This is a genomic window from Streptococcus sp. VTCC 12886, from assembly GCF_049893425.1.
GTDB lineage: Bacteria > Bacillota > Bacilli > Lactobacillales > Streptococcaceae > Streptococcus > Streptococcus suis_AA.
This window is the reverse complement of record NZ_JBMVJB010000020.1, coordinates 1-40,814: the sequence shown is the minus strand read 5'-3', so window position 1 is coordinate 40,814 and position 40,814 is coordinate 1. Positions and strand designations below refer to the sequence as shown.

Below are 40,814 nucleotides of genomic sequence, written 5' to 3'. Positions count from 1 at the left end.
GCAGAAGACATTGATGAACAAACCATGACTGCTTCAGACTTTAAGGCTTTAGCGACAGGTAATCCTTATCTCAAACTAAAAATGGAACTAGAGAATGAGTTGACGGTATTGGACAATCAAAAGCGTGCTTTCAATCGTTCTAAAGACGAGTATCGCCATACCATTGCTTACTGTGAGCAGAATCTCCCTGTATTAGAGAAACGCCTCAGTCAATATGACCGTGATATTGCCCAATCTTTGGCAACTAAGTCACAAGATTTTATCATGCGGTTTGACAATCAAATGATGGATAACCGTGCAGAAGCTGGAGACTATTTACGAAAACTCATTACCTATAACCGTTCTGAAACCAAAGAAGTAAGAACGCTTGCGACCTTTAGAGGGTTTGAGCTTAAAATGGCAACCAGAAGTCCTAGTGAGCCCTTGCCAGATATGGTGTCTTTAACCATTTCAGGAAGCAACCAGTATTCTGTCTCTTTAGACTTGAAATCAGACGTGGGAACGATTCAACGCATTACCAATGCCATTGACCATATTTTAGAAGACCAAGAAAAGACAGAAGAAATGGCTAACAATTTGAAAGATAAGCTATCAGTCGCAAGGGTTGAAGTAGAGAAGGTCTTTCCAAAAGAAGAAGATTATCAGCTGGTTAAAGCCAAATATGACATCCTTGCCCCCTTGGTTGAACAAGAAGCTGAGATTGAGGAAATCGATGCAGTACTAGCTAAATTCAATGAAACGAGTCAACCGCAACAGGACCAACAACTTTCGCTTGATTTTTAAGAAAAAGGCTGACAAAAAATAGTGAACGCGGTAAAATGAAGTCAAGAAATCACCAAAGGAGAATTGATTATGACCCAGACAGTAGAAGATATACGTTACCAATTAGAAGAATGGTTAGCACAAGGTTTTACAAGCTCCGAAGATAGAGCTAACTATCAAGCCTTAAAGGAACAATATGAAGATGAAACCCTTGATTACAGCTTTTCAAAGCGAGAAATCATTGGTCAATTAGAAGTTATCATCACGACTCGAGAGAATGACTTTCCAGACTTAGATGAAGTGACTAAAGGAGAGTATCTAGACCTGGTTGAACAACTTGATAATCTAGACAAGGGACAGGCAGATTATTATCGTAAGCAATTAGCGTAGAAAGAGGTACAGATATGATTGAACAAATTATTCAAAGTCTTTTCATTATCGCAGCGGTCGGACTGATTTTACTTGTCTTGTTTCAGATTGCGAAGATGCTTGGAAGCTTATTTGTCATTGGTTTAATCGGATTTTTAGCTTTCACAGAAGTCTATGGAATTTACCTCTTTTTTACAGAACGATACCTCTATGTGGAAGATTTAGCCACCAATGGTATTTTGAGCTTTACCACTTTCTATATTATTTTTAATCTTTTACTTGTCTTTGGACTTGTTAGAAAAGTTGTTAGAAGTCGGATGGCATAACTAATAGAGGTTGTGAAAAACTCAAATTTCCGACTTGCTGTTGAAAATTGGACAAAATAAAATGGCTTAGAATCAACGTTTTCTGACGACGTTACTCTAAGCCATTTACTATTTTTAAGACTTTTTGCCCAGCCTATTTCAGATGTTTATTCAATATTGACGTGTTATTCTGATAAATTGTTTTTTAGTAATTCAAGTTCTTCAGATGTTAAATCAGAAATTAATAGCTTGATTTTCTCGTTAGGTGAAACTTTTTCAGATAGCATCTGATTGAGTTTGTTACGTATTATTGGTTCATTAATAGTTTGTATTTCAATTTTAGTTTGTTCTATTAATGTAGGGGAAATAGTTGGTTGATTAAGGATATTTATGATTTTATTTAACTTACTTTGAGCAAAACTTCCATAGATATCACTTGTCTCCATTTCCTCATATATTATTTGTTGTATGTTTTTAGCAAAGGTATCAACTTGCTTTGAAATCACTTTTCCGTGATTTTCTTTTAGTGAAATCACATTATGATTTTTTATATCAGATAAAATAAATGGGGAATGGGTTGTAATAATAAACTGAAAAGTTGCATTTTGATAAGAAGGACTTGCAGTATCTAAAAAGTAAGTGCAGCATAAACTTAAGAGTTGAACCATTTTATTTGACCAAGAGGGATGGAACGATTCATCTATTTCATCTATTAAAATTATATGGTTCCCACTTTCAGCATTTGAAATCAATTCAATTAATTGTCCTAAAAATTGAATTAAATTTTCTTCTCCTGTAGACGATAGTTCATGTAACTTAAAAAATAAATTATCTTCAGGAAATACAACGATACCTTTAGAGTTTATTTTATTACAATGCAGAAGCTTTCTATATCCCATTAGAAAATCGTTAATCTCTTTTGTTTCTGATGAAAAATCAATAATGAATGAGTTATTATCTACTTCTAAGTGGTCAGAAGTTTTCCATAATAATTGCATTGCTTTTATTGAAAAATTAATAAAATCAGTAATTTGGTAGTTGTTATCTATGTTTACTTGAGGAAATTTATGTCTAAAATAATCTTGTAAAATTTTAGAAGTTTCATCAGTTTTAAGATATAAAATATCTATTTGAATACTTTGAAAGTTCAAAGCTAGATATTTATGAATTTGTTTTAAAAGTAGAACCTCAAGTTCTTCGTTCCAAAAATAGTATCCTTCCTTCAAGGTAAGCATTAAATTTATAAGAAAGGCAACTATTTGATTAATAAAATGAGATTGCAAATCATCTTTACCAAGCGTTAAGAGAAGTTTAGGAGGCTCAAAAAATCCTTTGATATAAATACCTTTATCAATTAATAAGGATTGTAGTTCATCATAAGACCAATATGAAATTCTATATTTCATTATTTTATTTGAGGGGAAGAAATCATTTATTTTTAGAAATCTAAATGCTTGAATAACATTATAATTAGAAGGAGGTTGACATAAGTATCTAGTGATCAAGTTATTGCCAAATAATGTGTCAATTTCGTCATTATTTTCACTAAAACTATATTGGTGATATTTTTTGAAAATGTAGTTTATGCTTCCGTTAGGAGTATCAGAAACAATTTGGTAGGTATCTCCTAGTTTTTTTAAAAAGCTAGTTTGAGTATCTCCAATAAGACCATCCCTAGTGTCTATAATATGATTATTAAATATTATTTGTTTTACAGCATGACTATTATTGAATTCAATAAAAATTGATTCATTTAGTTCATAGATAATAAAGTATTCATATTTACTTAAAAATTCTTTACGTTCTGAAAATTTAAAACCTATAAAATTTAGCAGAGATGTTTTTCCTACACCATTTATCCCTACAATTGCCGTGATATTTGTGACATTTTCTCCATAAAACTCGGCAATGTAGTTTGGATTTTTATTAATTGTTATTGTTTCATTCCAATCGAAGTTTATAGTGTACTCATCTGAAAAATGAAAAATTTGTTTGCTTATTAAATTTTCATAATCACGTATAATCAATCCTAAAAGTTTCATTTTCTACCTTTCTAAATTATTTAATTCAACATATACGTCCGAAATTAATTTTGACAGAGGCCTTCTATAGTAATCTTTTTCAGCAGTATACACACCAGTAAATAATCTATTGATGTCACTGTCCGATAATGGAATTATATTATTAATTTCGTTCAAATAATGTTCTGGAATAAAAATTTTCTTTAAAATTGCATCTAAAACGAGATCACTGTGTATTTGATATAGATTATGCAAATCTAATAAATCAAAATCCGTTTTGAAATCTTTATGAGTTTTTGAAGTAATATATATGGAATTATGATTGAACAAGAAATCACCATCTAATGGGTACCAACTAAATCTTAACCGTTGATTTGATGAAATCTTAACATTGTATGGGGACAATAAAAATGTATCAGTACCTTTATTCCTGTTACAACTTGGACAGGAAGGGATTAAATTATAAAAAGAGGCTGCAAAAATTGGGAATTGTGATTTTTTCCAAAAATGGTCTAATTCACAGGTGTTTTTATTATTGGAAGAATTCATAAAATTCCGATTACAGTAGGGGCATACTGATAAATGAGTTATAGATAGAATTTTTTTACGCCGGCTGTCTTTACTAATGGCATTATATACATTATTGATTAGATAATCTTTAATTGATACCGGTCTATTTCCTTTTATTTTTCTGTTACTTTTTATACTGAATTTATAATCTAAATTGATAATTTCTGAGTCTGCAACAAGCTCTTCAAGTTCATCATAAGAAAGTAGCATAATATCTAAAAATGGTGTATCTGAAAAATCTCTACCAAATATTTTTTGAAATACTGGTGCTATTTTTTTTCGACACCACTTATCTAAGTTTTTGCGATAAGCCGCCTTCATATGTTTATAAACTTCCTCACACAGATTTTTAACTTCTTCGTCACATATTTGATTAATTGTTATCATTTAATATCCCCTTAGGTGTCTGATTGGGTAATATTATATCGAATTGATTAAGAAAATGGAACAATCAGAGGATAAAGAATCTAACTTTTTCAATTTATTTAGGGATTACCTAAAGGTATAAAATCTAAATTTTCTATCAACTTTGAACCGTATTTATATTCTTGTGATAACTTTTTCAAGTCCATCTTGTTATCATGGTGCTATCTTATGGAAAAAGGAGATAGCACTAGTGATGTTAAATAAAATGAAGGCTCGGCTATTGATTGGTTTAGGAGGTCTAGCTGTGACTAGCTTTATGGTGATGATGGGTTACACCATTGGTTCTCAGTCTGTCACCAATCACACGCAGAAACAAATCCAGTCTGAGGCTCAAAAATTACTGACCAAAGAGAAAGAAAAAGAGAAGGCGAGTGTTCTCTCTGATGAGCTAGTCAAGGAATTCCTCACCCAATACTATACTAAGGAAAAACTGGGCGAGAACAACAACCGTATCAAGCCCTATATGACAGATTCTGCCTTTAAAGAAGAGGTAGCTCGTCAAGAAGATTCCATGAACCAGGTCTATAAAGACTATATGTTGGATTATCGCTTTGAGTCTGCCAATATCTATGTCAATACAGAAGCAAATGAAGCTTTTGCGGAAGTGTCTTATCAGGTTGTTTACGTGTCAGATGTCAGTGACAAGGCTCAGAAAAGTACACAGACAGAAACGACCTCTCTTAAACTATCTTATGCCAAATTGTCAGATAAACTCCTTGTCAATCAGGTAACCATTTGGAAAGGCAAGCTAGAGGACTTGAAAGAGTCTTCTGATGAAGTAAATTCAAGTATTCCAAAGATTCAAGGCACTACTACAAGTGAGACCAACTAGCAGGAGTTCATCTTCTGCTTTTTTTTGATAAGGAGATGAGATGACTAGAATTGAAAGAATGAAACAAAAGGCAATTTTAGACGTAGCAGAAAGTCTAGGTTATTCATTTAAACACCTATCAGGGCAAGTCTATGAACATCCAGAACACGATTCCTTTAGGATTTTTGCAGACACCAATACCTTTAAATGGTTTTCACGTGACGTACAGGGAGATGTGATTGATTTTGTTCAGTTAATGACGGGAGTGTCTTTTAAAAAAGCCCTGTCTTACCTTGAAACTGGAGACTTTGAACAAACTAAGATCGTCGAAGAGACTTACCAACCCTTTCGTTATTATCTAAGAGAAGAACCATTTGACCAAGCACGAACTTACTTAAATGATATTCGTGGTTTAAGTGATGACACTATCAATGCTTTTGGCAGACAAGGTCTATTAGCACAGGCTCATTACCAGACAAAGACCTTTCAGGAATCAGTTCTTGTCTTTAAGAGTTACAATCACCTTGGCCAACTAGAGTGGGCAAGTCTTCAAGGGCTTGTCAAAGATAATCAGAGACATAATCGAGGTTACCTCAAGAAAATCATGAAAGACTCTCATGGCTATATAGGGATGAGCTTTGATATTGGAAAACCGAAACGCCTTATCTTTTGTGAATCGGTGATTGATATGATGAGTTATTATCAACTCCATCAGAAGCAGTTATCAGATGTTCGTTTGGTTTCTATGGAAGGCTTAAAACTCTCTGTGATTGCGTATCAGACTTTACGATTAGCAGCTGAGGAACAAGGCAAACTTGAGTTTTTAGATACTGTCAAACCAAGTCGATTAACGCATTACCTTCATGCTATACAAGAGACGACTACCTTCTTTCAGACGCACCCAGGCTTATTAACCTTGGCTGTTGACAATGATGAAGCAGGGAGAGATTTTTGTCAGAAATTATCTGAGAAAGGACTTCCCACTGAAACAGACTGTCCACCATTACAGGAACTGGAAACTAAAGCAGATTGGAATGATATTGTAAAATATCAAAATAATTATTCTCTAAAAGATGTGATTCAATCGGCCAAGTTACAAGTTATCCGAAGCAATCCTCCGCCTAGAAAAAATACCGCTTTAGAGTTGTGATAACAAAATCAAGTTTCTTAGCTTAATCTAGAAAGTGATAAGGAGGACAGCCTATGAGTGTGATTGAACGCCTAGCTGAAAGAGTGGCTAGGCAAGAGGAAAAAGTTGCGAAAGAAACGGAAAAACTAGAAACTTATCGCAGTCAATTACAAACAGCGATGTATCAAACCTTTATCAAACGCCAACAAAACAGTCCTTGGACATTTGATGAAGCATTGACGCAAGCCTTTGGCCAAGATGAACAAAAAACAATACCATCAGATAATAGAAACGAGGAATAACACATGACAAAAGACTGGACCTTTGACCAACCCTTAGATGATAACACACCGACATCTTCATCGGAAGAACGTGCGAAGATTGCAGCACTATTTCATAAAGAAAACCAAGAGGGCACTGAAGATGTTGATTATGTGGCAGCCTTTGAAATGGAACAACAAAAATCTAAAAATCAGATGCCTCCACAGCAAAAACCTCAAAAGCAATCTATACCAGAAGTGCAGCTCTCCTCAACCATTACAAACGACTACAAGCAATACCTAGCTGATGTGATGGCTCAGAATAATGAAGACATTCTTCAAAGTCAGAAGAAAATTGAAGAGCTGCACCAGTTGATTGATGACAAAAATAAGCAAAATAAGAAATTACAAGCCATTTCAGCAGCTATTGATGACTTGTAACGATGAGCAGTCCTGACAAGGGCTGCTTTTTATGGGGAGAGAAGATGAAGTTATTCAAAAAACGAACACAACATCAAGATACTTTTAAGCGTCTTATTCATCGGTTATCAGGAATGTCTGAATCGGACTTACATAAGGTCAACCAATTATTAGATGTCGTTTTTGACGCTACACGTCAAACTATCCAAGATGAAAAAAAGTCTCCTGAAATATTGCTAAAGGAGCCTATATTAGATGAGACCATAACTGAAGCTAAGAATAAATTGAAGACTGAGCAACTCGAAAAACGGATAGAGCAATTTAGGCAGGCGAAGAAACCAAAAAGCGAATAACGCACCAAAAATGGTGCGTTATTCGCTTTTTGTGTTATAATAAAAGTAACTAATAGGAGGACATTAGCAATGATTGGAGATAATATCAAATCGTTACGTAAAACCCATGATTTAACACAACCAGAATTCGCAAAGATTGTTGGAATTTCTCGAAATAGTTTGAGCCGTTATGAAAATGGGACAAGCTCGTTATCAACAGAGCTCATAGACCGTATCTGTCAGAAATTTAAAGTATCATATGTTGATATTGTAGGAGAAGAAAAAATGTTAACACCAGTGGAAGATTATCAATTAACTTTAAAAATTGAAGTTATCAAAGAGCGTGGTGCTGCGATTTTAGCTCAGCTTTACCGTTACCAAGATAGTCAGGGCATTACCTTTGACGATGAAACAAATCCTTGGATTTTAATGAGTGATGACTTGTCTGATCTAATCAATACAAAGGTTTATCTTGTTGATAGATTTGAAGAAGTCGAGCGCTATAATGGCTATTTAGACGGCATTGAGCGCATGCTGGATTTAGCTCGTCATCAGGTGGTGTCTTAATGCTGTTAGAAGAATTTAGCAAGGATGATTTTGAGTTAGCCTTAAGACGAACTATTCGTTCCTTAACTCGTGGTAAAACGACATCAGTAACCCCAAAAGCCATCTTACTTGGTGGGCAAAGCGGAGCAGGTAAGACAACGATACACCGTATCAAGCAGAAAGAGTTCCAAGGCAATATCATTATTATTGACGGTGACAGCTATCGTTCTTTACACCCGAATTATCTAGCATTGCAAGAGAAGTATGGTAAGGATAGCGTGGATTATACCAAAGGCTTTGCAGGAAAAATGGTGGAACAGCTTGTGGATGAACTCAGTAAACAAGGTTATCATTTGTTAATCGAAGGAACTTTGAGAACGACAGAAGTACCAAGAAAAACAGCTCGGCTATTGAAATCACGAGGCTACCAAGTCTCACTAGCATTGATAGCAACTAAGCCTGAATTGTGCTATCTCAGCACCTTAATTCGTTACGAGGAAGTCTATGCCGTAAATCCAAATCAAGCTAGAGCAACCCCTAAAGAACATCACGATGGTATTGTAGAGCATTTAGTTGATAACTTACGAGAGTTAGAAACTGATAAACTCTTTGATGAGATTCAAATTTACCAGAGAGACAGACGGTGTGTCTATGACTCTGAAATTGATGATGGTTCAGCAGCAGAAGTACTACAAGAATGCCTCTTCGGAAAATGGAGCAAGGTGGAGGAAGAGATGATGAAGGTAGGACAGGAATTGTTGATGGAGTTTTTGGAAATGAAAAAAAGTAGAATTTATGAAAATAAAAAAAATTAATGTTCAAAATTATCGTTTATTGAAGGATTTTTCTTTAGAGTTGAAGAGTGAATTGTCATTAATTGTGGGAAAAAATAATTGCGGTAAAACCTCAGTTTTATCTGTATTGGAAAAGATAATCAATAAAAGTTCTAGTTTAACCTGGGAAGATATAAATTTGTATCATAGAAAAGTAATTTTTGAAAATATAAAAAAGGTTGCGTATACCCCTGACTCGGAATTAGAACCTATTTTAGGAATAAACCTTCAAATTTGGATTCAGTACTCAGAAGAAGATTCTTATCAAAACATCCAGCCACTTATGATGGATTTAAATCCTGATAATAATTATATTATTCTTGATTTTTCGTATATAGTCCCTATTTCGAGACTTCATGACTTAAATACCGAAATAAGCAATTTTTCAGATGATTTTTCAAAATTTGAGTCATTTATGAAGAAGAGCATGAGTAAATTTTTTGAGATGCAGATTAACTCACGGGGATATAATCCTGATACACAGAAATTGACAGAAGAAAAGTCTGATTTACTTGAAATGAAAGATATTCATAAACTTATTAAAATAAGAGGGATTAGAGCTAATCGAGAAGTATCAAATAAAGAAAATAATCATTCATTATCTAAAACATCAAATCTATTTTATAAATCAAATAATGGTGATGATATTGACAATGCTACAAAAAATTTACTTCAATCTGCAATTACAGAGGCAGATGAAGCTTTAACCAAGGCATATAGTGGTGATGGTGAAGACGATGGGGTTTTCACCTCGATCTTTGAAAGAGTAAAAAAATTTGGTGGAAATGATAGTGAATCAGAGTTGGAAATTCATTCATCTCTTTCTGAGAAAGACATTTTGAGTAATAATACAACACTATACTATAGGCATGACGATAGTTTATTACCAGAAACATACAATGGTTTGGGATATTTAAATCTATATGGGATGATTTTTGAAATAGAGACGTTGATGGCAGATATCAAAAATAATCCTGCTGATATTAATTTAGTTTATATTGAGGAGCCAGAGTCGCATACACATCCACAATTGCAATATGTTTTTATCAAGAATATTAAAGGTTTGCTGAAGGAACATGATGATGAACTAAAAGCAAGTGGATATACTAGTGGTATTCAAACTTTAATTACCACTCATTCATCACACATAGTGTCTGATTGCAACTTTGATGATTTAATTTATTTTAAGCGTGATAATGGCACAGTTATATCAAAGGCTTTTAATTCATTGAAAGAAGAATATGAAGATGATAAACTTGGGTACAGATTTGTTAAGCAGTATTTGACACTCAATAGTAGTGAACTATTTTTTGCTGATAAAGTCATTTGTATTGAAGGTGACACGGAAAGAATTTTACTGCCAACAATGATGCAAAAAGTGGATATAGCAACTCCAATAGAACAAGGTTCAAATATAATGCCATTACTTTCTCAAAACATTTCAATCATTGAAACAGGTGCTCATTCACAAGTGTTTAGGAAATTTTTTGACTTTTTAGGGATAAAAGTATTGATAATTACTGATATTGATCCTGTAAATAAAAATGAAAAGAATCGTTTTATCGCTTGTTCAGCAGTAAATGCTACATCTACGTCAAATACTTCTCTTAAAAGTTTCTTCAATATTTCAGGAGATGGAATTTTTTCAACAGTAACTCAAAAAAGTTTTGCTGAAAAAATAACACCAGATAATAGAATCCGTATTGCATATCAAATTCCCGAAGATAACAATGGTTATCAGCCTGCTAGTTTTGAAGATTCCTTTATCGGTTTAAATAAAGAATTCATTATTAAACAAAAAGATGGTCTTATTGAATATGAAGCTTTAAAAAACTTTGATGATTATGAAATAGAAGATTTCTATACATTTGCTAGGAATAAAGTGAACAAAAAGTCTGCCTTTGCATCAAGTTTATTATACTTTGAAGATGAAGAAAATACTTGGAAAGTACCTAAATATATTTCGGAGGGATTATTATGGTTACGAAAACAGTAGAGCCAGAAGTAGAAAAAGTATTTGAAGCAATAAAACAAAGTCAAAATTTTATTCTTGAAGGCGGTGCTGGAAGTGGTAAAACTTATTCGCTAATTTCAATTATTGAAAAAATATCGATTGAAGAACCTAAAAAATCAATTGTATGTATTACCTATACTAATAATGCTGTTGCAGAAATTAAATCACGAATAATTAATGATAATTTATGGGTATCAACAATTCATGAGTTTATCTGGCATATCATTGGAAATTTCCAAAAAGAGATTAAAGAATGTCTTGTTGAGTTAATAAATGATGATTCACAAAAGTTATTTGTTTCACCAAAGGATGTAATTGAAGAAGAAAGTATTTCACTTGATTACTTTGATGATGTCCGTGTTGACTATGCTGAATGGTACTCTATGAGTATAACAGAGCAAAATAAAGTCCAAATAAGTCATGACCATATTCTAATAGTTGCCGAAAAAATGTTTTCAAAATATAAGAAGTTATGTGATGTTTTAGCGGATACTGCAAACTATATTTTTGTTGACGAATATCAAGATACAAGTCCACTAATTGTGAAAATATTATTAGAGCATCTTCAAAAGAGTACTAAGAAAAATGTTGTAGGCTTTTTTGGAGATTCTATGCAAGCTATTTATGATTCAGGGGTAGGAGACTTAAATTCTTATAATTTGGCAAAGATACAAAAAACTCAAAATCGTCGTAATCCTAAAAAAGTTATTGATTTAGCCAATAAAGTTAGAAATGATGGTTTAGTTCAAACTCCCTCCAACGATGATACGGCTCCCAATATGGACGATGGGAGTGTCATTGCTGGAACAGTGAAATTTGTCTACGGGAACGATATTAATCAACTTGATGTTCTTAGAAATAGTAAACTATATAAAGCTTTAGAATTTGATATAGCTAAAAAAACAAAAGAATTACGTCTGACACATAAACTTAATGCAGAAATGGCAGGTTTCTCTAAGTTATTTGAATTATATAATACTGATTTATTTGTGAAATTAATTACAGGTATAAAGAAAAAAATCAATGAAAATAAGATAGCTGATAAAGGAAAAACGTTTGAAGAACTATTAGAAGAAGCTAAAATAGCTGTCGGAAAGGGAGGTCCATTAATAATTGATGTGGTTAATTCCATCCCAGAACTTTTGGCTTTTTACGATGAAATTAAGACGTGCTCGTTTGAAGAAGTTAGTAATAAGAGTAAAGTTAATAAAGAATCGCTGTTAGCTTATAAATTAAATGGATTAAGTAGTAGATATGAAGCGGGCACAGATAGGGATAGGATTCTAAAAAGGTTAGATTTAATCTATGAGCTATTAGAGCTGTATAAAACAGGTAAGCATAATGAATTCTTACGTATCACTAAATTTAATATAACTTCATCAGAAGATAAAATTAGTCTATCTAAAGTTATGACAAAAATCTCTGTTGATGATATTACAATTGGAAAAGTCATAGAACTTGCAGAGGAAAGTGGATTAATTTCAAAGGATGACTTATTTACTAATTTTATTGAAAGTAGGGGACATTATTTATGGTCACGACTTAAGATAATGCCATTTCAAGAATATGTAAATAGTATTGCTTATCTCAGAGAATATGTATCTGTTATAACGCAGCATAAGGTTAAAGGTAGTGAATATGATAATGTTTTAGTTTTATTAGATAATGGAAAATGGAATCAATATAATTTTAATAGCCTATTTGGTAAAGGTTCAGTTAATGAGAATGTCCAAAAAAGAACTAAGAAGTTATTCTATGTTGCAATTACTAGAGCAATGAAAAATTTAATTGTTTACATGCCGAGTAATGATAGTCAGATTATTCAAAAAGCACAAGATTTTTTTGAACCAAATGATATTATTGATGTTTTGTCTTTAGTTGATGAGTAAATTAAAGACATTTACTGAGTTAAATTTAGTAAGGAGGAATATTATTATGTTAGAAAATAATTTACTTGAATTTGATATTACAGGTATTTTAGGCTCCGAAATTAATCAACATATTGATTTTTACAATGATGAAGTTGAGAAAGCCTATACCGCAATAAAAAATAACGATGAAAATACTGCCTTAGCTATCCTACGAGCATTAAAATCACAGTTAGATAGAGAATATAAGTATTTTGATTCCAAGAGATTCAGGAGTTTCAACAATTTAAATGATGCATATAGCTATGTTGATGGTATAAATAGAGCGAGTAGAGCATTAGTAGGTGCACCTAATTATCGTAATATGAAATCTATGTTATATGATATTCAGGATTATATGACTAGATCTAAATATGCAGATAATTTATATTATGGAAATATATTTGCCTTAACGGTCGATAATCGGTTAGAAGAGATGACAAATCAAGAGTATCATTCCAAAGCAGGTAAATTACTTCAAACTATTAGAGAATTTTATCTTCGATCAGGGAAAGGGACTGCAAAAGAATGTATTAAACTATCTAAAGGTTTTTCTTCAAAGAATTTAGAACCGTATATTTTTAAAGAGTATTTTGCTAAATATTTAAGATAGTTTCCGAGAGCTACCCAGCTCTCTTTTTTCTTACTCTCATTTTTCATACTGTGATAACTTTTCCAAATCATCCTTGTTATCCTAATAACATTCCTAAGAAAATCAAGACTTGATTTTCTACTGGGGGGTTGGGGGCGAAGCCACCAAGTTATCTTATCGTTGGCTGTTAAAACTGGAAAGTTTTGGTCGGCTGGCGATATGATTTTTTGGGTATTGTGACCACAATGCCTGAGCTCGCAAAGACCGAACAAGAAGCTACTGAGGTATTTAGGAATCGTACTGACAATGTGAGGCAGCCTGACACTGTCAGACAAATATAATGTTGAAAGGATAGTAGGATGGGACAAGAAATTAAGTTAATCCGTAAGCAATTTAGAATCACGAGACAAGAAGAAAAACAGATAAAAGAAATGATGAGGGAACAAAAAGTGGATAGTTTCTCAGAATTTCTTCGTCAAAATTTGTTGAAAAAGAATTATCAGGATAGAATTTTTGAAAGTTGTTTTTCCCTTTGGCAGTCTCAAAAGTTGGAACAAATTAGTCGAGATGTGCATGAAGTTCTAGTTGTCGCAAGAGAGAATCATCAAGTGACTCAAGAGCACGTGTCAATCTTATTGACCTGCGTTCAAGAATTGATTGCGGAAGTCAATCAAGTGCAGCCACTCAGTCGTGAGTTTCGTGAAAAATACATGAGATAGGAGACTACTATGGTCTATCGTTATCGTACCAATCTCAAAAAAGTATTTCTAACAGATTCAGAATTACATCAATTGAATGAACGAATTGCTAAGAGTCACTGTCAAAATTTCTCGGTCTATGCCAGAAAAGTGTTGCTTAATCCCAATATGTCTTTTGCCACAATTAACACTGAAACTTATGACCAGTTAGGTTTTGAATTGAGACGGATTGGAAATAACATCAATCAAATTGCGCGTGCCATCAATCAAAGTCATCTGATTTCCCAGGAACAGTTACAAGAATTAAGTAAGGGAGTTAGTGAGTTGATTACTGGAGTAGAGAAAGAATTTCAAGTGGAAGTGAAAAGACTGAAGGAGTTCTATGGTAGTCACTAAACATTTTGCGACGCACGGAAAAAAATATCGCAGGCGTTTGATTAAGTATATCCTCAATCCCGATAAAACGGGCAATTTGAAATTGGTATCTGATTTTGGCATGAGTAATTACTTAGATTTTCCTAGCTATGAAGAAATGGTTGACATGTACAATGTCAATTTTACCAATAACGACAAGTTGTACGAATTTAGAAATGACCGACAAGAAAAACATCAACAAAATATCCATGCCCATCACCTCATCCAATCATTTTCTCCCGAGGATAATCTGACACCTGAAAAAATTAACCGCATTGGTTATGAGACCATGATGGAATTAACAGGAGGCCGTTTTCGTTTTATCGTGGCAACTCATACAGACAAAAATCATGTTCATAATCACATCCTAATCAACGCCATTGATCGTAATTCAGATAAAAAGTTGATATGGAATTATGCCTTGGAACGCAACCTTCGTATGGTTTCAGACCGCATTTCTAAAATGGCAGGGGCAAAAATTATCGAGAAGCGTTACTCGTATCGAGACTATCAAAAATATAGGCAGTCTAGTCATAAATTTGAATTAAAGCAACGTCTTTATTTTTTGATGCAGCACTCAAAGTCCTTTGATGATTTTTTAGAAAAAGCGGTGCAGTTACATGTTCATATTGATTTTAGTCAGAAGCATAGTCGATTCATGATGACAGATAGAGCCATGACAAAGCCAATTCGAGGACGCCAACTCAGTAAACGAGATTTATATGATAAAGAATTTTTTCGTACACATTTTGCCAAGCAAGAGATTGAAAGTCGATTAGAATTTCTGTTGAACTGTGTTAATTCATTAGAGGAGCTACTATTAAAAGCGAAAGAATTGAATCTAACTGTTGACTTAAAGCACAAAAATGCAACTTTTATCCTGGAAGAAGATAATCAAAAGATAAGTTTGGGTCATAAAAAAATAAGTGATAAGAAATTATATGATGTCAATTTTTTTCAAGATTACTTTAAAAATAAGGAAGTCGGGGATTCAGAAGGATTAGATAATTTACGGGAACAGTACCACGCTTTTCAAGAAGAACGAGATAAGGATAAAGTATCCACTGAAGACATTGAGGAAGCCTTTGAGACACTTAAGGAAAAACGAGATGCCGTCCACGAATTTGAAGTGGAACTTGCAGAGCACCAAATAGAGAAGCTAGTTGATGAGGGTGTTTATATTAAGGTGTCTTTTGGTATAAAGCAGAGCGGTCTTATTTTCATTCCCAACTATCAATTAGATATTCTTGAAGAAGAGAATCAGACAAAATATAAAGTCTATATCCGTGAGACCACCTCATACTTTGTCTATAACAAAGAACATTCGGATAAGAATCAGTATATAAAAGGACGAACCTTGATTAGACAGCTAACCAACGAAAGTCGAGTAATACCATACAGAAGACCGACTGTTGAGCGACTTCAAGAAAAGATTTCTGAGATTAACCTCTTGATTGAGTTAACAGAGACAGACAAAAGATACCAAGACATTAAAGACGAACTAGTCGCAGAAATAGCTGAGCTAGATATCAAACTGAATCAAACCAATGAAAAAATCGCCACCTTGAATAAGATGGCGGAAGTGCTTATCAACCTAAAGAGAGATAATCCGAATAGTCGAAAACTAGCAAGGTATGACTTTTCAAAACTAAATTTGACAGAATCAATTACACTAGAACAAGTGACCGAGGAAATAAAAGTGCTGCAAGAGGAGCTAGGTTATTATCTTGATGAGTATGAGGGATTGACTAGAAGGTTAGAAACACTTGTGAAAATTCTCAGCACAAAAAAACATACCGACCTAAAATTTCAAGAAGATATTTCTCTAGAATAAACAAATTTTGACGAGTGGAAAAGTAGAGAAGTCTTCGCAATTAAATACATATATGAGATAGAATTTGAACATGATGAAACAAGTTATGTTTTTTTGAATAAACTAAACGTACCCATATCGAGAAACTAAACTTTATCGTTCGCAAAATGGCTTACCGCTTAGTTTTTCTCGATAATAAATATTTTGACATGTTCGCGGATGCAGAGTATGTCCTAAAATTATAGGCAGAGTAGTTGATGAAGTTCTTTCAGAAAATTTTATAGTATATGTAGAAGAATCCCCGCTGTACAGTTCAGAGTATTAATGTATAATGGGATTTTATTTTTTATAGAGATATTAGGTTTTCAACTTCAACATATCTAATTTCGTAGCTATCATCAGAACTAGCTACAACAGACATAGTATACTCTTCAGAGATAGAAAAATTTTTATACAAAATATCTTTAAGGATTCTATCTCCATCAATTATTTTTTTCTTATCAAGAAAAAGTGAGAAAGAATCTAATTCTTTATATAGCCCTTTACCTAAAAATTTTACATAACTTTCTTTAACTGTCCAAATTTTGAAAAATTCTTTTATTAATAATCTATGGAGAGATATACTAGCTAGGTATTCCTTTTCAGAAGTGCTAAAGAAAGATATAATTTCCTCAAACTTTTCGATATGTTTCTGTATATCTATTCCAACCATTTTATTTGAAATAGCACATGTAACATACTTTCCTGAATGAGAAATGCTATAGAAGATATCTTTTCTGCTTAAACTTGGTTTTCCAAATTCATTATATACTAAACCCTCTCCAAATAAATCAATTCCAAATTCACTTAACCCAATTTTAAGTAATTTTAATGAATTAATTGATCTTTGAATTTCGCTTTTATTTTTAGATTTTAATCTATACGATGGTATTTTATTTAAAAAATCATAATCAATGATTTGAGAATCTGACTTGGATATATCAGATATTAAAATTAACATTAGTTACACCCTCTAATTTATCATGTTGTTAATTATTTTTGATACTTGACTCAAATTTGAAGTAATAAAAAAGTGATCTCCCTCGACTGGGTAATAATTAATGTCGTTTGCACATAATAATTGCCATTTGTTTATTTCGTCATACGAAATGGAGTCTTTTGTGCCATAAAAAATAATTGTCTTGGTTTTTATCTGTTGATCATGGTCACTTAATTCATAGTCATTGTAGACTTTGAAATCGTTTAATATTATAGGCTTAAAAAAGTTAAAGATTTCTTCATTGTTTAAAATTTCTTTAGGTGTAGCATTATACTCAACTAAGATGTCTTTTAACTTTGCATCCGTTTCTAAATCATAATTTTTCTTATACATTGGTGGTTTGGTTGCTGAAATAAAAATTTTATCAGGATTATTAAACTCTGACTGTTCAATTTTTTTACAAATCTCATAAGTGAATAGACCGCCTAGGCTATGTCCAAAGATACTATATTTTTCTGCATCAGAGATTTCGGAGATAATTTTATTGTAAAGAAATTCAAGATTTTTAGAAAATGTATCCAATAGATTCATGTTTATATTCATGCCGTGACCAGGTAAGTCTATTGGAATTATAGTGCAATTTCTAAATAAATTTTTCCAAGAGGAGTAGATTGATGATGAGCCACCAGCGTATGGGAGACAAAAAATTTTCATGATGATACCTCAAGCCATTAGTTCTATTAAATTATGAGTTCATTATAATATATATAAACAGCTTTTTCAATGATTTTTTGTTCATATATAAAGAATTTTGAGTTGAAATATGAACCATGGTTCACAAAATTCTTGCAAATAGAAAATAAATGAACTATAATTCATTTATAAGATTTAAAATTATTTTGAGGTAATAACTATGGCAAAAGATGATAATAAACAAAAATTAATAAAGGCTACAGATGCTCTCTTAAAAGATAGAAGCATAACTTCTATTACAACAAAAGAGATTACAAAAGCAGCAGGAGTTTCTGTGGGAGTTTTTTATAATTATTTTAGTAGTAAGGAAGATGTTTTTAAAGAATTAATCAAGATATTTTTTAACTATTCTTTAAAGCAAATGGAAGTCTTGCGAAAAGAAGTTACAGGAAAGAATATTCGTTCAGAAATAAAATTCAAAGAATTTCTAATTAATGGAGTAGATAATAATTGGGAAAATCATTTTTTAAATAGTGATATTCTGTTACTTTCTAGAAAAGATGAAGAGTTTCAAAAATTAATGATTTATTTTAATCAAAAGATGGTTTCCATTGTTGTAGAGATACTAACAGTTATTAATCCAGAATTACAAGAAGATTCAGCTGTACTAAAAGCGAAAATGATTATGAATTTAATTCAAAATTCCTACCCTAGCTTTTCAAAATTTGATAGTGAGGATGAAAAAGAGAAATACATTGAAACATTTGTGAATGTTATTTTTAGTATTAGTTTTAATGAATAAGGAGATTAAAATGGAAGATTATAACTTAACAAATGCACAAAAACGAATTATATATACTGAAGAAATATATTGTGAACCAAGAATATCAAATGAAGGAGGTTTTTACAAAATTTCTACACCTTTTAATTTATGTAAATTAATCGATGCAGTTGTTTCGGTTCTTAATTCTTCGAAGATCTTTAGAACAACTTTTCTATTGAAAAATGACGAAATCATTCAGAAATATCGTGATTTTAAATTTGATGACTCTATAGTGAACATCTTTTTTGACAAAAAAGAATTTGAAAATTATAAAAGGGTCTGTTTAAATTCCAAATTTGATATTTACAAAGATTTTTTATTTAAATTTGGAGTTTACCAAAATGAAGATGGTGGTCAACTATTTGTAATGTTTCATCATTCGATTGTAGATGCATATTCAATAGGATTAATTGCAGGAGCCATTTTTGATATTTATAATGGGCATGAATTTAATATTGGAACAGAGTATATTGAATACTTACAAGAAGAACAAAGATATTTGAAAGATACTGGAAAATTTAATGAGGATAAAGTATATTGGGAAAATAGATTATATAACTGTAAAAATTCATTTGAAAGCATCCCTGAAAATCCTTCGTCGGAGAAAATTTTAATTCGTTTAGATGATAACTATTTGGAAAGATGGGAATTGTTCCTAAGGAAAAATCACTTAAATGAAAATATCTTTTTGATAACGTTATTATGTATTTACAAATATAGAATTACTGACGAAAAAAATGGGATATTGGGGGTTCCCTATTATAACAGGCGAAATAAACGTTTTTATAACAGCTTTGGAATGTTCACAAGTACAGTCCCATTTTTATATTCTTTGTCTGGTGAAGAAAGCATTATCGACGCTTATAAAGGTATCAAGAGAAATTTTCTAAAAGATATTAAACATTCTGGATATCCTTATAATGAATTAATAAATAATCTTAAAGCAAATGGAAAAAACCTGTTTGAATGGAGTTTTAATTATTATGTAGATAATATGAATTACTTGGTTGAGGATTCTAAGGTAGTTGTAAAGGAAGAAACACCGAACTATTTACCAGTTCCGATAAGTATAATTTACAGAAGATTCAAAAATCAGAAAAATGAGTTAGAGCTTATTTATAATAAAAGAATATACACTAGAGAGAAAATCAATTCGTTAATCAAAAATTTCTTTAACTTTACAATAAATATTATTCATTGTGAAACTGTGGAAAAGATATCAAAAATTCAGATAGCAAAGCCTGAGTTTATAAGCAAAATAATTGAAAGAGAAAGTAAGTCATTAAACAATTTTGACAAAAACGTCAATTTATCATTAATAGATAGGGTCATGGAAATTTCTAAAGAATTTCCCAATAACATCGCTTTAAGATTAGGTCATTCAACAATTACCTATGAAACTCTATTTAAATTGATAGAAAATAGAGTTACTTATTTAAAGAACATTATCAAAGAAGGGGATAAAATTGGAGTAATTGGATATAAAGAATTCGATACATTTATTAATATTCTTTCATTAGTGCAAATGGGGATAACTTATGTGCCAATTGATCCAGAATACCCTCAAAAAAGGCAGAAATTTATTTTAGAAGACTCAAATTGTAGTTATTATATAGATCATAATGAATTAAAAATTAATCCAAACTATAAGCTAAATAGTACTTCAAGCGATCCTACTCCTCTTTACATTTTATATACTTCTGGAACTACAGGGACTCCGAAAGGAGTCATGATACCAGAAGCTGGAATAATAAGACTAATTAACGATAATAATTTAGAAAAATTATCTGATGGATATGATACGTTCTTACAGCTAAATTCTTTAGGATTTGACATTTCTGAATTGGAGATATGGCTACCTTTAACTAGTGGAAAGACTTTAGAAATTATCCCTAAAAATTATATATTCGATATAGAAAAATTATCACAAATTTTAGAATCTGATCGTAAATTTGCTTCAATAATGTCATTTACCTTACTTCAGGAACTTTTTTCTTATGATAATGAATTATTTAATCATATTAAATTCATAATAACCGGTGGCGAGATAGTCAAGAATAAGTTGATAGAAAATATTTATTATTCAAATGAAAATATAACAGTTGTTAATGGTTATGGTCCAACTGAAAATAGTGTATTATCCACAATTCAAATAATAGGTAGGAGCAATAAAGAATCAATACCTATTGGAAAAAGTATTTCTGGATCTAGTACATATATTTTAGACCAGTTTGGAAATGTTTGTGCTCCTATGCAAGTTGGAGAAATCATTGTAGGTGGGGAAGGGGTAGCGAATGGCTATATAAATCGTGAAGAACTAAATAAAAAGAACTTTTTCTATTTAAATTCGCTTAACGGGGAAAAGTTGTATCGTTCTGGTGATTTTGGATATTATAACTACAAGTCTGAGATTATAATCATTGGTAGGAAAGATTCTCAAGTGAAAATTAATGGACAGAGAATTGAAATTAGTGAAATTGAGGAAGTTATTCAAAATATTTTAAATTCAAAAAACATAAAAATTATTGTTAGTGTTATTGATAATACATTGGTTTGTTTCCATACGAGCCCAGAAATAGATGACTCTAAACTAAGAAAAACTCTCTCAGAAGTGCTGACATCTGCCATGGTTCCTAAATATTTTATTAATATCTCAGAGTTACCTCTTACTGTAAATGGTAAATTAAATAATAAAATTCTTGCTGAAAAATTTAGAAAAGAAGTATCAAATATTTCTGCCAATAATGACAAAATTAATTTAGATAACATTGATTTGGATGTACAAAAAGAGATCGAGGATTTATTAATAAGAGAAATAAACTTTAGTCAAAGTTTTATCGAAAATGGAGGAGACTCGCTTTCAGCCATGAAATTGGTAAATTACATGAAGAAAAGGAATAAAAATATAAGAGTCTCAGAATTATTAAGTATGAAGTCTCTGGTAGAAGTGTTAAACAATAGTCATAAATCTGAGAATGATTTACAAATTTCCAAAGACAACAACTTATCTTCAGTGAAAGCTTCTGTAGTTCAAAAAAGTATATTTTTCGATGAAAAATTTAATCATATAAAATATAAATATAATTCTCCTTTAGTTTTTGAGCTCAGGGGAGTAACTCAAGTTAATGAAAATAAAATTTTGGATAAGATTTCAAAATTCATTTCGACTCAACGTATACTACATAGTTGTTTACTAATAGAAAATGGAGAGATTATTTTTAAAATTAACAACCATAAAATAGATATTGTAAGAAAAGAGATGAGTAGCGGAAGTTTAAATGATATTATTAAAAGTTCTTTAGCGGATTTTGATGTAGAAAAGAATCTATTTTGTTGTAATTATATTAGTCTACAAAATAAAAGATTTTTAATTTTCGATTTTCACCACGCTATTTTTGATGGAGAATCACGTGAGCTATTTACAAAAAATCTAAAAGACTTTTTAAATGGTATTGAAAATGAACCTTCTGAGGTAGACTATTTTGACTATTTAAATTCAATCGATGAAAAAGATGATATTGAAGATGAGAAATTCTGGAAAAATGAAATTCAAAGTTTAGGTAATCTTTCAAATGATATAGTACAGAATTATGATGTACAAATTTCAAAATATTACCCTATTGACATAAGCTCAAAGATAATAGCTAAGCTTTTAAAAGTTTCTAAAGCAACATCCGTGACCGTTAGCACCTTATTATTGTCAGCTTTGTTTTTAACTAAAAATAATATCTCACATAAATCAAGCAATACGATAGGAATTACAATTTCAACTAGGTCAAATGAAGTTACTTCAAAAATTATTGGACCATTTTTTAATACACTGCCATTATCTGTTTCAGAAAATAATATTTCAAATGATTTAAAATTTGTTAATAAAATAGGGGAAAAGGTTAATGAATTAGTTAATCACTGTCAGTATCCATTTAATAAAATTGATTCGATGTACAAAGCGTACTGTGGTGAATACGCAAATAATATAATGGATTGGATGTATGTTTATAACCATGACAAAAAACTAGAATTTGAAAATGAAGGAATTAAATTTAAGTCAATAGACATTTTAGACACGGTTCAAGCAAAATATAGTTTATCACTGCTCGTAAATATTAAAGGGGATAATAATTTTTCGATTGGATTTGAAAGTAAATCTCAGTGTTACAACGGAAAGAAAATTCAGGATATAATTCTAGAATTTGAAAGAAGTCTTGATGAGATGCTTTCTTTTTTAGAGGATAAAGGAGAAAATAATGGAATATAGTTTTTATGATATAGTTTCTAAATTTAATGACCAGCCAAATAAGATAGCAATTGAAACGGACTATAGTAATATAACTTATGAAGAGCTTTTTAATAGAGTTGATAGTTATAGTAAGAAGATAGAACAAGTAGGATTACTTCCTGGATCTAAGGTAATAGTTCATATGAGTAGAGGTCCAGAGTACATTATTACGATTTTATCATTGTCTAAACTTGGAATAACTTTTGTACCAATAGATATTACTTACCCAAAAGAACGAATAGATTTTATTCAAAATGATTGTCAAGCGAATGGAATTATAACTGACTATAAATATGATGATTTAACAGTTGTTGATTATCTAAAAATAGATGATAATATAAACCTTACTTTTAATTATTTTGGCAAAAGAGAAAATGATAGTAATGAAAAAATTGCATATATAATTTATACATCTGGTAGTACTGGAAAACCTAAGGGTGTTCAAATATCGAACAAAGGATTTAGTTATTTAAAAGAGTTGTTCAATGAACATTTGAAGTTGAGTAAAGATGATAAAATTTTACAATTCGCTAGCATTTCTTTTGATGCTTCTATTTGGGAAATTTCAATGGCCTTAACGAACGGTCTTACATTAGCCATATTTTTAGACAGTGATAAAGATAAAAATTTATTTGAGACTTTCGTAAAAGATCATTCTGTGACTGTTGCCACCTTACCTCCATCTTATTCCGAATTGCTTAGTGAAGAAGTAATTTCTCAATTTGATTTACTGATTACTGCTGGTTCTGAACCCCATAAAAAATTGCTTGAAAAAATCAATTTAGAAGAAACTAGATATATAAATGCATATGGACCTACTGAATGTACAGTATGTGCTTGCTTGTGGGAAGCAAAAGACTTAAAAGAATTAGACTCTAATCAAATCCCTATTGGAAATATAAGCCAAGATAATCTTCTGATTGATGATAGTGGTGAACTATGTGTATCTGGAAAAGGTTTATCAGTCGGATATCTAAATCGAGATATTTTGAATCAAAAAAACTTTTTTTATTTAAATGGATTACGATACTACAAAACGGGTGACTTAGTAAATACTGATAAGCATGGGAACCTATATTTTCGAGGACGTAATGATAATCAGGTGAAGTTTAACGGCTATCGTATAGAACTCGAAGAGATTGAACGATCAATATTTGATTTAGCCCCATCAATTATTGATACAGCTGTAACAGTACTTAATGAGACTTTGGTATGTTTTTATATGGGGAATATCAATGTTTCTGAAGTGAAAAGAGAATTAGAAACTAAGCTACCTATTTATATGGTTCCTTCTCTTTTCCAACATGTAGAGTCTTTTATATATAATACCAGTGGTAAAATTGACAGAAGTAAATTAACGATTAAAACCAAAGAGCAGCATTTTCAGAATTCAGATAATCGACTTGATTCAAAATTAGAAGAAATTTTAAGTGAAATCTTGCCAGTTGAGGTAAGTAATCCTGATGAAAGTTTAATGGAGTATGGCTTAAACTCATTAGGGCTCATTAATCTAGCTGCTAAAGTAAAAAACATTTATGGAATAGATATTTCTATTGAAGAAATTTCTAAAAATTGTACCTTTAACGGTTTATTGAATATTCTGTCGCATAAAAATGAGAATTTAGAACTTATCAAAAATGATGAAGTCACACATGATGTGGAAAATGAAAATGAGTGGTTTCCTCTGACAAATATTCAGGAATCTTATTTACTAGGAAGAAATAATTTTTCTGAAATGGGCGGTTATGGAACACATGGTTATTTTGAAATTAAAACTCAATTAGATCCTGTAAGATTATCAAATGCTCTAAATAAAGTTATTTCAAGTCAAGGTATGCTCAGGGCAATCTTTTCTGAAGACTTACAGCAAAAGATACTCCCTGATACATTAAAATATCAGATGAACATTTTAGACATGAGTAGTTCGACCCAAGAAGAGATTGATAAAGAAATAGAAAGAAGAAGAGATAGGTTAAGCCATCAAGTTTTTGATTACACGAAATGGCCACTGTTCGATATTAGTGCTTTATGTGTTTCCGAAAAATATACTATTTTGTTTATTAGTATTGATGGTTTATTGGCAGATGCCAAAAGTATGAAGATTTTTGCCAGTCAATGGTTAGCGGCTTATAATGGAGCCGATACTAGCAAATTAAAACCTAGAATATCATTTAGGGATTATATTATACATACAAATGATGATAGTGAAAATAAAGAGAGAGCCAAAACATTTTGGTTGAATAAACTAGACAAGCTTCCTGAATCTCCCCATATTATTGACAAAGATGCAGAAGCTGCGGTAGAGAATACCTTTTCTAGAGAATCGCTATTTTTAAATAAACAATCTTGGGTTTTGATTAAAGAATTTTGCCACAATAACCATATTACACCTACGGCCTTCTTTATACAAATTTATTTTGATACTTTGAAAAGATGGAGTCAAAATAAAAAGTTCACAATTAATTTAAGTGTTTTTAATAGAAAAAATATACACGAAGATATTGATAATCTGATTGGTGATTTTACAAGTAACATATTTTTAGATAATCGGAATCAAGATGTTGAGGATAATTTTATTGAAAAAGTAACCTCCGTACAAGATGATCTGTTTTTAGCAATAGATAATATTTCATTTGATGGCATTGATTTTTTAAGGGCATATGCAAATAAGTATAAAAAAAATTTAATTGTTCCTTATGTAGTTACTAGTCTAATTTCAGAGGAGACAACAAAACAAGCAGCTGATTATTTAGGAGAATTGACGTACGGAATAAGCCAAACTCCTCAAGTATATATTGATATGCAAATTTCAAATAGTCATGAAGGAGTATTAATAAATTGGGATTATTCAAATCAAAAATTTACTAAAGAGTTTATGCTTAAGATCATTGAAGTTTTTGAGAAAAATATTACTTCAGTTTTAAATGGTAAGAAAAATATCGATACAGAATTACCCAATAGTGATAAGTTAATAATCCAAGAATATAATAATACTACTACATTAGACTATGATTCTTGCAGGTTAGAACAACTATTCTTTAATACAGTAGAGAAATATCCAAATCAGATTGCTATTAAGGATAAAGACTGTAGTTATACATATTCTCAATTAGAAGAAAAAGTCAAACAAAGAGCTTCTGATATAAAACAAACAGTTGGAAAAAAAGGTCAAAAAATTGGTATTGTTGATGAACGTAATTGTCAGACTATTATTGATTTAATTAGTATTTTATATAGCGGTAATACTTATGTTCCTATTGAAAAAGATTGTCCATCAGAGAGATTAACATATATAAAAAACGTTGCAGAAATAGAATATATGATTAATGACATTGATAAAATAGAACAATTAGAAAAAGTTGATGGAGAAAATGACGAAGAACAAGTAGCTTACGTAATTTTTACTTCTGGTAGTACAGGAAAGCCCAAAGGGGTAGCTGTATCTCACAGAAGTGCTGTAAATACAATTATTGATATCAATAAACGGTTTAAACTGAATAGTAATGATAACTTTATACTTTTATCTTCCTTAAGTTTTGACTTATCTGTCTTTGATATTTTTGGCTCTCTTGCTATTGGAGGAAGCCTCTATATTATTGATGATAGGAGAGATCTAGAGGAAATTAACAATATTATTAAGCAGGAGAAAATAACTGTTTGGAATAGTGTTCCATCAACTATGAAGGCGTATTTAAATTACAGCAATAATGAAATTTTTAATATAGGTAAAATTGGTGATGAGTTCGAAAATCTGACAAGCTTAAACAATCTTATCGATGAAAATATAGTATTTAACAAGGAAGCTAATGACAATTATAAGAGTAGCTCTACGAGTAGGTTTGTCATTAGTAATTATAATGAAAAAATAAATCTCCCATCAAATAATAATTTTCCTGATTTTATTCTAAGTAGGAAGTCCACAAGAAGTTTTAGTGAAAAAGACATAATACCAATGAATAAATTCTTTAAGGTTATATCCTCGCTAGGAAAAATTAAAAGCAATGATACTTCTCATTATCTTTATCCATCTGCAGGAGGGCTTTATCCTATTGATGTATACATTTCTGTCGAAAATAATAAAATTGAAGGAATAAGCGGGGGTATTTATTATTATAATCCAATAGCTAATACGATCTATAAAATTTATAATAGTCCTCTTGAAAGCAATGTACATTATTATAGTAATCAAAAAATCTCGGAACACTCAAGTTTTACTATTTTATTAGTATATAATTTAGAAGCAAATATTAGAAAATATGGTAGTGATGGATATAAATATGCCTTAATTGATTCTGGATATTTAGGACAGCATGTTACTACAGTTGCAAATATCAATGGAATTGCATCTTGTGTTATTGGGGCAGCAGATAGTGAATTAATTGCAAAACGTCTCTCATTATCGGCTAATCAAATGTTTCTAAATTGTATTATTTTTGGTAGTGAAACTAATCAGCAAGATTATGAATTGAATGAAATAAAAGTTCAAAATATTTCAGTCTCAGAAAATTCCTTAAATAAAATTAGTGAAAAATTTAGTTCTTTAAGAGTTATTATGTTGAGTGGTGACTACATTCCCTTGGATCTACCAGATAAAATTTTTGATAGGTTTGGAGGAGAAGTTGCTTTGTATAGTTTAGGTGGAGCAACTGAATGTAGTATATGGTCAATATATTATCCAATATCAAAAGTTGAAGCAAAATGGAAAACTATACCGTACGGATATCCGCTGGGTAATCAAAAAATTTGGATCATGGATGAAGACTTAAATATCAGTCCAGTTGATGTATTAGGTGAAATTGTTATTGGCGGTGTTGGCGTAGGAGAAGAATATCTAAATAATCCTATAAAAACTTCTGAATCTTTTGTAAATCATTCGCATTTTGGAAAAGTTTATAGGACAGGAGATTTTGGTATTCTGAGAAAGAAGGGCACTATTGAATTTATGGGAAGACTAGATAATCAAGTGAAGATTAATGGTTATCGTGTAGAACTTCCGGAAATTGAAAAAGTAATTAAAGATAATTGTGATGTTCAAGATGTAGTAGCGATTATTGATAGTACAGAAAGTGGTAATAGTAAGCTTATTTGTTTCGTTCAGAGTGAAATTAATTCTAACTTGTATGAATATATTATAGAAAAAATAAAAAACAAACTTCCTGTATATATGATTCCTCAAGAAATTCATAAGGTTGAAAAGATTCCGGTTACAGAAAATGGTAAAGTGGATAAGAAAAAATTATTAGCAGATGCCATAAGTTATAAAAAGAATGATTTAGAATCAGCTGATAATTTATTATCTGAGCAACAGTTAGATGAAACAGAAAAAAGGGATGACGAGTACTTACTAGTAGAGATTCGACAAATTTTCTCTAGCATTCTTGAAGTAAATGATTTTTCAAATGATAGTACTATTTTTGAGCTTGGAGGAGACTCTATAAATATTGTTAGTATTCAAAAACAGATTGAAAAAAGATATGGAGTCAGCTTAAAAATAATTGATGTTTTTGAGAATAATACAGTTAATAAGCTTGTAAACTTTTTAGAATCGAAAAATAAAGTAAAAGTTATTGGTGCTCGTTTTACTTCGTCATTTTTGACAAATAAATCTGGTGATGAAACGGTAGAAGAAACAGTCAAATTAGTTAAGAAAAGTGAATTTAGAATTGTTTTTGAAGCATTAGTACTTATATTACTAGATGTTATAACTAATACTAAATTTGATATTTCGTATGATTGTGACAACAATAATTCTGAGACAACAAAAATTATTAGATTCAGAAAAGAATATTTAAAACTTGATAGAGTAAATTTAGATACTACTTTTTCAGAATTAATTGAACAAGCAAAATTTGAAACGTCACTTAACTTAACTAGTGATGGAGGAATTATGATAAGTTATACCAATTTAGTAGAACGGTATAAACTTAGTACAGCTGACTTAGTGTTTTACTTCAATGAAGAAAACTCTGAACTCAAAGCGAAATTTAATTCTTGCAAATTGCAAGATTCAAGCATTAAAGTCCTACTTGATAATGTAGCTAAGGTATCAGAGAGATTAAATTAAGATTTACGGGAGGAACGTATGATAAACAATGCAGCCATATTTCCTGGACAAGGAAATTTGTCGTTAGAGAAATTCAGAAAACTCATTGGAGAAAATCTTGAGGCTCAAAGAATTCTAAACAAAGCCATGAATACGATTGGGAAAAAAAGTGAAGACTTTTTTCAAGGTGATGTTCAAAACAGTACATATAATTCCCAAATTCTAACTTTTTTATCGTCGTATATACTTTTCCAGATATTTAAAAGAGATGTTCAAGATAAATTCTATATGTATGCAGGACATAGTTTAGGGGAAATTACAGCTCTAGTATGTGCTGATGTTGTTACATTTGACGAAGGGTTACTGTATGTAAATGAACGAGCTAAAGCAATGGAAGAGTGTACTACTGATAAGTTAGGTGGTATGACGGCTGTATTCCATAATGATCTTAATTTGCTAGAAAAGTTATCAAAACAATTTGAAGTTGGAATTTCGAACTATAATTCAAAAAAACAAATTGTTTTTTCTGGAAATCTAGAAAATTTAAATAAATTGGAATTTGAGTTACAAGAAAAATCAATACCTTTTAAAAGATTAAAAGTGGCTGGCGCATTTCATAGTAATTTAATGAAAAAAGCAAGTGAAAGCCTTGGGAAAATAAGATTGAACTATAATTCTGACAATATTGACAGAGTTTTTAGTAGTGCTTTAGGAAGATTTTATAATAAAGAAGATAATTTAACTCGTATTCTTTCAGAGCAGATAGTGATGCCCGTCCAATGGAATGTGGTTATTAATCAAATGAAAGAAAATAATATTACAAATATTATTGAATTTGGTACGCAACCTGTCTTGAAGAAGTTCTTTAATTCTAGTTACCCTAGTGTTTTTGATATTGTTAGTTCTTGTGATGAAGACTATGAAAATATTTATATAAAAAATTCATCAAATTTCTATTTGAAATTTTTAAAAAAAATTATATCAATTGCCGTTTGTAGTAAAAATAATTCTGATGATTTAAAAGGTTTCGAGGAATATAGAAACATATACCAAAATCTCTTGCAGAAATGTGATGATTTCATTTCGAATGATAGTATAGTAGATGTTTCGACTTGTCAGTTATTCTACGATACACTTTTTTCTAAGTTACTTCTCTTAAAATCTGTTCCAGAAAGTGAGATCATTGGTAGGAAGAATGAATTAAAGGAAAACTTTCATATTGGAGGTCTAAAATGGGAATTTTAGATGATATTGTTCTAGATAGTTACCAAGATACATCGGAAAAAAATAATAAGTATGCAATTATTGGAATTTCTGGCTTTTTTCCTGAGTCAGAATCAGTAGATGATTTTTTTAACAAATTGTTGAGAGGAAAAGATTTTATTAGAGATTTTCCTGAACAAAGAAAGAATGAAGTAAAAAAATTTGGAAATAAAATTTCTAAAGAGGATAAGTCATATAGACATGCAGCTTATTTGAATGATATTAGTAGTTTTGATAATGAACTTTTTCAATTAAGTGATGCAGAATCACGATTAATTGATCCTAAGCAACGATTGTTACTAATGACGGCTTATAGAGCTTTTGAAGATGCAGGCGTTTTGGAAGAACTTTCAAATACCCATACAGGCGTTTTTATTGGGAATAGTAATATGCTTAACTACAAATACTTTGATATCGTAAAAACTATTCGGCCAGATTTAGTTGATATTTCTAGTACAGGAAATATGGATTCAATGTTGTCCAGTAGAATTTCATATTATTTCAATTTAAAAGGACCAAGTGTAGTAATAGATACAGCCTGCTCTTCTAGTTTGTTTGCGGTAAATCAAGCAATTAATTCTATTTCGTGTGGCGAATGTGATCTTGCTTTGGTTGGTGGTGCACATATTCTAATGTATCCTGAAAACGTTGATGTGAGTTTAGGGATTGAATCTAAGGATGAACGAACACGAACTTTTGATGATGCAGCAGATGGAACGGGAGTGGGGGAAGCTGTTGGAGCAGTAGTAATAAAAAGATTAGATGATGCAATTGAGGATAAAAATTATATTTATTGTGTTATAGATGGTGTGTTATCCAATCAAGATGGCGATTCAATAAGTATAACTGCCCCAGATAGACGTGCCCAGAGTGAACTTCAATTATCGCTTTGGGAGAAAAGTTCATTTAATCCAGAAAAAACAGTATACGTAGAAGCACATGGAACCGCAACACATTTGGGTGATGATATTGAAATAAAAGCTTTAACTGATTCATTTAGAAATTACACCGACAAGAAGCAATTTTGTGGAATAGGTTCGGTAAAGACAAACATCGGTCATACAATAGATGCATCAGGCATATCTTCATTAATTAAATGTATTAAAATAATTGAGAATAAAATAATACCACCGACTATAAATTTTTCTTATCCTAATAGAAATATAGATTATGAAGATTCTCCATTTTACATAGTAGATAAAGCCAGAGAGATAGTTGAAGATGATTATAAAATATTAATTAACTCCTTTGGATTGAGTGGCACTAATACTCATATTATTTTAAGCCCTTTTCCTAATCGAGAAAGGAAAACAATTAAACCTAGACAATTCCATATTAAAAATTTCTGGGTAGATAGTAATGAAGAAACATTTCTATCAGAAGATAGTACGGAAAATATTTTAATTTCACTATTAGAACAAAAATTGGGGTTTTTAGATATTAATTCAAATACACAGATTGCAGATTTAGAATTAGACTCAATATTTATTACCAGAGTGTATTCAGAAATTAATAAATTATTTCCTAATTCAATAGAAATTGCTGATCTTTATAGTTTAGAAACAATTGGGGAATTAGCGAAAAAAATTGAAGAAAAAAGTATTATTCCTGATTTTAAAAATGGGACTTCAAAACTTGAAAATTCTTCCACTATTAACGATCCTAGTGAGGATGAATATGCAATTATTGGTATAGATTTAAATATTGGAAATAATCAAAACAAAGAGGAATTCTATAATTCTTTACTAGCTGGGGAAAAATTCACTAGCAGTCTGTCCCCTAAAAGGATTAAGATTGCTAATGAATTTGGGAACATCTATAATTTCACAGATTTGATTTTTAGGAAAGGAAATTATCTACAAAATATTGATTTATTTGATTATAACTTCTTCAATATTCCGAGATCTGAAGCTATGTTGATGGATCCGAATTCAAGATTAATGTTAACATCTGCATACAAAGCAATATTGGACGCTGGATATACAAAAGAGACAGTAGACAATAGAAAATGGGGAACTTTTATTTCATTTGGACAAGATTATCTTTTTAATTATGGTAGTCTAATCGCTTCACTGGATAACAAGAAAATTGGAATTTCTAACATAGGAAATATGTCAGCTATGATTTCTGGCAGAATTTCATATCTGTTGAACCTTAAAGGTCCAGCAATTACAATTGATTCTTCATGCTCTTCTTCTTTATCTGCTGTTTCACTAGCCGTTGATTCAATTAAAGATAAAAAATGTGAAGCAGCAATAGTTGGTGGAGTTAAACTTAATTTTTGTCCGATAGATTCAGAAGAGAATGATATTGGTATTTTGGATAACTCAGAAAATTCCTCTGCATTTGATGATAAGGCAAATGGTACCTATACAGGGGAAGGTGTTGCGACAATCATAATAAAAAGCAAATCCAAAGCGATGGAGGATAATGATAGGATATATGCAACAATCTGTGGTATGGCAGTTAATCATGATGGAAAAACATCAGGTTTAACAGTTCCAAATCCTAATGCACAGACTAATGTTATTATGGATGCATGGAAAAATATAGAGGTGGAAGATTCTGATGAATTATATATTGAAACTCATGGAACAGCCACTAAATTAGGTGATCCAATAGAAATATCTGGAATCAATCATGCATTTAATTTTATGAGGGATAATAGTATTGGAATCGGATCTGTAAAAAATAATATAGGCCACTTATTTGAATTGTCGGGTCTGATTAGTATCATTAAGGCTGCGATGTCACTATATAATGAGAAAATTCCTAAAAATATTGGATTTATGTATCCAAATCAAAATATAAATTTCTCAAATTCTAAAGCATATATCAATGACCTAAATAAAGACATAGTGGGTAAAGAAACCTATATTGGTGTTAGTTCTTTTGGCTTTTCGGGAACAAATGCTCATATGGTTTTAAAAAAGGGACCACTTAACAAGAAACAATTTTCTACTTTCAAAGTTGAAAAACTGGATTTAGCGGAAGAGGCATGTTGGATATCTGATTATTTAAATCATACTACTGAGTCTAGTTCAGACAAAACAATCAAAGACCAACTAAATGAAGTATTCACAGATCTTTTTGGAAATCAAAAAGATCTTTCAGGAAATATTTATGAACTAGGCGGTGATTCTTTAACGGCTGCAGAGATAGCAGGACGATTGAATAAAATTTTTAATTTGAAATTAACAGTGGCAGATATATTAAGAAACAATTCAATTGATAGTTTATCTAATTTTTTATCAAATAATAATTTTAGTGAGAACACTAAAGAGATAGTAAAATCTAAAGTAAAGAATAGATATCTTGCAACACCACAGCAAATTAGAATGTATAAAATGTCAAAAAGTCATTTGGAAACAGGGTTAAATGTAAATATTTGTTTACATTTAAAAGGTGTGATAGATATTGAAAAATTGAACGTTGCATTTAATAAAATTATTGAGCAAAACGAAGCTTTCAGAACAAAATTTATAGAGGAAGCAGGACAAATTTTCCAAGTTATAAATCCATTTATGCAGGAAAATATTGAGGTTGAGCATGCTCCAATTGAAGAGTGGGAAAAAATAAAAGAGAATTTCATTAAGGTTTTTGATTTGAAAAACGGTCCCCTTTTTAGAATCAAGCTATTACAAAGTAGCTCTAATAATTCGATTTTGTTATTTGATGCACACCATATAATTTTTGATTTTCAATCAATGAAAGTATTTTTAAGTCAATTAATAACTCTATATAACAAACAAGAAGTTCCAGAATCTACTATTGATTATACAGATTATTCAGAATGGTACAACCAACAGATAAAAATAAATCATCAGTTGAAATTACAAGAATGGGTAAATGAATTAAAGGATGCACCAATTAATTTAGAGGTTTTACCAGCTACTATAAAAAGCAATACAGTAAGCTCAATCGGGCTTGCTATAGATTCAACATTGCTAGAAAAATTAGAAAAATATTCTGCAAAAGAAAACGTTAGTCTATTTTCGGTATTGTTAGCCGCTTATTTTAAAACAACTAGTGCAATTGAGAAAAATGATAAACAAGTTGTTGGGATACCGGTATCTGGCAGAGATTTTGGTAATGTCAATAATGTAATTGGTCTTTTTAGAAATTCTCTCCCTATTTATGTGGACTTATCTAAGGTCAGAAATGATAGCGAATTAGTTTTAAAAACACAATCTAGAATTTTGTCTGCTATGGAAAAACAGGAAATACAGACATATGAAATAGAAGAAGCAATGGGAGAAAATAATTTATTTAATAATTATTTTATTTACCAAGATTCAATTAGTTCTGATAATTTTAAAATGGATGGTTTAAAAATTCAAACTGAATTGATAAGAAAACAAGGTATGTTTAATATTAAATGGGAATTTGTGAAAATTGATGGATGCTTACAAGCCGTAATCGAATATCGAAATGAACTATTCAATGAATCAGAAATAATGTATTTAAAGAAATATTTCCTTGAGATACTCAAAGGAATTATTAAAGAATGAGGGAAGAAATAATGGAAAATATTTTAGAAGTCAAAAAACTATCAAAAACGTATAAGAACGGAAGAAAAGCATTAGATAATTTAAATTTTAATGTTACAAAAGGCGAGATTCTTGGTTTCCTAGGACCAAATGGGGCGGGAAAAAGTACGACTATAAATATTTTATCTACCTTATTGCAATCTGATGAAGGTGAAATAATATATTTTAATAATGAAAATTTGTCCATCAAGGATGTAAAGAAACAACTCGGAATCGTTCCTCAAGAATTAGCGATCTATGAAGATATCTCTGCCTCACAGAATGTCAAATTCTTTGCTTCTTTATATGGAGTAAAAAAAAGTGAAATCAATGAAAAAGTTGAAAATGCATTAAAAAAAGTAGGACTTGAAGACAGAAAAGATGATAAACCGTCAACTTTTTCTGGTGGTATGAAAAGACGTCTGAATATTGCATGTGCAATAGCACACAGCCCTAAATTGATTATTTTTGATGAACCAACTGTGGGTATTGATCCACAATCTAGGAATCATATTCTAGATTCAATTAAGAATTTAAGGGATGAGGGAGCTACTATCATTTACACAACTCATTATATGGAAGAAGTACAACAAATTTGTGACCGTGTCATTATCATGGATGGAGGAGTAGTACTTTTGAATGATTCTCTTGATGATATTTTAGAACATTATAGTAATTCTAATTATCAAGTTAGAGTAGATCAGCAGTTCTCTCCGGCAGTGTTAGATGAAATTCGTGAATTAACAAATGTTAAAGAGGTGAACCAAAAAGATGAATTTGAAATAATCTTTAGTATGGGTGAAGAGTCCATGCCGATTAATGCTGTACTGGAGGTTTTAATCAAGTTCAATCTAAATATTACTAGTATTACAATGGTCAAGAAAAATTTAGAAGATGTTTTCTTGCTACTAACTGGGAAAAAATTAAGAGATTAATAGTGGGGTCTGTAATGTTAACAATAATGAAACAAGATACGATGAATCTTTTAAAGAATAAACCAATCATGATGTATCTACTAATCTATCCGGTTGTCCTGATATTAGTAACAGGGTTTGTATTTGGTTCGATTTTTAGTGACGATATTTTAACATCATATGACTATTATGGTGTTACGATGATGATTTATTTATCGATGGCAACTGTAATTATATTACCTGAATTATTATTTGGAAGTAATGTGAAGTATGCAAATTACAGGATTGTATACTCGCCGATCCCACGTTACAAGATTTATTTATCCAAATTAATCGTTTCTATTTCTATTTCGTATTTTATCTTAGCAATTTATATGCTTGTTTTTAATAGCACAGGGTTAGTAAACTATGGTAAAACTAATATCGCCTATAGTTTATTACTTGACTTAGCTTTGGTAACCTTTTCTATCACATTTGGAGGTGCTTTCTGTGTGTTACTAAAAAGCGAAGATATTGCAACAAAAATTTTAAATTTAGCTATTAATGTTTTAGCAATTCTATCTGGTTTATTCTTTCCGATGTATATATTTGGGAAAAAAGTTGCTAATTTGTCTACCTTATCTCCAATTTCAAAAGTGATGTCAACATTTTTTAGTATAATTTACGATACAAATTATAGTTCTTATTTTAATACATTAGGAATTTTGTTACTATGTTCAGTACTATTTTTAATTATCATTCACTTTAAATATCGGCCTGAAAATTTTGGAGAGTAAAATGAAATTTATAATCTTAAGAAATAACTTGCAACGTTTTTTGAAAGAAAAATCATATATTCTTATATCTTTTTTACTAGTTTTTGTAACTATTGCAGCAACATCATTTGTTGTAACAATGAAAAGTCAAAAAGTAAAAATCGGTGTAACAAAAAATGCAATTGAACTATTGGAGATGAGCAATAATAACATTTCTGTCAAAGAAGTAGAAAGGGATGAGGATTATTATGTTAATTTAATAATGGGTAAGTACGATGCATATATTAATAAAGAGGATGGAAAATATAAAGTAACTACAGTAAGAAATTCAACTTTAGGTAAGAAATTAAGTCAGTATTTAAATAAAGGAAAATCTTTAACTGCTCCTACTTCTAGCGGTCATAATCATTATAAAATTATTATTACTGTTATGGCTATGAGTTCTATGATACTATCATTAATACTGTATAGATTCTATTTTGATGATAGAAATGGTCTAGATAAACGAATCTATCTAAGCGGAGTATCAAACTTTTCTTATGTTCTACAGCAGGTAATGTTTAATTTTTTAATTTTATCTATTACGAATTTATTAAGCAGCTTAATTTTACTCCCATTGTTTGATCTTGATATATCGTGGAACTTAGTACTATATATCCTCCTAATTGAGGTATTTTCAGCAAACTTTGGAATGGTTTTATCCACCTTGACTAAAAAAAATCAAGGGGCGCTATTAATAGGAACAATGGTATCTGTTCTGACTATGCTTCTTTCGGGTGCATTATTCTCTGTAAAAAAAGGTTCTATACAAGATAAGATACATTATATTTTTCCTCAGTATTATATTTCAAATTTAGGAAAAAATATTGATGGCCACTCAACTAATTTGACTCAATCGATTACAGTCATTGTAGGATATACACTTTTGTTTTTCCTAATTGCAAATTATATGCAAAAACAAAAAGTAGATAAATGATATATTTAAACTGATATTTAACTAATCGTGGATAGAATAATGTTTTACCATGATTTTAGCTACAGTATATTTTAATCTTGGTATTATACAAGTCTGCAAAATAGGCGATAATTGCTAGCAGATTCCATATTGTGGGAAATCTGTCTTAGTGAGATAGGTGCTAATATTCATCAATTCCTTTCTGAGAACTGCTATAGTAACAAAGGTAAAAAAAGCGTATCTCATCATTCTCATTGGTTATCTGTTAAATCTGTTGGATAAGGTTTTGGCATTATGGGAAAATTATATAGTTTTAGTATATTCAGTTTATCTTTTATTTCTTTTTAACTAGGTTTGCCGTACTAATCTAATATCAGTGCAACTTTAATCTTGTTATTTTGTTACATTTAAATTTTTTGGTTGGTAATCTAAAATAGATTACGGAATCATTTTATTAGTCTTTAGTTTGTAATAAAATAATGTTGTCATATTATGACAAATTTCGAGATTTTTTCTCAAAGTGACATATACTTTTTCTTAGGAGAAAGCTAGATGTACCAACGTATAAGAGATTTGAGAGAGGATCATGATTTCACTCAAAGGTTTGTTGCAAATTTACTTTCCTTCTCTCATACAAATTATGCAAAAATTGAGAGAGGAGAGGTTGCCTTAACGGCAGATGTTCTTGTGCAGCTTTCTAAACTCTATAACGTTAGTACGGATTACCTATTAGGATTAACAGATTGTTCGGATAGGATTAAACATAAAATAAAATAGTCTCTCCTTGATTTGTTCATTGACAATTGAATAAACCGAGGTGGGACTTTCTTATTTGTCGAGCAATTTAGTGAGATACGCCGTGATAGGAGCGAAAATTATTAGCTATAAAATAGAGTGGTTCTCTATCTGCCATGACCACAAATAAGGACAATGATACTTCTGAACGTTCAGGCTGCCAGCGTAAAAGGACAGCGGGTGAGACGCCCATGAGTGATTTAACCAATCATACCTACTGAGGAAATTATAGAGCAACACGTTATCAGGAGGAAAAGTTTTGGAACAATCAGTAGTAATATATAGTATGCAATTATCAATGCTTAACTTTTTATACTCAAGAAATATGCTATCTAAAAATGAGTATGAAAAAATTAAGAACAAACTGCGTATTAAGTACACAAAATAGCTGACCTTTTTATTTGAACGCGGTAATATAGAATCAAAAGGAGGGATTTCAGTTATGAAAACAAATAATGTTGAAATAATAAAAGCTGATTCTTTAGTTCGACGTAGAGGTGTCAATGTTGAAAGACATTTAAAAAGGGTTGCTGCTTATTGCCGAGTGAGTTCTGATAGTGAGGATCAGAAGAACAGTTATGAATCTCAGGTGAGGCATTATAAAGATTACATTTCTCAGCGTTCAGATTGGGAACTCGCTGATATATATGCAGATGAGGGGATTTCAGGAACTCAAGTAGGAAAGAGACAAGATTTTCAACGCTTAATCAATGATTGTGTAAATGGAGAAATTGATTATATTGTAACAAAAGCAATTGCTAGATTTGCAAGAAACACCTTAGATACTTTGAAATATGTCAGAATGTTAAAGGATATGCAAATTGGAGTTTATTTTGAGGAAGAGAACATTGATACCCTTACTATGGATGGAGAATTACTTCTAACCATTCTTAGCTCTGTTGCACAGCAAGAAGTAGAAAATACATCCGCACATGTGAAAAAGGGATTAAAAATGAAGATGCAACGTGGTGAACTGATAGGGTTCCAAGGGTGCTTGGGGTATGACTATGATGTAGAAACCAAACAACTTTCTATCAATAAAAAAGAAGCAAAAATAGTCCGCTATATCTTTGAAAGGTACTTAGAAGGTATTGGAGGGAAAGTTATAGCAAGGGAACTTGATGAACTAGGTTACAAATCTCCGAGAGGATTAGATCATTGGAATGATACAACAGTCTTAGGAATCATAAAGAATGAAAAATATAAAGGCGATATTCTAATGGGCAAAACTTTTACAGTGGATCCAATAAGCAAGAGACGTTTAAGTAATTTTGGTGAAGAAGATAAGTACTACATCAAAGACAACCATGAACCTATAATATCTAAAGAAGACTTTGAGAAAGCTCAGGAGATTAGACTGCGTAGAGCAGGGAATAAAAAGACAGTTGCGAATATAAATGGAAAACGTGAACGCTATTCAAAAATGTATGCTTTTAGTAGTATGTTAGAATGTGGCTTTTGTGGTTCATTATTGTCTAGGAGAAGTTGGCACTGTCGTTCAGATTATCGAAAAGTTGTGTGGCATTGTGTTACTTCGATAAAAAAAGGGAAAAAATACTGTAAACATAGTAAAGGATTAGAGGAACTGGCTATTGAGGGAGCTTTCATGGAAGCTTACAGACAACTCTATCATTCGAATGAAAATATAGTGTCAGATTTACTTGAAACGATTGAATCTGAATTAAATGACAATAGCCTAAACAAGGAACTAAAAAAGATTACTAATAAGCTTCGCACTTTACTAAAAAAAGAGGAGAATCTTGTAAATTTAAAACTAGAAGGGAAAATAAGTGATTCTATTTATAATGAAAAATATAATGAGCTCTCCTTAGAAAAAGAATATCTTGCAGAAGAAAAAGTAAATGTTGAAACAACATTGAAGTCAGAAATTGATGTTAAGAAAAGACTAACTGAGTTTAAACAATTACTGTCTTCACAGAAAATGCTTACTGAGTTTGATCGTACAGTTTTTGAGAGCATCGTTGAGAAAATTATTGTAGGTGGTGTTAATAGCGATGGTGAAATTGATCCTGCAATGTTAACCATAATTTTCAAAACAGGAGAAACTCAAAATAAGGACGGTAAACAATTTAAAAGTAAACGTAAAAATGCTAAACTAGAACCAGATGAATTGTGTCCTCAAAACTGTGACGAGGACAAAAAATTGTATTCTCAAGGAATAGACAACACATATAGAAGTAGTCGGTTTGTTAGAAAAACGCATTTAGGTTGTCCAGCTTGCTTACCTGTTTTCTGGCAAGCTGCTTCAAAGGTCCACTGGACCTTTGAACTCCCAAATACGCATCACGTGGAGTGTGTTGCTTTGCTCACTCGTGTGGAACGTTGATATAATAAGGTTTGAGCTGCTATGGATAATTCTGTAGTAGCTCTTTTTTGGTGTAAAAAAGACAATTTAAGGGCTAACCATAGAGTTGACAGAAATGCTTTTAAACTTTGAGTTGACAGGTTTTACACCGTAGAGTTGACGTAAGTGTCTAGAGTTTTGAGAAATAGAAAATTGTACCAAGAGAACGGAGAAATCCGTTCTCTTTTTCTGTTGTTTT

Annotated in this window: 29 protein-coding genes and 1 pseudogene; 26 read left to right on the top strand and 4 right to left on the bottom strand. The window is 30.9% G+C overall.

The genetic code is table 11. The annotated features are described in order from the left end of the window. The 3 genes and pseudogenes from ACPC57_RS07235 to ACPC57_RS07225 form a co-directional block, all read left to right on the top strand. Positions 1-783, top strand: a pseudogene (locus ACPC57_RS07235) (hypothetical protein); the annotation flags it as partial. Between the two features lie 69 nt (positions 784-852). Next, on the top strand, positions 853-1,152 hold the full coding sequence (locus ACPC57_RS07230) for a DUF5962 family protein (RefSeq protein ID WP_000195243.1): 300 nt from the start codon (positions 853-855) through the stop codon (positions 1,150-1,152). A gap of 14 nt (positions 1,153-1,166) precedes the next feature. Further along, positions 1,167-1,457 (top strand): DUF5966 family protein, encoded by a 291-nt coding sequence (locus ACPC57_RS07225; protein ID WP_065736409.1) that lies wholly within the window; start codon positions 1,167-1,169, stop codon positions 1,455-1,457. Positions 1,458-1,621: 164 nt separating this feature from the next. Here the strand turns inward: ACPC57_RS07225 and ACPC57_RS07220 are convergent, their stop codons facing one another. Next, positions 1,622-3,478 (bottom strand): AAA family ATPase, encoded by a 1,857-nt coding sequence (locus ACPC57_RS07220; protein WP_434066603.1) that lies wholly within the window; start codon positions 3,476-3,478, stop codon positions 1,622-1,624. A gap of 3 nt (positions 3,479-3,481) precedes the next feature. Next, entirely contained in the window at positions 3,482-4,414 is a 933-nt protein-coding gene (locus tag ACPC57_RS07215; RefSeq protein ID WP_434066602.1) for an HNH endonuclease, read from the bottom strand. 232 nt (positions 4,415-4,646) lie between these two features. On the opposite strand from ACPC57_RS07215, the gene ACPC57_RS07210 reads away from it, so the two are divergent. From ACPC57_RS07210 to ACPC57_RS07150, 13 genes are all read left to right on the top strand, one after another. Beyond that, on the top strand, positions 4,647-5,285 hold the full coding sequence (locus tag ACPC57_RS07210; protein ID WP_065736412.1) for a peptidylprolyl isomerase: 639 nt from the start codon (positions 4,647-4,649) through the stop codon (positions 5,283-5,285). A gap of 40 nt (positions 5,286-5,325) precedes the next feature. Beyond that, positions 5,326-6,414, top strand: a complete 1,089-nt coding sequence (locus ACPC57_RS07205) for a DNA primase (protein ID WP_434066601.1) — start codon at positions 5,326-5,328, stop codon at positions 6,412-6,414. A 53-nt stretch (positions 6,415-6,467) separates the two neighbouring features. Beyond that, positions 6,468-6,695, top strand: a complete 228-nt coding sequence (locus ACPC57_RS07200; RefSeq protein WP_065736414.1) for a DUF5965 family protein — start codon at positions 6,468-6,470, stop codon at positions 6,693-6,695. A 3-nt stretch (positions 6,696-6,698) separates the two neighbouring features. Further along, the gene (locus ACPC57_RS07195; protein ID WP_065736415.1) at positions 6,699-7,094 is read left to right on the top strand and encodes a DUF5945 family protein; all 396 of its coding nucleotides are present in this window, start codon (positions 6,699-6,701) and stop codon (positions 7,092-7,094) included. Positions 7,095-7,138: 44 nt separating this feature from the next. Next, positions 7,139-7,426, top strand: coding sequence for a hypothetical protein (locus ACPC57_RS07190; RefSeq protein ID WP_434066600.1), 288 nt, complete (start codon positions 7,139-7,141; stop codon positions 7,424-7,426). 69 nt (positions 7,427-7,495) lie between these two features. After that, a complete protein-coding gene (gene pezA / locus ACPC57_RS07185) occupies positions 7,496-7,972 on the top strand; it encodes a type II toxin-antitoxin system antitoxin PezA (protein WP_434066599.1) in 477 nt (158 codons plus the stop codon). Next, positions 7,972-8,766: a type II toxin-antitoxin system toxin PezT gene (gene pezT, locus ACPC57_RS07180; RefSeq protein ID WP_434066598.1), complete on the top strand. Its 795-nt coding sequence runs from the start codon at positions 7,972-7,974 to the stop codon at positions 8,764-8,766. Before pezA ends, pezT begins: the two co-directional genes overlap by 1 nt. Then, entirely contained in the window at positions 8,747-10,780 is a 2,034-nt protein-coding gene (locus ACPC57_RS07175; protein ID WP_434066597.1) for an ATP-dependent nuclease, read from the top strand. The genes pezT and ACPC57_RS07175 overlap by 20 nt, the downstream gene beginning before the upstream one ends. Further along, positions 10,762-12,687 (top strand): UvrD-helicase domain-containing protein, encoded by a 1,926-nt coding sequence (locus tag ACPC57_RS07170; RefSeq protein WP_093528631.1) that lies wholly within the window; start codon positions 10,762-10,764, stop codon positions 12,685-12,687. Before ACPC57_RS07175 ends, ACPC57_RS07170 begins: the two co-directional genes overlap by 19 nt. 46 nt (positions 12,688-12,733) lie before the next feature. After that, a complete protein-coding gene (locus tag ACPC57_RS07165; protein ID WP_434066596.1) occupies positions 12,734-13,318 on the top strand; it encodes a hypothetical protein in 585 nt (194 codons plus the stop codon). Positions 13,319-13,656: 338 nt separating this feature from the next. Next, a complete protein-coding gene (locus tag ACPC57_RS07160) occupies positions 13,657-14,016 on the top strand; it encodes an SAG1252 family conjugative relaxosome accessory protein (RefSeq protein ID WP_270336251.1) in 360 nt (119 codons plus the stop codon). 9 nt (positions 14,017-14,025) lie between these two features. Then, a complete protein-coding gene (locus tag ACPC57_RS07155) occupies positions 14,026-14,391 on the top strand; it encodes a MobC family plasmid mobilization relaxosome protein (RefSeq protein ID WP_270336250.1) in 366 nt (121 codons plus the stop codon). Beyond that, positions 14,378-16,243 carry an SAG1250 family conjugative relaxase gene (locus ACPC57_RS07150; RefSeq protein WP_434066595.1) on the top strand — a complete coding sequence of 622 codons (1,866 nt, stop codon included), beginning with the start codon at positions 14,378-14,380 and terminating at the stop codon, positions 16,241-16,243. The genes ACPC57_RS07155 and ACPC57_RS07150 overlap by 14 nt, the downstream gene beginning before the upstream one ends. Positions 16,244-16,568: 325 nt before the next feature. Here the strand turns inward: ACPC57_RS07150 and ACPC57_RS07145 are convergent, their stop codons facing one another. Together ACPC57_RS07145 and ACPC57_RS07140 are read right to left on the bottom strand one after the other, a co-directional pair. After that, positions 16,569-17,222, bottom strand: coding sequence for a 4'-phosphopantetheinyl transferase family protein (locus tag ACPC57_RS07145; RefSeq protein WP_434066594.1), 654 nt, complete (start codon positions 17,220-17,222; stop codon positions 16,569-16,571). A gap of 12 nt (positions 17,223-17,234) precedes the next feature. Continuing rightward, a complete protein-coding gene (locus ACPC57_RS07140) occupies positions 17,235-17,915 on the bottom strand; it encodes a thioesterase II family protein (RefSeq protein WP_434066593.1) in 681 nt (226 codons plus the stop codon). A gap of 199 nt (positions 17,916-18,114) precedes the next feature. Between ACPC57_RS07140 and ACPC57_RS07135 the strand changes: the two genes are divergently transcribed. From ACPC57_RS07135 to ACPC57_RS07090, 10 genes are all read left to right on the top strand, one after another. Then, on the top strand, positions 18,115-18,696 hold the full coding sequence (locus ACPC57_RS07135; protein WP_434066592.1) for a TetR/AcrR family transcriptional regulator: 582 nt from the start codon (positions 18,115-18,117) through the stop codon (positions 18,694-18,696). Between the two features lie 10 nt (positions 18,697-18,706). Then, the gene (locus ACPC57_RS07130) at positions 18,707-22,975 is read left to right on the top strand and encodes a condensation domain-containing protein (RefSeq protein ID WP_434066591.1); all 4,269 of its coding nucleotides are present in this window, start codon (positions 18,707-18,709) and stop codon (positions 22,973-22,975) included. Continuing rightward, positions 22,965-29,060 carry a D-alanine--poly(phosphoribitol) ligase subunit DltA gene (gene dltA, locus ACPC57_RS07125; protein WP_434066590.1) on the top strand — a complete coding sequence of 2,032 codons (6,096 nt, stop codon included), beginning with the start codon at positions 22,965-22,967 and terminating at the stop codon, positions 29,058-29,060. The genes ACPC57_RS07130 and dltA overlap by 11 nt, the downstream gene beginning before the upstream one ends. Before the next feature lie 18 nt (positions 29,061-29,078). Further along, complete coding sequence (locus tag ACPC57_RS07120; protein ID WP_434066589.1) at positions 29,079-30,284, top strand: ACP S-malonyltransferase; 1,206 nt, start codon at positions 29,079-29,081, stop codon at positions 30,282-30,284. Further along, positions 30,272-34,813: a beta-ketoacyl synthase N-terminal-like domain-containing protein gene (locus tag ACPC57_RS07115; protein WP_434066588.1), complete on the top strand. Its 4,542-nt coding sequence runs from the start codon at positions 30,272-30,274 to the stop codon at positions 34,811-34,813. Before ACPC57_RS07120 ends, ACPC57_RS07115 begins: the two co-directional genes overlap by 13 nt. An 11-nt stretch (positions 34,814-34,824) precedes the next feature. Then, on the top strand, positions 34,825-35,766 hold the full coding sequence (locus ACPC57_RS07110; protein WP_180482496.1) for an ABC transporter ATP-binding protein: 942 nt from the start codon (positions 34,825-34,827) through the stop codon (positions 35,764-35,766). A gap of 14 nt (positions 35,767-35,780) precedes the next feature. Continuing rightward, on the top strand, positions 35,781-36,521 hold the full coding sequence (locus ACPC57_RS07105) for an ABC transporter permease (RefSeq protein WP_434066587.1): 741 nt from the start codon (positions 35,781-35,783) through the stop codon (positions 36,519-36,521). A gap of 1 nt (position 36,522) precedes the next feature. After that, positions 36,523-37,476, top strand: a complete 954-nt coding sequence (locus ACPC57_RS07100; RefSeq protein WP_434066586.1) for an ABC transporter permease — start codon at positions 36,523-36,525, stop codon at positions 37,474-37,476. A gap of 531 nt (positions 37,477-38,007) precedes the next feature. Next, entirely contained in the window at positions 38,008-38,232 is a 225-nt protein-coding gene (locus ACPC57_RS07095) for a helix-turn-helix domain-containing protein (RefSeq protein WP_071519535.1), read from the top strand. A 460-nt stretch (positions 38,233-38,692) separates the two neighbouring features. Further along, entirely contained in the window at positions 38,693-40,597 is a 1,905-nt protein-coding gene (locus tag ACPC57_RS07090) for a recombinase family protein (protein ID WP_434066585.1), read from the top strand. The last annotated feature ends 217 nt before the right edge of the window (positions 40,598-40,814 follow it).

Bases quoted from the DNA above. Each gene is read 5' to 3' on its own strand.
- ACPC57_RS07215 (WP_434066602.1), bottom strand. From the start codon at position 4,414: ATGATAACAATTAATCAAATATGTGACGAAGAAGTTAAAAATCTGTGT.
- ACPC57_RS07200 (WP_065736414.1), top strand. From the start codon at position 6,468: ATGAGTGTGATTGAACGCCTAGCTGAAAGAGTGGCTAGGCAAGAGGAA.
- pezA (WP_434066599.1), top strand. From the start codon at position 7,496: ATGATTGGAGATAATATCAAATCGTTACGTAAAACCCATGATTTAACA.
- ACPC57_RS07155 (WP_270336250.1), top strand. From the start codon at position 14,026: ATGGTCTATCGTTATCGTACCAATCTCAAAAAAGTATTTCTAACAGAT.
- ACPC57_RS07115 (WP_434066588.1), top strand. From the start codon at position 30,272: ATGGGAATTTTAGATGATATTGTTCTAGATAGTTACCAAGATACATCG.
- ACPC57_RS07090 (WP_434066585.1), top strand. From the start codon at position 38,693: ATGAAAACAAATAATGTTGAAATAATAAAAGCTGATTCTTTAGTTCGA.
- ACPC57_RS07110 (WP_180482496.1), top strand. From the start codon at position 34,825: ATGGAAAATATTTTAGAAGTCAAAAAACTATCAAAAACGTATAAGAAC.
- ACPC57_RS07230 (WP_000195243.1), top strand. From the start codon at position 853: ATGACCCAGACAGTAGAAGATATACGTTACCAATTAGAAGAATGGTTA.
- ACPC57_RS07160 (WP_270336251.1), top strand. From the start codon at position 13,657: ATGGGACAAGAAATTAAGTTAATCCGTAAGCAATTTAGAATCACGAGA.
- ACPC57_RS07195 (WP_065736415.1), top strand. From the start codon at position 6,699: ATGACAAAAGACTGGACCTTTGACCAACCCTTAGATGATAACACACCG.
- ACPC57_RS07170 (WP_093528631.1), top strand. From the start codon at position 10,762: ATGGTTACGAAAACAGTAGAGCCAGAAGTAGAAAAAGTATTTGAAGCA.
- ACPC57_RS07140 (WP_434066593.1), bottom strand. From the start codon at position 17,915: ATGAAAATTTTTTGTCTCCCATACGCTGGTGGCTCATCATCAATCTAC.
- ACPC57_RS07100 (WP_434066586.1), top strand. From the start codon at position 36,523: ATGAAATTTATAATCTTAAGAAATAACTTGCAACGTTTTTTGAAAGAA.
- pezT (WP_434066598.1), top strand. From the start codon at position 7,972: ATGCTGTTAGAAGAATTTAGCAAGGATGATTTTGAGTTAGCCTTAAGA.
- ACPC57_RS07105 (WP_434066587.1), top strand. From the start codon at position 35,781: ATGTTAACAATAATGAAACAAGATACGATGAATCTTTTAAAGAATAAA.
- ACPC57_RS07095 (WP_071519535.1), top strand. From the start codon at position 38,008: ATGTACCAACGTATAAGAGATTTGAGAGAGGATCATGATTTCACTCAA.
- ACPC57_RS07150 (WP_434066595.1), top strand. From the start codon at position 14,378: ATGGTAGTCACTAAACATTTTGCGACGCACGGAAAAAAATATCGCAGG.
- dltA (WP_434066590.1), top strand. From the start codon at position 22,965: ATGGAATATAGTTTTTATGATATAGTTTCTAAATTTAATGACCAGCCA.
- ACPC57_RS07145 (WP_434066594.1), bottom strand. From the start codon at position 17,222: ATGTTAATTTTAATATCTGATATATCCAAGTCAGATTCTCAAATCATT.
- ACPC57_RS07165 (WP_434066596.1), top strand. From the start codon at position 12,734: ATGTTAGAAAATAATTTACTTGAATTTGATATTACAGGTATTTTAGGC.
- ACPC57_RS07175 (WP_434066597.1), top strand. From the start codon at position 8,747: ATGAAAATAAAAAAAATTAATGTTCAAAATTATCGTTTATTGAAGGAT.
- ACPC57_RS07190 (WP_434066600.1), top strand. From the start codon at position 7,139: ATGAAGTTATTCAAAAAACGAACACAACATCAAGATACTTTTAAGCGT.
- ACPC57_RS07120 (WP_434066589.1), top strand. From the start codon at position 29,079: ATGATAAACAATGCAGCCATATTTCCTGGACAAGGAAATTTGTCGTTA.
- ACPC57_RS07210 (WP_065736412.1), top strand. From the start codon at position 4,647: ATGTTAAATAAAATGAAGGCTCGGCTATTGATTGGTTTAGGAGGTCTA.
- ACPC57_RS07135 (WP_434066592.1), top strand. From the start codon at position 18,115: ATGGCAAAAGATGATAATAAACAAAAATTAATAAAGGCTACAGATGCT.
- ACPC57_RS07220 (WP_434066603.1), bottom strand. From the start codon at position 3,478: ATGAAACTTTTAGGATTGATTATACGTGATTATGAAAATTTAATAAGC.
- ACPC57_RS07130 (WP_434066591.1), top strand. From the start codon at position 18,707: ATGGAAGATTATAACTTAACAAATGCACAAAAACGAATTATATATACT.
- ACPC57_RS07205 (WP_434066601.1), top strand. From the start codon at position 5,326: ATGACTAGAATTGAAAGAATGAAACAAAAGGCAATTTTAGACGTAGCA.
- ACPC57_RS07225 (WP_065736409.1), top strand. From the start codon at position 1,167: ATGATTGAACAAATTATTCAAAGTCTTTTCATTATCGCAGCGGTCGGA.